Genomic DNA, 57,671 nt, shown 5'->3' on the forward strand with positions numbered 1-57,671 from the left:
TATCATAGCTGGGATAGCTGACATAGGCTTTGACATCTCCGGTATTAACATCTGTAACGATGACGGATCCGGAACAGATGTCGAGCGCAAGCATAGCGGGTGTTATACTTTGGTTTTCAATCTTTTTTCGCATGAAATCATAAGCACTATAATTTCCGGCAAGATATTCCTGATATTCTGTATCACCGTCTACATTCAAAATCCCCTGATCGTACAACAGCTGTATAACAGCATCTCCGGTTATCATTCCGGATTGTAACATATCTTTGATTACGAGTTTGTCGAATTCACTGTCCTTGCTTAAATATTCAATAATAAAATCGCATAATGCGTTATAAATCTCGTCATTATCATAATAATCGCTTTCTACCTTCAGGGCAGAAAGATCAATTGCTTCCTGACTGATTGCGTATTTTAAATAATGTTCCAATGAAGTCGCATTGTTTGTGTAATCAATAAACTCCTGATCCTCTTTGTCAATCATGGATGTATGGAAGATATTGTTGTCGCTTAAAAATTCACAAATATATTCCATGTAATGTTGATAATTCTCATCCAGTTCCGAAAGCGGTGTAAATGAGGATGTCAGAATCGTATCAATCGTATCAATGGTTGACTGTGTCTGTGCATCAATTGTCTGAATCGTTGCTTTTTCAGTATCGGTTGCATCCTCTGCACGCATATCGTCCTGGGATAGGACGTTATTATTGAACAATCCAAAATATACATCGGTAATTGCAATGCTTGCGTTCTCTTCTGCAACAACATTGTAGGCAGGTGTCAGATAGGTTAATATAATGGAAGTAATCTCATCCTCCAGTGTATCGTAGCAGTATTTCTGTAAATTCAGATCCAGTGTCAGATAGACATCATTTCCCGCGGTTGCAGGTTTTGATTCTACGGTATCAATTACTTTACCAAGATTATCCACATACATTGTTTCGGAGCCATTTGTTCCGCGTAAATAGGATTCGCAATATTGCTCAATACCGGTCTTACCGATCATTTCTTCGTTTGTATACTGATCTTCCGCAGGAAGGTCTGCATTTTTTTCTTTCATTTCCTCGTCAGAGATTGCCCCAATATAACCGATTACATGCGCAAAATATTTGGCATCGTTATAGCGGCGAAGTGATTTGACAGAGACAGACATGCCCGGGAGCTCATCTGCATGCTCGGTGATAGCGGCATTGCTTGTCTCGCTGATGTCATAGGCAATAGTAACCGGAACATACTGCTGGTAACGATTCATCCACAGCTTGTAACGTACACCAACGATCTTTAAATCTGCTTCTTTGCTATAAGAATCTGCGACGTCAAAGACTTTGGTGTTCAGATATTCCATGATATCATCCGCAGTTGCATTTTTCTGTTCGTCGGACATAGAATCATAATCCGTTTTTGCATAGACATCTTTCAGAAATTTTTTTAGCTGCTGATCCTTGACCGTAAACTGAAAATTGCCATTTGCATCAAGCTTGATCGGAAAATCCAATGTCAGAGAGTCGCCGTTTTTCTCCAATATGGAAATTGTCTCATCGACAATCTGATTTTTCAGCTCGTTTTCACTGATATTCAGATTTTTTGCCATCGTCGTCTGAGCATTATCATTACTGAAAACAACGGAGTATGAAAGCTCATTGTATGCGAGCAGGTTTCCGTTGCAGTCGTTGATATTTCCACGCACCGAATCAATCGTCAAAGTCTTTTTTGATTTATAGACGAAATTCTCCATATGCTCCTCTCCTTCTTTGATCTGAAGCACGAAAAGCTGGTGAACCAGAATTGAGAAAAGCACAAGCACAACGACTGTAACCGGGAACAGACGGCTTTTAACATAATCGACAATAATTTCTTTAATTGATTGTAATATTTCTCGTAACATAGATTACTCATCTTCTTTCAGGCGTTTGTTAATCACAACATAAAGTTTGTAAATAATAACCGTCAACAATGCGGTACATAACATCTCCGGCAGAATCACATGCAGAAGATATATGCCATAATTAGTCTTGTTTCTTAATAAAAAACGAATAATATAAATAATTGTATTAAACAGAAAATCATCCACAATAATTACGATCAAAGGAAGTAATACATCTTCAATCATGTAGTTTTTGTGGAAGAATCCGTTGATATAACCGATAAACATATACAGGAGCATGTAAGGACCTAATACACTGGAAAAAAATATATCAACCAGCAGACCACTGCATGCACCGACAAATAAACCTTCTTTTCTGCCCCGCATGAGTCCAAAGGACATCGTGAGAATCAGAAGAAGGTTGGGTGTGATTACACTTAAACTATGAAATCCAAATACAGTTGATTGTAAAACAAAATTGATGATGATCAAAATTGCCAATGTAATAATACGTTTCATTTTATGTTTCATAACACGACACTTTCCTTACGATTTGTTTATTCGTGTGAGACGGTCTTTTTTTCGGCTGTAATGACAAGTACATCTGTGATATTGGAGAAATCAACCGCGGGTGTAATATAGGCGGTCATTGTCAGGTTGTTTGTATCATAGGAAGTTTTTGCAACATATCCTATAATCAGACCGGAATGGTACAGGTCTGAAATCGGGGAAGTAACAACCTTGTCTCCGATTGAGACGTTTGCATCTTTGTCAATGTTTTCAACAAGCAGATAACCCTTATCATAGAGATTTAAGTCTCCTTCTACGGTACATAGAGCATTGGCTGGCATAACTTTGGCACTGATGTTGGAATTATCATCGATGACGGCACGTACCTTGGCATAGTCATCGAAGCATTCAGTTATAATTCCTGCAACACCATCCCCACACAGTACATTGGCTCCTTTAAATAGTCCCTGTTTGCTCCCTTTGTCAATATAAAAGGTAGAAAACCAAGAAGTAGAATCTTTTGCAAATACATGTGCTGCTGTCATTTCATAATCAGGATACGATTCATCCAGAGCATACAGCTCTCGTAATTCCTGTAACTCTAGCATTTTATTCTGATAGTTTGTGATCTCCTGTTTACATGATGCGAGTTCCGCCTGTAATGCAGCATTCTCGTCGGTCAGTGTTTTGATTTCATTTAGATTTTTCATCTTGGAATCGGTCCACAGACCAATTTCGTTGATTCCTTTCTGAATTGGCGTGATCAGCTTGCTTGTAAACTGTTTGATGCCTGCAATTTTCGGCGCGGCAGCATAAGATACAAGAATCAGAACAATACCAATGATTGTAAAAGTCAGCAACAGATATTTTGGATGGATATCTTTTCTTCGATCAAATCTCATAAAATGCCTCTTTCCAGCATACTCAAATAGCTATCTCCTGCAACAATGATGTGGTCGGATACCTGAATGCCAAGCAGTTTGCCGGCTTCGCGAATCCGTAAAGTGGATTGAATGTCAGCCTCACTTGGTGTAACACGACCGGATGGGTGGTTATGTACAAGCACAAGATGCACTGCTTCATAACGCAGCGCGTGAATAAATATCTCACGCGGTGACAGGTAAGTCTGATTGACTGTACCAGAGGATAACTCCACTTCCTTGATTAAAGTATGCGCATTTGTAAGTAACAATAAAAAAGTTTTTTCAACGGATAAAAATCTGCACTTCTCCCTATAATACGCTCCAATTGTGTCAGGAGTATGAAATTCCAGCTTTTTTTGCAATTGTTCGAGATTCATCCGCTTGGATATCTCAGCCAGTGCAAGAAGCTGAATGGCTTTGATCTTCCCAACACCGGGGATTTTCATAAGTTCCTGTGGCAGTAAAAATTGCAACCCCAGTAACCCTTTTTGCGTATCGTGTGCATTTAATACCTGATTTGCCAGATCCAGCACGCTGGCCTGTTTTGTGCCGGTCCGCATGATCAGGGATAAAAGCTCCGCATCTGAAAGTGCGGAAACACCGTACCGTTCAGCCTTTTCATAAGGTCGTTCACAGACGGCTAAATCTTTGACTAATATATGCATAAGTGCTCCTTCCACCTCTCCGGGTGCAAGGCTTATCACCGCCTAGTCTAACATACTACAAGTCCTTTTTCTACCATTTTTTCAAGCGACATCATAATACCAAACTTTGCATGTGGATAAGTAAGTCCGCCCTGAAAATATACCGCATATGGTTCTTTCATCGGTGCATCGGCAGAAAGCTCAATGGATGCGCCGGATACAAATGCACCGGCAGCCATGATAACCTGACTGTCGTACCCCGGCATATCCCAAGGAATGGGAGTTACAAAGCTGTCAACAGGGGCAGCAGCCTGGATTCCCTCGCAGAATGCCTGGATAAATTCCGGTTTCCCAAATTCCACTGCCTGTATAATATCATAACGTGGCTCCGTGGCATTTGGAATCGATTTGAAATGCAGGCGTTCATAGACATTGGCTGCAAAGATTGCGCCTTTTAATGCGGCTGCGGTTACGGTTGGTGCCAGAAACAGTCCCTGTGCGATCGGGCGGGTTGCATTCAAAGATGCACCAACTTCCTTTCCAAGTCCCGGTGTTGTAAGACGGTAAGCACAGTTTTCGATATATTCTTTCTTGCCACAGATATAACCACCGATTGGTGCAAGTCCACCACCTGGATTTTTGATCAGGGAACCAACCACCATGTCGGCACCGACATCGGATGGCTCAATTGTTTCTACGAATTCACCGTAACAGTTATCGACCATGCAGATAACATCCGGTTTGACAGATTTTACAAATGCGATTAACTCACCAATCTGTTCTACTGAAAGGGTTGGACGTACATCATACCCCTTAGAACGCTGAATCTCAATCAGTTTTGTCTTTTCGTTGAGATTCTTCCGGATGTTGTCATAATCAAAGCTGCCATCGGGTAATAAGTCAACTTTGCGGAACGTAATGCCGAATTCTGCCAGTGAGCCCTTGGATTCGCGGATACCGATAACTCCTTCTAAAGTATCATACACTTTTCCTACCGGTGATAAGATCTCATCGCCCGGACGTAAATTTGCGGACAGGGCGATGGAAAGCGCGTGGGTACCGCAGGTAATCTGCTGGCGTACCAATGCATCCTCCGTGTGAAATACATGGGCGTAGATTTCTTCGACGGCTTCTCTTCCACGGTCGTTGTAGCCATAGCCGGTTGTGCCGTTCAAATGGGATTCGGAAAATCCGGCTTTCTGCATAGCAGAGATTACCTTGATCTGGTTTTGCTCCGCGATACGGTCAATCTCCTGAAAACGTGAAAGTAATGTCTGTTCGGTTGCCTCACAGAAATCATAGACAGATTCTTTGATTCCAAGACTTAAATAATAGTTTTTAATTTCATTGGTTGCACTCATAATATTCTCCTGTAATTGAGCATTGCAATTGATAACTATCTATCTGTATTTTGTTATGGTAGTTATCCTTACAAAATTATCGTATGTTTTTTTTGGCAAGGTGCGTCATGATTGCATCTTCCAGTTTTTGTTCTGTGTTTAAGATATCTTTGTCGAGCCAAATCACGTCACGTTCCCGTCGGAACCAGGTAAGCTGGCGTTTCGCAAAGTGCCGGGTGTCACGTTTTAGAATCCGGATAGCTTCCGGAAGATCGTATTCTCCGTTCAGGTATCCAAGAATTTCTTTGTATCCAATCCCCTGCATGCTTGTATCCCCGGTAGTCAGATGGTAGGTGTCGACTAAGGAACGTACTTCTTCTACAAGCCCTGAGGCAAGCATCTCGTCAATGCGTTGTTCGATTGTCTCATACAAGGATGCACGATTTCTTGTCAGTACAAAATATGCAAAGTTATACGGAGATGTCTTCTCACGCTCTGTCTCGTTATGTGTCGAGAATTTCTTACCAGTCTGATGAAAATATTCCAATGCACGGATCACACGCTGGCGGTTATTTGCGTGGATTGTTTCGGCAGATTCCGGATCGCAAGCTGCTAGCATCGCGTGCAGATAGTCGTTTCCTTTTTCATCACCGAGGGATTCCAGTTTTTTCCGGTAGCCATCTTCGGTTTCCTCGTCGAAAGAAATATCATACAGAAGCGCCTGGATATAAAATCCGGTTCCGCCTGTGATGATTGGAATATGCCCGCGTTCGTAGATACCAGCCATGGCTTCTTCTGCATATTTCTTGAATTCCATAACATTAAAGTTATCCTTTGGCTCTAAGATATCAATCAGATGATGCGGAATCCCCTGCATTTCTCCCGGCAGGATCTTCGCTGAGCCGATATCGAAATGTCGGTACACCTGAATGGAATCGGCAGATACAATCTCTCCGTTTAAATCTTTTGCAAGCTTTAAGGAAAGCGCTGTCTTTCCGACTGCGGTTGGTCCGGTCAGTATGATTAAATTGTTCTTTTTTTCTGTATTTGTCATGTTTGTTATAGGTAGTGCTACAGTTTCTGCATCTGTTCGTAGAACTTATGAAACGATACGGTGGAATTTCTTTTCCAGTTCGGTTTTGCTCATGGAAATGATAGTTGGTCTGCCATGCGGACATGTATATGGGTTTTCCAGACTGAGCAGCTTATCAACCAGAGCATCAATTTCCTGAAAGGATAATTTCATGTTTCCCTTTACTGCTGCTTTACATGCCATAGTAGATAGTTTCTTCACAAAAATATCATTTGACATGTAACCGGAATTCTGAATCAGGGAACCAACAAACTCCAAGAACATATCCCGTCCATGCAAACCGAAAAGGTTGGAAGGAATCGCATTGATCTTGAATTCATTACCGCCAAATTCCTCAATGTCATAGCCAATTTTCATAAAAAGATCAAAGTTATCTAAGATCGCCTGACGTTCTGCATAGGTAACAGTAATGACCATAGGTGGTAAGAGCTGTTGGGAAAATACCTGTTTATTTTTGAGGTTTTCCATCAGTTCTTCGTATTTTACCTTCTCATGCGCGGCATGCTGATCCATGATGTAGAGATTGTCATTGTATTCAATCAGCCAGTATGTCTCAAACACCTGACCGATCACACGATGTGAAAGCCGTGCCTTTTCTGTAAGAAAATCATCGTCAAAGAGCGTTTCCTGCTTGCCAACTGTGTATTTGTAGGCGGCTGAATTTTTGTCCATCTTCAGATCTGGCTTGGCAGATGTCTCGGATGGTTGTGCCTGTGTTGCTTGTACTGTTCCTGAAGAACTGTTCTGCTGGACAGACTGCGATATCACGGTTGAATTGTTCTGGTAAGCAGTCTGTACTGTGGTTGTTGAATGGTTCTGCTGCACGTCTTGTGATGGTGGCATTGAATTACTCTGCTGCATCACATGAGATGTTGTGGATGAATTGCCTGCCTGTGCAGATTCAACTGGCGTAGATGGCGAATACACAACACCTGCATCTGCAACCATGTCTGCAATATTTGGAAGGGGTGTTCCGTTCTTTGCTGCCTGTTCCTCTTCTGCTTTCCGCAGGGATTCCAAGATCTTATAAGTCGGACTGTAGTTTCCTGCACGGACATTTTTCTGTGGAATTGCCTGTGACTGAGCCCGTTTCACCTCAAAAGGCTCTGCCGGTTTTTGTTCTGGGTGGGAAATCACAGGGGAAGCAATTGGTTTTTCTCCCTCTTTTGGTATGATTTCCTTATGTGTCAGAGCCAGTTTTACGGCTGTACAGCAAGCTTCAAACAGGTTCTTCTCATTATCATATTTGAATTCCATTTTGGTTGGATGGACGTTGACGTCACATTTTTCCTGTGGCAGATCCAGATACAGTACCGTAAATGGAAACTTGTGCTGCATCACAAAAGTACGGTATCCCTCTTCGATTGCACGGTTTACCACGTTGCTTTTAATGTATCGGTGATTGATAAAATAATTTTCGAGACCCCGGTTTCCTCTTGCTATAAATGGTTTGCCGATAAATCCGGACAGATGAATATCTCCATCCGTGTAATCAATCGGAATCAGATTGGCTGTGATATCTCTGCCATATAACTGATAGATTGTGTCTTTCAGCTTCCCATTTCCGGAAGTATCAATACGTGTCTGTCCGTTTGCAATCAGTTTAAAGGATATCTCCGGATGTGACAGTGCAATACGCGTCAACAGGTCAAAGATATAGGAACCTTCTGTCATGGCAGACTTCAAAAACTTCTTACGTGCCGGCGTATTGAAAAACAAATTTCGTACAACGATTGTAGTGCCGTTTGGCACGCCGACGTCTTTGTATTCGATTTCTTTTCCGCCGTGGATGACATACTTGATTCCGGTCAGGTCGGTCGCAGTTTTTGTAATCATCTCCGTCTGTGAGACGGCTGCAATCGTAGAAAGTGCCTCACCACGGAAACCGAGAGATAGAATGGAATTCAAGTCTTCTACATGCTCAATCTTACTTGTCGCATGCCGCATATATGCCATGCGCACTTCCTCTTTTGGAATACCGCAGCCGTTATCAGTTACACGGATAAAGGAAGTTCCGCCGTCCTTAATCTCTACTGTCACTGCAGTGGAACCGGCATCAATTGCATTTTCCAAAAGTTCCTTTACGACAGAGGATGGACGTTCAATGACTTCGCCTGCTGCTATTTTATCGATGGTCGCTTTATCTAATACTCTAATCATGTGTTATGTACCCTCATAGTTGTTCATAAACAATGGCATCGGTTACTACTGTTTCAGACGATCCTGTAATTCCTGCAGGTATAACATTGCCTTGATCGGTGTCATATTATTCAGATCCATCGTTTTTAACTCGTTGGCAATTGTCATCTCCACAGGGGAAGAAAACAGAGAAAGCTGTTCATAGTCCGAAGACTTTGTCTCTTTCTTCTTTGGCTGCTCAGAAAGCACCGGCTTGATGTCAATATCCTTTACCTTTGTTGTGATATCCGAATCAATCAGCTCATTGCAGATCTCGCGTGCCCGCTGTAAAACCGGTTCCGGCACGCCTGCAAGTCTGGCTACCTGTATACCGTAGCTTCGGTCTGCACCACCCTTGATGATTTTACGGAGAAAGACGATGTTGTCACCCTCTTCTTGTACGGCGATACAGAAGTTATTGACAGACGAAAGTTTTCCTTCTAATTCGGTCAGCTCGTGATAATGTGTTGCAAATAATGTCTTTGCGCCTAATATGTTCGGGTCAGCAATATATTCAACGACAGCCCATGCAATCGAAAGTCCGTCAAAAGTGGATGTACCACGCCCAATCTCATCTAAGATAAGAAGGCTGTCTTTCGTTGCGTTGCGCAGGATATTTGCGACTTCGTTCATCTCAATCATGAAGGTCGATTGTCCGCTTGCGAGGTCATCCGATGCGCCGACACGGGTGAAGATCCGGTCACAGAGTCCGATATTTGCCGACTGCGCCGGTACAAAGGAACCAATCTGTGCCATCAGCGTAATCAACGCTGTCTGACGCATGTAGGTAGATTTTCCTGCCATATTTGGACCGGTGATAATCGAGATACGGCTTTCTGCATTATTCAGATAAGTATCATTTTCCACAAAGCTGTCATTTGAAAGCATTTTTTCGACAACCGGGTGCCTGCCTCCCTTGATATCAATTACGCCGTCCGTATTTAATGCCGGGCGGACATAATTGTTCTTGTCAGCCACATAGGCAAGGGAACAAAGGGCGTCTAATTCTGCAATATAGCCAGCCATCTTCTGTACCCGGACAAGTGCTGCAGCAAGCGTTTCTCTTAATTCGACATAGCAGTCATATTCGAGCGCATATAGCTTATCTTCTGCGCCCAGAATCTTGCCGGATAGTGTATTTAATTCATCCGTCGTAAAACGCTCGGCATTGACTAGTGTCTGTTTGCGGATGAAATAATCCGGAACTAAGGATTTGAATGAATTTGTTACCTCAAAATAATAATCAAACACTTTGTTGTATTTGATTTTCAACCCTTTGATGCCAGTTTTTTCACGCTCTTTTGCTTCCAGATCCGCCAGCCATGTCTTACATTCGGTTTTTGCCAGACGCAGTTCGTCGATCTCATCCCGGTATCCTTGCTTGAAGATACCACCCTCCTTGATAGAAACCGGAGGGTCTTCCACGATTGCCTGTTCCAGCAGATCGTACAGATCTTCCAGACTATCGTAATCCTCATAGATTTCATTGATGCGCTCACAGGGAAGCTCCCGGAGCAGATTATAAATATCTGGCAGATATTGAATCGATGTCTTAAAGGCAAGCAAATCTCTTGGATTGGCGGTCTTCAGTGCAATACGTGTCAGCAGACGCTCCAGATCGTAAATCGTATTTAAATATTCGCGCAGTTCTTCCCGTACGATTAGTTCTTTGTTGATCGCTTCAATCGCATCCAGACGTTTTTCAATCGCATCCTTATATAAGAGTGGCTGTTCCACAAACTCACGCAGTTTTCTGGCGCCCATTGCGGTTTTTGTCTTATCGAGTACCCAGAGCAGGGAGCCGCGCTTCTGCTTATCCCGCAATGTCTCGGTAAGCTCCAGATTGCGTCTGGTTGCGGAATCCAAAATCATAAAGGAGTCTACAGAATACGTCTCAATATGGTTGATATGTGACAGGGAACTCATTTGTGTTTCAAGCAGATACTGCATCAATGCCCCACAGGAAGCCACACAAGCCGGGCTGTCCTTTAACCCGAGTCCCTCGATACTGTTGATGTGGAACTGTCGCTTTAATGTTTCTTCGTCTGTTTCTAAGTTAAAATAATAGTCCGGTGCTTCAGTATGGGATACCTGCAACCGCTCACATACGGCATGAATCTCTTCTACCTGTTCTACGCCAGCCTGATATAATACCTCGGATGGCTGGAATTTATTGATCTCATCAACGACCTTCTCAGCTTGTTGTATCTGGCAGGTCTTAAATACACCAGTTGACAGATCCGTAACGGAGATACCATAGTTCTTCCCAACATAGGAAATACACATCAGGTAATTGTTCTTGGACTCTTCCAGACTTTCGGAAGACAGATTGGTACCCGGTGTTACAATCCGTATGACCTCACGCTTTACAAGTCCTTTGGCAAGCTTGGGATCTTCGACCTGCTCGCCGATTGCTACTTTGTAGCCTTTTTTTACAAGCTGATTGATATAAGTATCTGCTGCATGAAATGGAATCCCACACATCGGTGCCCGTTCTTCCATGCCACAGTCTTTTCCGGTCAGTGTAATTTCCAGTTCTTTGGATGCCAGGATTGCATCATCAAAGAACATCTCGTAGAAATCACCGAGACGGTAAAATAAAATACAGTCTTTATATTTTTCTTTTGTTGCAACATATTGCTCCATCATAGGAGATAGCTTTGCCACGCCAATCACCCAATCCTTTCACCCATGAAGTAAAATCCCTTACAATCTGTCAGTTTTACATCGACAGTTGTTCCGATCATATCGGCAGTTCCCGGAAAATGTACCGTTACATTCTCTTCGGTTCGTCCGGTCACAAGTGATGCATCGTGGGTATTCAGTTCTTCCACAAGCACCGGTTTTACCTGCCCGTCAAATCGACGGATCTGACCGTTTGATACTTGATTTACCAATGTCAGAAGACGGTTAAACCGATCTTTGATGACGTCTTCCGGCACCTGATTATCCATTGTCGCAGCCGGTGTTCCGGTACGCTTGGAGTAGATAAATGTAAACGCCTGATCATATTTTACTTTACGGATAATATCCAGTGTATCCTCGAAATCTTCTTCTGTCTCGCCGGGGAAACCGACGATGATATCGGTTGTCAGGGAGATGTTCGGCATCTTGGCACGAATCCGGTCAACTAACGAGAGGTACTGTTCTTTCGTATAGCGGCGGTTCATGCGCGTTAATATGTTGGTGGAACCTGATTGTACAGGCAGATGCAGATGCTTGCAGATCTTTGGCTCTTTCGCCATTACCTCGATCAGCTCATCTGACAGATCCTTCGGATGACTGGTCATGAAGCGCACACGCTCGATGCCGTCAATCTTACACACGTCCGTAAGTAACTGTGGGAATGTCACGCGATCTTTTTCATCCACTTCGACAATCTTTCCGTCCTTGTATTCATAGATATTGCCATAGGAATTTACGTTTTGACCGAGCAACATAACTTCGGAAATTCCCTGCTTGGCAAGTGCTTCTACTTCTGCCAGAATCTCTTCCTTCTTGCGGCTCTGTTCACGTCCGCGTACATATGGCACGATACAGTACGTACAGAAATTGTTGCATCCGTACATGATATTGACGCCGGACTTAAATGTATATTTCCGCTTTCTAGGAAGCTGTTCGACGGTCTGTTTTGTCTCATCTAAGACTTCGATTGTCTGCTTGCCTGTCTCTAAATAGCTGTAAATAAGCTCTGCTAATTTGTAGATATTATGTGTTCCGAAGATAATATTTACGAATTTATACTTCTGTTTCAATGTCTCAATGACATGTGGCTCCTGCATCATGCAGCCACACAGACACACGATCATGTCTTTGTTTTTGTTCTTTAATGTCTTGACGTGGCCGAGATGTCCGTATAATTTCTGATTCGCATTTTCGCGAATCGTACATGTATTAAAGATTACAAAGTCAGCTGCCTCGTCATCCACCTCTTCATATCCGATCTCGTCCATGATGCCCTTTAATTTCTCTGAGTCGTGGGAATTCATCTGGCATCCAAAGGTCTGGATGTTGTAGGTAAGTGGTCGATTCAATGCTGCCTTTTTCTCAAGTACAAGTGTTTTGCACTGGTTCATGAAATAGTATTGTCTATCCGGCTCCATAGTTGGAATTGACACGCTGTTCATTTGTATTTCCTCTTTCTTATATAATTTGTGGGTGTATGTATTCCAATCCCACAATTAAATTATTATATAAGAAATCGGTTTAACTTTCAACCGATATGGCAGGAAATTTCATGAAAAAAGCCGGAAGGTTTTACGTTCCGGCTTCAAATAAGGTATGGTATGGAATTTATTTATAATGGGGCTGCGTAGTAAGGAATTACCAGCTTGGCTCCACGATAAATCGTATCATCGGTCAGGTTGTTAATAAACTTGACTTCATCGATGTATTCCTGATAACTGTTATATTCTTCGGAATAATGCTCTTCTGCAATTGTCCAGAGTGTTTCGTCTTCATCAATCGTGATGCAGGCATAATATTTCTGATTGGATGTTGCTGCTTCCGGGTTCTGCTTTTTATTGTTGACACCAAATATTATACAAATGATAAGTACAAGACTAAGTCCAAAAATTAATTTACGTTTCATAGCTGTTTCCTCCCTGTTGCTGTTTTATCTGATGAACATCTGTTCGATGATTGAATTATACAGAACATCTGTTCTTTTGTCAATACTTTTTTCGAATAAATGTTCGATTTTTCTAGGTAGGGGGGTTGAACAGGTTTATTATAAAAAAAGCGCAGTATAAACTGCGCTTTTCAGAGATTCATTATTTGAATTCAGATAAAGTTGGAATATCGGAAAGAACACCGGTGTATTCTTTTCCTTCGGTATCCGGTTCCGCATCCATATTGTTTTCCGGTGGTTGATAACGTAATGTATATCTAATAAATAGATCATCAAACCCTTTTTCTTCATAGAATGTATATACATCCTGCAAAGCGCAAAGGCATGCGTTAAGTTCTGCCTCGTTTGTATAATCAGCAATGATTTCTGCATTCGTCAGATGTGTCTGATTGTTTTCTGTGATTTCATAGGATAATATATCAGTCGGAAGCTTATCTGCATAAGCAGCAAATACACAGTCGTCATAATCATCCAACAGCATATTGGCTACGCTTTCCACGCCATAGAAGGTGTTATCCAATACATGGAATGTAATGTTGTTTTTCTTATCTTTCACAGTCCATAAAATATCCGTGTATCCATCCTCATCTTTATATTCATGGGGGATTATATCCACAGTAACTCTTCTTATGGATAACGTTTCTTTGGCATATGATTTGATATCGTCCGCGGTATACTCTTTTGTGCAGCCGGTTATGCCCACAACTATAAAAAGCAGGAAACACAAAGTCAGAATATATTGTACAAATTTTAAATGCCGGACATTTTTATTTTCGATTATTTGCTTTGTTCTTAAGCTCTTCATATTGCTGCTCCTTCATCTGCTGCACTTCACGTTCCCGCTGTTTCTTCCCGATCTGTAATGGGATTTGTGCAAGAATCAGGATAATTGTGCAGCCAATGACCATACGCAAAAAGCCTTTTCCGAGTTCTTTTATTGTACTATCCTGTCCCTCATATTGCAGTTCCTGAATATCAAGTACCTTGCCGTAGGTCTTCTTATCACAGCATGGACAATGGAATTTCTTTGCATAATGGCTGTACTTTTGCGTATTTACAAAAGCACCGTTTGATATATGGGTACGACTGCTCTTCTTATATTTTACCATAGCCGGGCGTGTAGCCTCTTTTCCGGTTACTTCATATATCGTTCCGCATTTTTCACATTGTACCTGTACGGTAAGCCCCGCAGCTTTTGCTTTGCGGACATTATGAAGTGTGATGATGAAATTCACAACAAGCCAGAGAAATAAGCATCCTCCCATGGCAATAAGTGCAATTGTCTCCAAATCCATATTACAATTTCTCCCAATCCTTTACTACCTTTACTATATATAACACTTCACAACCCGGCAAAAGGTTGCATGTAGTACGAAAATAAATTCTTAATCTGCGAGTTTCTCTAACTGCCGCATCCAGATCTGCACGGATGCGTCGCTTGGCATACGCCAGTCGCCACGTGGAGATAAGCATACACTACCAACCTTCACGCCATCCGGCATACAGCTCCGCTTGAACTGCTGGGCGAAGAAACGGCGATAGAACATTTTCATCCATTTTAAGATGGTTGCAGCATCATAGGTTCCTGCAAATGCACGTTTTGCCAGATAGAAGATCTTCTCCGGGCTGTATCCAAAACGCATGACATAGTACAGGAAGAAATCATGCAGCTCGTAAGGACCGACCGAATCTTCGGTCTTTTGCACGATGTTGCCGTGTTCATCCGGAGGAAGAAGCTCCGGACTGATCGGGGTATCGATGATATCTTTCAGGACTTCGGTACTCTCTGGAAAGATATTACATTCGATCACGCTGGCAATCATCCATTTGACAAGTGTCTTCGGGATGCTGGCATTGACGCCGTACATGCTCATCTGATCGGCGTTATAGGTACACCAGCCAAGGGCAAGCTCGGACAGATCTCCGGTTCCGACGACGATGGCACCGATTTTATTCGCATAGTCCATCAGCACCTGTGTCCGCTCGCGTGCCTGCACATTCTCATAAGTAATGTCTTTGATCTCCATATCATGTCCGATGTCCGCATAATGTGTAATACATGCATCCTTGATTGGAATTTCCTTGACTGTAATGCCAAGAGTCCGCATCAGGGTTAGGGAATTTTGATATGTGCGGTTCGTCGTGCCGAAAGCTGGCATCGTGATTCCGGTCAGATTCGTAGCAGGCAGCCCCATCTTCTTTAAGGTCTGTGCAGCCACAAGCAGTGACAAGGTGGAATCCATACCACCGGACACACCGATCACCATCTTTCCGCCACAGATGGAAAGCCGCTTTGCAAGTCCGCCGATCTGCATATGGAAGATATCCATACAACGCTTCTGACGTCTCTTTGTATCGCCCGGTGTAAATGGGTGCGGATTGACGCTTCGAAGACTTCCGTCGCTTTCAAAAGCTTCGGATACCGGAATCAGAATCTGACGCATCGAAACCGCGCTGCCGTAGGTGCCGGCACAGTCCTGATAGGTCTTTCCTTTCAGGCGGTCTGCCTGAATCCGTTCGATGTCAATATCTGCGACTAGCAGATAGTTATTTTCAGCAATCCCGCTGTTTTCGGCAAGCATCTTTCCGCCCTCGCAAATCATGCAGTGACCGGAGAAAATCAGGTCGGTTGTACTCTCGTTTGCTCCGGCGCTCGCATAGAGATAGGTGCACATCAGAGAGGTTGATTTCTCTTTTACAAGCTTCTCGCGGTATTCACGCTTTCCAATCGTATCGTTGCTTGCGGAAAGGTTTAATATCAGCTCTGCCCCGCTCATCGCCATAAATGCAGATGGTGGGATTGGCGCCCATAAATCCTCACAGATTTCTGCACCAAAGCAGAACGCATCCGGCAGATGATAGATCAGGTTATTGCCGAGCGGAATAGCATAATCACACTCCACAGAGCCAAGTAATTCAGAGGCATAGATATGATCTGTTGATAATTCCCGTGCAGAAGAAAACCAGCGTTTCTCATAGAATTCGTTGTAATTCGGGAGAAACGTCTTGACGGTGATGCCGTAGATATGTCCGCGGTATGCGGTCACAGCGACATTGTAGAGCGCATTTGCAATCGAAAGCGGCATACCGAATACAACAACCATATCACAATCTGCGGTTGTCTGTACAAAACGGGCAGCTTCTTTTCTGCTTTCTGTAAGCAGCGTCTGCTGCAGGAATAAATCCCCACAGGTATATCCGGTGACAGACAGCTCCGGGAATGTAATCAGATTGACGCCTTTTTGTTTTGCTTCTTCCACTTTTTGAAGCATCTGGTCGACATTATAAGCAGTATCCGCAACACGCATGTCCGGAACTGCGGCTGCTACACGGTAATATTGATACATCGTTTAATCCTCTCTTTCCTGCAAATCCAGCTGCAGCCCCTTCAGATAATGAATCGGTGCCCCGGATTGTGACTTTATAAAATAGGCGGGATTTAATTCCTCGTACTTAAAATTCCTTGCATGTCCCTGCTCGGCGCGGGCAAGATAGGTTTCTAACTCACACAGCCGCAGATAATAAAACTCATTGCGTGCGGTAAACATTACAAGCAAGAAGCTTATGCCCCGCTGCTTCTCAAATTGCCGCATGAAATGAATCTGGTGTTCATGGATATTCCGGAGTGGAAATGTATCTGTCGCGCACTCCTTTGCATCGAAGCAGACCGGAACGCCCTGTACCACCCCGATATAGTCGACGGTGGAATCCTTCTCGAAATAAGCAAGCTTGATCTGCCCGCTTTCCGAATCAATCTTAACAGGCGTGATCGGTGTCGGAATCTTCTGCATGAGCGCTAAGTTTTTCTCTGTATATAATTCATTGGTCAGATTGACGAGTTCCTCTAAGGTGGAACCGCGTAATCCTCTGGAATTCCATGTTGGCATGTTGCTGTGCTTTCTATTTGTTGTGCTATATTATGAAATGCAAATATTTATGGATTTTATCTTCATTGATCCATGGCATTTAGTGATTTGCCGGTAGTTTCAAACCCAGCCCATCCGCAACTTTCTGAAATTCTGCCGGCAACGGATCTGTGATTTCCGGGATATCCGGAAATACAAGTCTGCCCGCGTGGAGTAACTGATGGTTCAGATGGTATCGCTCACGAAGCTTCCGGTTTACCGCCGGATTGCCGTATTTCGTATCGCCTGCCATCGGATAGCCGAGTGATTGCAGATGCGCACGGATCTGATGCGATTTTCCGGTGAAAAGCTGTACCTGCAATAAGGTGAAACCATTTTTCGTGCAAAGCGGTGTAAATGCAGTCTCAATCATCGATGCACCGGGACTTTCATGTTTCTGTATCTTAGACTGATTCTTCTTTGTATCCTTTACGATGTAGGCTTTCTCATGGATGCGCTGTTTCATCTCTCCGGCTACGATCGTGTAGTAATATTTTTCACAGGTATGTCCCTTTAATATGCGGGCTAACGTCTGACTGCCCTTCAACGAGATTCCGGCGAGGATAATGCCGGAGGTGTTCCGGTCTAAGCGGTTGCTGATCGACGGGTGAAATGTCTCTAGCTGTTTCTCGCTTAGAATCCGCATGGAAAGGCAGTAATCAACGATTGCTTCGTTGATGGAGTAATCATTTTTTTGTGCTTTCTGTGATAAGACACCGACAGGCTTATGCACTGCTAAGATATCCGGATCCTGGTAGAGAATCTGCAGCGTGATATCCGGCTTCTGTTTGGATGCCTGTGCGGAACCATCGGATGTTGCCGAGTCAGCGGATTTGACAACGCGGAACTTTTCAATCGTCTCATCTGCCAGAAATACTTTAATAACATCGCCGCATTCTAAGATTTCGTCACCGGATGCTTTCTTGTCGTTTCTGGTGATGTTTTTCTTGCGGAGCATCTTGTAGATAAAGGAAGAAGGTGCCTGATTCAGGTATTTCATCATATATTTATTTAAACGCTGTCCGGCTTCCAAATCTGTGATGGTTAGTTCCTGCATACCGAAAGCTCCTCCTTACTTATAAACTACAGCATAAATGTATATTTTTAGCTGTTCTTTCGAATCTTACATATAGATTTTATATATGAATCTACACGCAGAACGTCAGTATCTGTTCCCGCATATGCTGATCAATTAATTTTGTCTTGTCATTCGGTTCGCCAATGCTATGAATCTTCTTCGCAAAGGTGTCCACATCTGTGTACAGGTGAACAATGTATTTGTACTTGCTGTTTGCAAGTGCCTGCTGCATGAATGACTCGTATTCCTTCTTCTCTTCCTTGAAATGTTTATCTAACGCAAGCGCGTACACACTTCCGTTTCTGACACAGACCGCATCGTAGTAATGCATCCCCTCTGTCTGTGTGATTACGAGATCGTAGATCATGTTCGTCTCGTCGGTCTGACCGTTTATCGTATCATAAACATCCTGTGGCATCGTCTGGAACTTCGCACACATAATATAAGCAATCAGAAATTTTGCAAACGGCAGGACAAGGAGTATTGCGAATACAATACCGATACGTCCGGTGTCACCAAATGCAAGCAGCATGGAAAGAATAATCGATGCAATCATAATTGCAAGGATCAATGTCACAAGCAGCTTTCCTTTTTTGTAATAATTAATATAGCCATACTGGCCTTTTTCTTTCTTTTTCATTGCAATAAGTCTGTCCTTTATTTTAGATATATCAAGCTGTTTAGTGTATGAATGGAACAATCAAGCCATGCGGAATAATCTTTGTCACAACTCGGAATGCCTTCATGACAACCCCATATGTTGATACGGTTTTTCCTTTCATTGCATCCTTTATTGCAAGTGTAACGACTTTGCCTGCATTTGCACGCAGGATAACTTTATATCCCTTGGTCTTGGTATAGCTTTCTGCGATATCAAAAAACTCGGTGTTTACCGGTCCCGGACAGACAGCGGTTACAACAATCCCATGCTTCTTCAATTCCTGATGCAGAGCTCTTGAAAACGAGAGTACATAGGACTTACTTGCAGCATAGACTGCGAAGTTTGGCTGTGGCATAAAAGCAGCGGAACTTGCGATATTAATAATATTTGATCGCTTCGCCATGTATGGAAGGGATATCTTTGTCATGCGGGTCAGAGCCTCGCAATTTAACCGGATTTCCCCAGCCAGATCTTCCTCAGAGATCTGCTCGACATAGCCCATCTTTCCGTATCCGGCAGCATTTATAAGTACACGAATCTGAGGATGGAATTTCTTCAACATTTCCTCATAAGTACCAACGGCATCTCTGTCACACAGATCAACCGGAATTGTCCGTACATGGACTCCATGCAGGGATTCCTTTAATTCATTCAACCGTTCTTCTCTTCGTGCAATCAGCCAGATCTCGTCGAGTGTGACAAAATGCTGATTGATCTGTCTGGCAAACTCTCTTCCCAAACCGGAAGATGCACCTGTGATCACTGCTATCTTCATGACATCAACCTCCATCCAGGTAAATACTTATTCTTCAAAACACCTTGGTTTGCTTTACCGAAGCCAAGTGGATATCCATCCACACACACTAATACGTAACCGTTTTTGACCGATGCATCATCGAAATCAATTGTCTCACCCTTTAAGTATTTGATGACCTTTGCATCATCCGCAGGAAGATCCAGGCAGTTATCAAATTCTTCCTTCGTAAGCGCCATTGCAAGTGACTGGCTTGGTTCGAAGCGGTTTTTCTTGATCTCGCCGACATATAAGCCGCACCGTAAGATACGGAGTCCTCGGACTGTCGGGAAGCTTTCCGGTATGTAATAGAGTTTATCGCCCGATATCTCAAACCGTTCTAGGTGAAATTCGTGCGTTGTATGCGATAAAAATTCGGTAACAGAATCCGGTAGCTTTGCACGCTTGACCGGGTAATCACCATAATTGGCACGGTTATCCCGCTCGCCCTGCTTCTTGACAAGACATACAAAATGTCCCTCGCCTTCGATCCTATGTGGCCAGAGTCTGGCACAGCGCGTCAGCGTCTCATTTCCGGTATTGCCCCATTCCGGATGTCCGTGGTCAAAGCCCTCATACGGATGGAAATCCACCAGTTCCAGACGATCATCCAACGAAAGCAGATATTCGATGGACTGCTCATTTTCAAGGGGCGCAAAAGTACAGGTCGAATAAAGCAGCATGCCGCCGGGTTTAAGCATTGTGACAACCTGATCTAAGATGCTTCGCTGCAGGTCGGCAAACAACTGATTGCCGTTATTCTCCCATGCGGTGATCATGGATGCAGATTTGCGGAACATGCCTTCTCCGGAGCATGGCGCATCGATTAAGATCTTATCGAAATATTCGTGGAACCGTTCGGCTAATTTGTAAGGTGCTTCGCTGATAATCAGCGCATTTTCTACGCCAAAAACCTCTAAGTTCTTCAGCAATGCCTTCGCGCGTGAAGCGCTGATATCGTTCGATACAAGCAAACCGGTTCCTTGTAATTTCGCCGCAAGCTCGGTGGATTTTCCACCTGGTGCGGCGCAGATATCAAGTATGCGGTCTCCTGCTTCCACAGGCAGTACATGTGCCGGTGTCATGGCAGAAGGCTCCTGAATATAGTAAAGCCCTGCAAAATAATATGGATGTTTGGATGGTTTATCTAATGTTTCATCGTAGTAAAATCCATTTTCGCACCATGGAACCGGGCGCAGATGAAATGGATTGATCTTCAGGAAATCTTCCACAGATATCTTCATCGTATTGATGCGGATGCCGTGATGCATCGGCTGTTCGAGACATGCCACATACGCATCATAATCGTCCTTAAGAAGCGTTCGCATATTCTGTTCAAAAGTAATCGGTAATTCCATGTTATAGTAGCCCTTTCGTGCCTGCATCAACATACGCGCGGACGAAGATGCCGTCCTCTCTGTATTCCTCTTCTAACAGATTTCCTGATTTGCGAATCTGCTGGATCACGCCTGCTTTGGCGTACGGAATCGTCTGTTCGATGTAAATGCGGCTCTGGTTGATGATTTCTGCAAGAATATCTGTGATTTTCTCAAATCCTTCTTCCTGCTTGGCAGAAATATATAAGGTATGATCTGCCTGAAAATCTTTGACAGCCGGAAGCTCGTCCACTTTGTCAATCTTGTTAAATAAAGTGACAACCGGTTTATCCTTCACGCCTAACTCACGTAACGTATCATAGACTGTCAGGATATGCAGGTCTGCCTGTGGATTCGAGATATCGACCACATGTAGGATAATATCAGCAAACTTTGCTTCTTCTAATGTCGAACGGAATGCATCAATCAGATGATGTGGCAGCTTGCGGATAAATCCAACCGTATCCGTCAGGATGATCTCCTGTCCGTTCGGAAGTTTATAGTTCCGGGAGGTCGGATCAAGTGTTGCAAACAGCTTATCCTCCTCTAAGACGCCTGCCTGCGTCATATGATTGAGCAGTGTTGATTTGCCGGCATTTGTATAACCGACGATTGAAACAATCGGAATATGGCTGTTCAGACGTTGCTTACGCATAACCTCGCGGTGTGCAATATCGTTCTTTAAGTCACTGGAAAGCTTCGCGATACGTTCCCGGATGATACGCCGGTCGACCTCGAGTTTCTTCTCACCGGGACCTCGTGTACCGATACCACCGCCGAGACGGGACATCACCTGTCCCATACCGATCAGACGATTGCTGCGGTATTTGAGCTGTGCGAGTTCTACCTGAAGCTTACCCTCCCGTGTTGTTGCGTGTTTCGCGAAGATATCTAAGATCACCATCGTCCGGTCCATGACCTTTGTGTCTAATTCCTGCTCCAGATTCTTCATCTGGATCGGAGATAATTCATCATCGCACACAACACCGGTTGCACCGAGACGCTCCACCATATCTCGAAGCTCCTCGACTTTACCACTTCCAAGGTAGGTTGCTTTCTCGACGGAATCCTTGTTCTGGATCATACGTCCAAGTGTTTCGGCACCGGCAGTTGCAACCAGCTCCTCCAATTCATCCAGATTGGCCTCCACATTTTCCCCGTTGTCCAGATCGACAGCGAACAATATAACCTTTTCGAGTTCTTCTTTGTTTTCGTACATACTATATCCTTTTTAGTTTACATAAATATATTATTGTTACTCGGTTGCACTTGCATTCTCCGGTTCGGAATACAGATGGTAACGATCGTTGACCGGAACCTCGTTCAAGTTAACACGGGTATCCAGGTAGGCATATAAATCCTGCCCATTTTGATCTTCCGGGTACCTGGCAATATAGGAAGTGGCACGTGAAAAAGCTTCCGTATAGTTTTGCAGCTCTTTATAGCACATAATCTGTGCATACAGAATCTCCTGCAGGTAGTCACTTTCTCCGGCGGATTCACCCTGTGTCAGATAGGTCAACGCCTGGTTATAGTCTTTGGTATCGTAGTAATAGGATGCATATTTATAATTCACATAGGCATCGATTCCTTGATAGTTTGCGTAGATATCCAGGTATTCTTTCATCTTATTGTAGTTTTTTTGATTTTCATAACAGATGGCTGCGTAGATGCTGATATCTTTATGTCCGTTTTCTACAGCTTTTGTAAAAGTTGCAACTGTGGAAACATAGTCTCCTTGTTGATAATTGCCAAGTGCATGGGACAGATCCGTCAGATATGAAAGCTGTTCCTTATCATATCTGGAAACCGGATATTTTTTCTGTATGTTCAGATAGGTAAGCTCTGCATCGGAAAATTGCTGAAGCCGCATCATGCAATCTGCTTCATACATCAGAATATCTACATCTATGGAATCCGAAAACCATTGTTTTTCGGCATAGGCTTCCTTGAATCTGTCCAAAGCCTCCTGATAGTTTCCAGCTTCATAGAGGGAAACGGCTTCCTTGCGGATGCTTTTTTTGTGTGAAAAAATATTCACACAGAAAATTACAAATGCAAGGAGCATGACGCCGAGACAGATCAGATGGAAACGGCGGATGCGCAACTTTCTCTCGCGTCTGCGACGCGCCATCTCCCGTTCGTATGGTCCTTTTTTCATATGTTTATCTGGTTTACTCATATGTTTCTATCTTTCTACTTCTAATTTAAAATATCCAATGGATTTTCGGTTGTTGTTTCACTTGTTGCACCGGTATCTTCCGTTGTCAGACTTCCGTCTTCGGAAGTTGTGACAGCTGTTGGATCAACTGCCGGTGTGGCAGAGGTCGTAGTTGCTGTGGATACGGTACCTCCGTTTACAAGAGTGTAGAACTCTTCCAATGTCAGATTGTTTGTTGTCATAAAGACAGCAGCGTCTCTTCCAACATAACGGAAATGCCAAGGTTCATAGTTATGTCCTGTAATACTTTCCTTGCCTTCCGGATACCGGACAATGAAGCCGAACGAAGAACAATTCTGCATCAGCCACTGGTTCGTCGGAAGCTGGGAAACAACAGCAGCATCTAACTCCGCAACATCATGAGCCGTTACATCGAACGCAAGACCGGTTGCATACTCTCCACTGCCCTCTGTATCTGCACTGATATAACCAGCCTTGATCGTATATTCACTTCCGGCAGCATTACATGCTTCCAGCATTGCAAGCAGGTCATTGTAGATACGTTCATCTACGATATACCCACTGTTCAGGGTATGCTGTTCAAATGTATATCCGGCCGGAATCGGATTCGTATCATTGACAAGCATCAGATAATCCTGGTTATTCTGATAGATATAAGTTGCCTGTTCCCGGAGAACTGCCTGTGGATCCACCTGTTCAGTTGTGGAAGCTTCCGTTGTAGACTCTGTTGTTGTCGTTGTGGCCTCCTTTTTTTTCCCAGATACACCATGGATGAGTAAAATCAACAAAATAATAAAGATTACGACACCGAGTACAGTATAAAAAAGTAAGCTGTAATCTCCGGCTTTCATATGTTTTTTCACTCGTCTGATATGTTTGCGGATAATCCGGTAAAGCTTTTTGAACAGTTTTTTCAGATGCTTATAAACAAACTTCAAAAACATCCCAATGTAGTGAAAGACATATGCAAAAAACAGACCTATGCCCTGAAAAAATACTTTTGCATATTTTTTAATATTTTCCCAAACTTCATTTTTTCCCATAAGTACCCTCCCGTTTTTTATAAGATATCAATGTATTCTCCTGCTAACGCTTTATTCATGCTTCGCACAGCACAGAATTTTCCACACATGGAACATGTATCTTCATGCTCCGGACTTCTGTCTGCACGGATGGCTTTGGCTGTTTCGGGATCCAATGCACACTCCCATTGTTTATCCCAGTCTAATACCCGGCGGGCATCCGCCATTTTATCATCGATATCACGTGCACCACGTACACCTTTAGCGATATCAGCTGCATGGGCGGCAATCTTTGATGCAATGATTCCCTGCTTGACATCATCGACATTTGGCAATGCCAGATGTTCTGCAGGTGTTACATAGCATAAGAAAGCGGCACCGGCCTGTGCGGCGATCGCACCACCGATAGCTGCGGTAATATGATCATATCCCGGTGCAATATCGGTTACCAGAGGACCAAGTACATAAAATGGAGCTCCCATACAGATCGTCTGCTGAACCTTCATATTGGCCGCAATCTGATCCATCGGTACATGCCCCGGTCCCTCCACCATGACCTGTACATTTTTCTCCCAGGCACGCTTGGTAAGTTCTCCGAGCCGGACTAATTCTTCAATCTGGCAGACATCCGTTGCATCCGCCAGACAGCCCGGACGACAGGCATCTCCAAGGGAGACAGTTACATCGTATTCGGCACAGATATCTAAAATCTCGTCATAATATTCGTAAAAAGGATTTTCCTCTCCGGTCATCGTCATCCATGCAAAGACAAGGGAGCCGCCACGGGAAACAATGTTCATCTTCCGTTTGTGTTTTTTGATCTGGTCGATCGTCTTTCTTGTGATACCACAGTGCAGTGTTACGAAATCCACTCCATTTTCTGCGTGCAGGCGCACCACATCGATAAAATCCTTTGCGGTAAGTGTTGCAAGATCACGTTGATAATGAATGACCGAATCATAGATTGGAACCGTACCAACCATAACCGGGCATTCTGCGATCAGCTTTTTACGGAACGGCTCTGTATTTCCGTGGGAGGACAGATCCATGATGGCATGTGCGCCAAGATTGACTGCTTCCATTACTTTTTTCATCTCAATATCGTAATCCTTGCAATCTCTGGAGATGCCGAGATTGACATTGATCTTCGTCTGAAGCATGGAACCGATACCTTCCGGATCCAGACAGGTATGTAATTTGTTCGCCGGAATGACAACCTTTCCTTCTGCCACGAGTGGGAGTAATTCATCCTCACGCATATGCTCCTTTGCTGCAACCCTGGTTAGCTCCGGTGTGATAATGCCCTTTCTGGCAGCATCCATCTGTGTTGTATATTCTCTCATTGAAACCTCCTGTTATGTCAAGCTATAGCTATTCTGGTCATAATTAATCAAAGTATAACATAGATTTTCGATAAATACAAACAACTGCACCCATAAATTCATCATTTACAGGTACAGTTATGCCCTATTTGATATCATATAGTTCACGCAGCTCGTTTGCGGCAGCTTTCATTGCAGAAGAAAGCTCTCTGGAGGAAATGATCTGACAGCCGGCACCACGTGTGATTGTCTGGATCAGTCCGTCCGAAGTGGCAACGATCATCTGATATTTTTCTTCATTTTCGTGCGTATATGCTTCGATAAACTGATCAGCAGTCTGGTTTTCCTTTGTATGTACGATCTCAATATCTTCCTGCACAGCCGTACTGCCGTGGTTCCCCTTTACTTTATAACCGTCAAAGACAATCAGTGTTTTTATACCGGTAATGCCTTGATAGTTTGATAACAGAGAAATAAGCTTATCTTTTGCGGCATCCAGATTTGTTTTTGAAAGTGCTGTCAGTTCTTCCCAAGCAAAGATCACATTGTAGCCATCTACGATCAGACGTTTCTCTTTTGGTGTGACGATTGCCTTCGATGTTTTTGCAGTGTAAGTCTCCGTGTGCCGGACAATTTTCTTTTTATAGACCTGCTTTTTGGCATTCTGGTTTGCCGTCTGACCGGACAAAATTGCATCAATCTCATCTAATCCAATCGAATAATCAAAGCTTTCCCGGCTGTGGACGGTATATTCTGCCTGCGTCTGTTCAGAGTCCGAAGCATCATTGACATGCATATAGGCCTTTACCTGATCCCAAGGGACGAGAAAGCCGGAACCATGTGCACAGAACACAGACGAGGTTGGGTTATGCAGATCTGCTTCCGGATCATATGGATGGGACTGTATGACTTCTTCTTCATTGTGGCATGGCATGTAGCCACGGAAGCTCACATGGAATTCCCCCTGTCCTTTCGTAAATGCACGTACATGAAGCTGATAATCACGCAGAGTAGCGACCGGGCCATGTCCCCGGATGACCGTGTGATTTCCCATCTGTTCCGGTGCATCCATAACTGCATATAACGTCTGTAAATCAGTCATGGCACGTCCGATCATATCACTGGGAATCTCAAGTACAAAATCATATTCCGGTTCAAGGATGATGGTACCGGATTCCATTAATCCCTGTCGGACAGCGCGATAGGTTGCCTGACGAAAATCTCCACCCTCGGTGTGTTTTGTATGTGCCCGTCCGTTTATCACGGTAAAATGTACATCGGTTAATGGTGCACCAATCTTTGTTCCGCGGTGCGTTCGTTCCAGTAAATGAGTATAGATCAGGCGCTGCCAGTTTTTTGCGAGGACATCTTCGCTGCAGTCAAGAGATGCATCGACACCACTTCCCTGTTCCGCAGGTTCGATACGGACATGTACCTCGGCGTAGTGACGCAATGGTTCAAAATGACCGACACCGATGACAGGCTGTGCAATGGTTTCTTTGTATAAAATTTCACCGCTGTCAAAGGTTGGTACAACGCCACAGCGTTTTTTGATCAACTGTGTCAGAATCTCAATCTGAACCGGTCCCATCAGCATGATCTGAATTGTTTCCGTCTGTTCATCCCAGGAAAGATGCAGTTCCGGCAGTTCCTCGTCCAGATCTTTTATTTTAGTGTACATCAGACGTGTGTTGACAGCTTCATCAAAGGTGATTGTATAGGAAATCACCGGTTCGATGCATTGCATCGGATTATCTGTATAATCTCCGATGCCATCTCCTGCCTGTACGGATTCCAATCCGGTAACACTGCATATCATACCTGCGGAGACAGTTGGGACAGTCTGATAGGCTTCCCCACTGTAAATCCGGATCTGTGTAACTTTTTCGTCTCCAATCGCATCCCGGACAGATAAGGTTCCCTGCATCACCTTGATATGGGCAAGCCGGTTTCCTTTTTCGTCGCGTGTAATCTTATAGACGCGGGCTCCAAACGGCTTAGCTGCTTTTGCCTGATACGCATCGAGCGTATAAGAATCGAATCCCTGCAGCAATGCGTCTACACCGATTCCTTTTAATGCACTTCCAAAGAAACACGGGAATACCTGACGTGAATGGATCATCGACTGCACGATGGAATCCGGTAAATTTTCCTGTTCCATATATTGATTTAGGATTGCTTCTTCTCCGGAGGCAATCGCAAGATTTTCGTACATATCTTCCGCGCGGGATACTTTTTCATTGTGGTAATCAGAGAATGCGACAATGCGGTCGGATAATGTCTGCAGCTTAGACAAAAGCTTTGACTGCACAGTATCCGGCTGGTCCATTTTATTTACAAAGAGAAATACCGGAATCTGATATTCCTTCAACAGCCGCCAGACTGTTTTGGTATGTGCCTGTATTCCATCCGAGGCGCTGATTACAAGGATGGCATAGTCGAGTACCTGTAATGTCCGTTCCATTTCAGCTGTAAAATCAACGTGTCCCGGTGTGTCTAATAAGGTGATACGTGTATCAGAAGTTAAAAGCTCTGCCTGCTTGGAAAAAATCGTAATTCCACGCTGCCGTTCCATTTCATCATGATCGAGCAATGTGTCGCCGTTATCGACACGCCCTGCGTGTTTTCGGGCTCCTGTTTCATAGAGAAGCTCCTCGGAAAGCGTTGTCTTTCCAGCATCCACGTGAGCCAAAATACCAATGGTAATATGTTTCTTTTCTGCGGTTGTTTCCGTCATCGAAACGCCCTCTCTTTTCTTTTGATATCATGAAATTTATCATAGCACAGATTTTTATAAACGTCGATATCTGAATCAGGAAGAAACGATACCAAACATAAGCCCTAGATTGTGCTTTCCGGAACACTCGCATTGGCGCAGAGTCTGCCCCACCCTTCCGAAAAGTTCGGAACCTGATTTCTGCCGGGTAAAGGATTTGCGGCGGCAGTCAGATATGCTTTGAGCCGTTCCCCGTATAGAAAAGGATCGTTCCCATCTGTGATCCCCCATTGCATCAGATTGGCTGCTGCTGCAGAGACAAATGGTGTTGCAAAGGAAGTACCGCTTCGCAAGGTGTAGCCACCACCTGCATTTGCAACAAGGATATCGACACCGGGGGCAATGACATCCGGTTTTTGCACATTGCCACCACCTTTTCCGGAAAATGGCGCAAGACTCAGTTGCATCTGGTTATAGGCACCGACACTGATCACGCTTGACAGGGAAGAAGGAACTGTTAAAGAAAGTTCAGAAGTCGGAATTTCAAATTCTACAACTGCCGGTGTGGAGGCGGCAACCGGAAGCCAGGCATGAATCTGATAGGACTGATTCTGATAGGGAATGATTGTAAGATCCCAATATCCGTAAGGGATTGGATTCCCCTGAAATTGAATAAATATTTCACGATTCACATTGTATGGTGAAGGAAGTCCGATCTGTACCGATATTTTTGATGTGTTGGATAATTCCTGATAAAAATACCCCTGTCTGTCAGAATCATAATATGCGGAGGTGTTTCCGGAAGGGGAATTAAATCGAAACAGAAACCGGAAGCCCCATGCAAACCAGAGCTGTAAATTAAAGATCTGCAAGCTCTCTCCGACTAAAAAGCCGATATGCTGCAGCATATTTCCTTCTATGTAGCGGTGGCGCCCGGTATTCCCCTCATTTCCTGTTCCGGTTACGATTGTGATTTTACCGTTGGCACGTAATGTTTCCAGATAAAGTTCCACGATTGCATTTCCCTGATGATCGCCATAATTATTGCCGTAACTTAAATTTAATACCAGAGGCAATGTCTGCTGCATGGCGTAACGCACAACATAATCCACCGCACATAAAAATGCAGCTGTATTCGGAAGGGTTGCAACACCAATTATATCTGCATCCGGACTGAGTGCGGCAACAATGCTTGCAACTGCGGTGCCATGTCCGCTTGTATCCAGGGGGAAGGAAGAAATATTGCGCTGCATGACTGTACCAAGCTGTGCCTCGGAGTATTGGGTGCCAAAACCATATGGCTCCGGGGAATTGCCGGATTGTGCCTGATTCCAGTATGAACGAATCCGATATGTTCCATCTTCGCGAAGAAATGCCGGATGGGAAAGGTCAATACCGGAATCGATAATACCGACAAGCACGCCGTTTCCACGCAGAAGTTGTTCTGTTTTATCATACATTGGAAAACATGCAGAGATCCGGCTATTTACAGAGACCGCCTGTTCGTATTCCATCTGGTGTGTGATATCAATATAAAGAATCTGCGGCTGTGCGGCCATCTGCAGGATGGCTTCCTTTGCTGCGGTTCCAACTGCAAACCCATTTAAAAGTGGAATCATCGAAATGGCAGTTTGACTCTGAATGTCAGGGAAACTGCCGAGATACCGGAGAATAATTGTATATTGTCTGTCGGATATTGCGGTTTGTGATCCATCGTTTTCCTGACTCAGAACGAGTGAAAGGCCGGTACTGATCTTATCCTTTGAACTGACAACACTATCCATAATTCTCTCCTATTCTCTATTTTATTTATAATTATGTGAAATACAGTCGAACGGGAATGTCGAATATACTTGGAATTTTACGAAATCAAAATACGAAATGCGACATAGTTTTCAGAAGTAATTCTATATAATACACACGAACAAGTAAAGGAGGTGAATATGACATACATTGTTTATGCCGATGTATTGTTCGTGTATCATGTGCTGATCCAGTTAGCACTCCTTTTTATGATACAGACAATTCTTGGGCATACCATAAGAATCTTTCGCACGCTGAGCTGGTCGATTCTTATGGCAGCTTTATCAACAGGTATTTTTTTGATAACGATATCAAGATGTACTCTCTATTACATAATATATGCCACAAGCTACTTTTTTATGACATATTTTTTTACAAAATCCTGCAGACTTCATACATCCATGTTAGTAACAGGAGTGGTTGTGCTTGCCTGCTGTATCTGGTTTGCCGGGATGATGCAGATTTTTTATATACGGAATGAGTATGCCCTGCACAATCCATGGTTTTATATGTGCTGTACCTTTTCTGTTCTGACCTGTCGTATCGGGCGGATGATTTATGACCGGAAACAGCAAAGAAAACATACATATCAGGTAGCACTGATCCTTCCTGGTGCTAAAATATGTGCGCACGCATTTGTGGATACCGGAAACCGGTTACAAAATCCATATACCGGAAAACCTGCAATTATTATAAATTATCGTTTGTTGAAAAATTATCTGCCAGAACAAAGCTATGAAAACCTGGAACAGTATCATAGAACCGGAAAATTTCCGTATTTGCAGATAAACGGAACCGGAAATCTTCATTTTTTCCCGATTCCTTATCACACAATTGGAAGCCGGTTTTCCATGATGCCGGCAATCATGGTTCCTGAACTTTTGTATGAAAAGGAACAGACACGTTTTTTTTCTGTGACAGCAGGAATCAGCCGGGACGTGTTTTTGGGAAATCAGTATGAAGTATTACTACATGAAAAATTACAACCTATGAAGGAGGAACCAGCATGATTAGCATCGTCAGCAACAATATGATTCGCTTTAATATCAAAAGTATTGCGAATTATCTTTTATTTCCAAAAAATGAAGTTCATTATATCGGAGGCGCAGAGATCCTTCCGGCACCACTCTCGACAGAGGAGGAAACCTTGCTTTTAACACATCTGGATGATGATGTTCTGGAGGCGAGGCAGACGTTGATTGAGCACAACCTGCGCCTGGTTGTTTATATTGCCAAGAAATTTGACAATACCGGTGTTGGCGTGGAGGATTTGATTTCGATTGGCACGATTGGACTGATCAAAGCCATCAATACCTTCAAATCCGACAAAAATATTAAATTAGCCACCTATGCCAGCCGATGCATTGAAAATGAAATTTTGATGCACCTGCGACGGAATTCACGTATCAAAACAGAGGTATCCATTGATGAACCGTTGAATGTCGACTGGGATGGAAATGAACTGCTGCTATCGGATATTCTTGGAACGGAGGAAGATCTGGTCTATAAGGATATTGAAGATGAGGTGGATCTGAATCTACTGGAGCAGGCAATGGATATCCTGAGTGATCGGGAGCGCACGATTATTGAGCTTCGTTATGGAATCGGTCATGATGATGAGGAAATGACACAAAAGGAAGTTGCGGATTTACTTGGAATCTCGCAGTCTTACATTTCAAGATTGGAGAAAAAAATCATCCGGCGGTTACGAAAAGAAATGATCCGGCTTGGATGAGATTTAGAACTTTGCACATTTTGTGCACACCAATAATGATTCTAATTACAAAAAATGCGGGAATCCTTAAGTTATAAGGACTCTCGCATTTTCATTCAATGCCGGTGGCGGGACTTGAACCCGCACGATGTTGTCATCAACAGATTTTGAGTCTGCCTCGTCTGCCAATTCCGACACACCGGCGGAACAGTTGATAATATATCACATTATACGTCTAATGTCAATTGATTTTTTTCGCAACCACAACAAATCTTCCGTTGTCTGTATGATAGGCGCAGGTTGATAATGTAAGCAGCGAATCTCCGTAAGACGCCCTAGTTTCAACCGAATATCCGGTTAATGCTTTGCATCCGGAAACATACTGGTTAAACGCGGTTTTATCTTCCGCATTGAAAAACTGGTAATAACGGAAGCCCTCTTCCCCTTCTGCTAATATGTGGGTGCGGAAAGCTGCAATTACCTCATACGTTCCATTCCCATATATGGTATCGAACTGAATATATTTGTGATTTTTATAAAATGCTTCATCCTCATATTTCAGCAGGTCGTGAAACATTTTCCCGGTTTTCATATTGTGTCCGTATATTATTATATTGTCCGAAGGTTTTTGTACATTACTGTCCAGATCGACAAACAGCGTGCCGGCATTGCTGTACGCTCCATAGAAATCCCGATGGATATAATATTCTTCATCCTCCGGAGTCTGCATAACCGGATAATCAATGTTCGTATCCTCTATGGATAACCAGCCGATAAAATCCTGATTTTTACGATACAGGGAAGCAAAGGATTTCTGGACATGGGTTCCGTTGATATCTACGAATTCCAATCCGGGTTCTGCATCACCGGCGGTTGCCACGTAGACAACCTCCTCTTCTCCGACCGGAGTATCAATCATTGCTTCCAGCTCCTGAAACTGATCTTCGCTTTTCTTGCTCTGTAGAAAATAATACGCAAGATACCCTGCAGAACCAAGAAAAATACAGATCAATACGGCCAGACATAAATTATATAAGATACGTTTTCTCTTCTTCATAATTCATTAAAAATATTTTTTGCTTCCCCACAGATTATTCTGCTTCAAAGCGGTATATTCCTCATAAGCCTGATCTAATATCTGTTTTTCGTTTGGAAATTTTAATAAGTGATAGGCTTCGTGATACTTATAGTACCCGGAATCCATAAAATATTCTTCCCTCTGTGGCTTGCTGTAATAGCTGTCCGCCATCATCAGATACCAGTGTACATCCTTGTTTACGACATCATAAGAGGTGTTAAACGTATAGTTGCTTTTTCCAACGTATTTGATAATCTGTGCGCTCACGCCGGTTTCTTCTTTGACTTCCCGAAGTGCAGTTTCGTTGTGCTGCTCGCCCTCTTCAACGGTTCCTTTCGGAAGAACCCAGCCTTCGTATTTATTCCTGTAATTCTTATATAACAACAGGATTTTTCCTCGAAAGATTACCACACCACCACAGCTTGTTGCTTCTATCATTGCAATTCCTCCTGCTTATTCCATTGGTGTGTCCCAAAATTGAATTTATTATAGCAGATTCTATAGGATGCCGCAAGGCAAACTATTTGCTGTAGTATGCATCAAACACCTGTCTGGCAACCCAGGCACCTGTAACCCCGGTCACATTAGACTGTTCTGTGATTGCACAGACGACAATATCCGGATCATCCGGGTTGGAGAATCCGACAAACCAGGAGTTGCAGTTTCCTTCGTTATCAAATTCTGCTGTACCTGTCTTACCGGTTACCTGATAAGAAAGTCCGGAAAAATAACCGGATCCGGTTCCATATTCGCAGACACCTTTCATGTAATCGGTCAGAACATTGGCTTCGTCTGCTGTCATCAGAGTACCGGCTTCCTTTGGGTGAAAGGTTTTGATTTTTGCACCGTCATCATTTTCAATCGAATCAATTGTATATGGCTTCATCAACACACCGTCATTTGCAATTGCAGACATGATCATGGCGTTATGCAACGGTGTAATCTTTGTGTCTCCCTGTCCGATTACAGTCTGCGGGATTGCGTCATCCGGCGAATCTGCGGAAATCTTAAACTGGGAAGAATTATATACACCATCATATGGCAGATTCTTGTTAAACAACAGTTCCTCAGCGGTGGAACGGTAAGATCCTTTGTCCAAAGTTTCACCAATTGTTGCAAAGCTGACATTGCAGGAATATGCAAGGGCATCGGCTAAAGACAAATCTCCGTGGGCTTTATTGTTGCTGCACCGGATTCCAACTCCGGAGAAGATGGAATCTCCGTCGCAATGAAACTGATAGCTTCCATAGGTAGACGGATTTTCACGAATAAATTCCAGTAAGGATACAACCTTAAAGGTAGAACCGGGAGCATAGAGTCCCTGTGTGGCACGATTCAAAAGAATCGTACTTTCAGATCCTTCCTCTGTCTGCAGATAACTCCAGACATTTTCGATATCGTTTGGATCATAATCCGGCTTTGAAACCATACAGAGGATTTTACCGGTGGATGGTTCAATCGCTACAACTGCTCCCTTACAGCTGCCAAGCGCATTGTAGGCAGCCGCCTGCAAATCATAGTCGACAGTTGTAATGACATTATCCCCGCGGTTTTTTACTTCTTTGAGTTCCCGGTAAACCCGTTCAAATATATTGATATGGGAACGAAGCATATAAAAATTACCTGCAAGCTCCAATCCGGCTTTGCCGTACTCATCGTATCCGACCAGATGTGAAAACATGTTGCTGTATGGGTACGAACGGTTGGTATTCCCGGCTTCGTCCGTCTCACTTGTTGCAATCACAACTCCATCGCTTGTAATGATGTCGCCTCGTTCGACAGTACGTGCAAAAGAATCCTGTCGTACATTTCTGGAGTTTGCAATTACGGTTTCCGCCTTAAACTGCATGAAATAAATGACATAGGCAATCATGCCGACAAACAATGTTACCATCATATAGGTGATAACAATGATTGGCCGGTTCTTGATCTTGTTCTTTTTAATTCGCTGTTTTTCCTTCGCGATCAACTCTTCTTCCGGTGTTAACGGCTGATTCCTGTTCGCGGAGTTTCTGTCTTGCTTTTTCTTTTTCTCGCTCATATTTCACTGCCTCACTACTACTTATTACATATACCCCCTGTGCAACTGCAAATATGATCAGGGTACTTAATACAGAACTGACACCATAGCTTACAAGTGGAAGTGTCACACCAGTAGATGGTATGAACTTCGTTACTCCTCCAAGGTTTAAGAAGCACTGAACAATATAGATGCTTGAAAAACCAAGTGCCACATATTTGTAAAACGGCTCTTTGCATTTCATTGCCACATTGGCAAAAGATATAAAAATACTTACAATAACTAAAATCATAGCCAGTCCGAATATAACGCCTAACTCCTCGCAGATTGCGGAAAAGATGAAATCGCTTTCACTGACCGGGATACTTCCTGCCGCACCCTGTGTCAAGCCGGAGCCTGCATAGCCACCGGTTCCGATTGCAAAAAGTGACTGGGCAAGCTGATATCCGCCACCGTCAATATCGGCAAATGGATTCTGCCATGCATGAACACGGACCATGACATGCTGGAACAGAGAGTTTTTAAACAGCGCGTATCCAAGCATGACGGCACCCGCGCCAAGTGAGATTCCTCCGACTAAAAATACCGGTCGTGAGGTTGCCACATATACCATCAATACATAGGTTATGTAGAAAATCACAGCTGCTCCCAGATCCTTTTCCAAAACCAGAACGCCCATGAATGCAGCTGAAATAATTGCATTTACAAAAAGCTCCTTAAATGTGCTTGCCTTGACCAGCATAGATGCAACAAAGAATACAAATAAAATCTTAACAAACTCCATAGGCTGTATGGAAAGACTACCAATCTGAATCCAGTTTCTCGAACCGTACTTCTCACTTCCGAGTCCTGGAATGAATACGGTAAGCAGGAAAATCAGGCCAATGACTCCGTATAAAACACCGCAGTCTTTCATTTTTTTCCATTTGAGCATGATATACGGTATAAATGCGGTAATAACAAGTCCGACGGTTGCAAAGATAAACTGCTTCACAGCCAGATTGAAATTCAGACGTGTCAGCATTGTGTAACCAATCAATAGCAGAAATGCCGCGTTGTTTGTCAAAAGACGGGAAGAATCCTTATATATGCTGTGATACAAAACCATATACAGGATAGCAACAAAAATCTGTGCAGCATAAAAAATCAGAATCTTTAACTGCCCCAGCCGCAAATACAGGATCAGATAACATAGAAAATGGATGACAAACACATATCCGATCTGTTTATTCAATTTCTTCCGCTTTTGCTCTTCGTTTTTTGACGAGAGCACAGAAAAGCATTTCACCGTATAAAGTACCATAAAAAGCAGTACAAGGTACTTGGATACTTCACAAATAATATTGATCATTACAATACACCTCGGTATAAATGTCCGCTTGTCTTCTCTCCGATATCCGCAGTGTCTCCGGCAAATGTACGAAGAATCTGTCGTACACGTGTTTCTGGCTCGATTGTAAAATGAACCATATAGCCTTTGGAATGCAGCCTTGAGAATGCAGGCGTTTTATATTTATCTAATATAGAGTATGGCACTTTGTTGTAAATAACATTGTAGCACATCTGACAGTTCGTGCCGGCATAAAACCGGTTTCCCATTTCGTCCGTTACAGCTAATACCGTATCTTCTTTTTTACAGCCATATTGCGTCTTTTGCAGACAGTTTGCCGTAAGCATCACCGGCTGGTATTCATAAAGCGTCAGACATAAAGCTTCATTGGAGATATCGTCAAGTTCTTCAAGCTTTAATTCGCGTGGTGTCAGAAATGTAACCATGCGGTCACCGAAAAACTGTCTGATAAATCCATGTGCCAGACGGTTATAGCAATACAAGCTCGCATCACATAAAATATGGCAATCCTCCGGAAGTGTCTGACTGGTAACGATTGCCAGTGCATCTATATTTCTAATATATATACCACGGATTCCGGATTCTTGCAAATCCAGAGAACTGTTATCGTGGATGATATGTGGTAATTCTACATAAATCCGGATAGAATCCGGAACCATATCCCTGCATTGATCATACATGGAAACCGGTATTGTTATGCCAGTTACGTTGGATGCCATGTGTGGGAGTTCTTCTAATGTAACATATAGTTGTTCCATTGTGGATATGCCCAAGATCAGCGTATCGCCGGCAGCCTCTGATATATCTGTATCCTTCACGGATGTGTACATTTCGTATACAGAATCCCATGGAAGCTCAACCGGTGCAACACGTGCATGCGTTTTTTCGATAATTGTCTCCATCGCAGTAAGCAGGGAACGTCTCAGTTTTTTCAATACGCCGTTTGGTAAAAAGGCATTGGAATCAAAGGTGCATTGAAAGGTCTCTAATGCATATTCTGTATTTCCAAGCTGTGCAAACGGTTTTTTTATTGCGTCTTCGGATGTTTCACCCTGCCGGCTTGGCTCCACCTGCATATCTGTCAAAGTTGCTGTATAAGTTTTGGAGTTTAGCTTTAAGCTTATGGATGCAGAAAGTGGTTCTCCGATTCTTGCAGAGACAGCAATCGTGATTGGAAGCTTTTTATATTGATCGATATAGTCCTCCTGCACATGCTGCAGGATCTTTGGACATTTAGTGCGATATACAAGCTGCTCTTTTTGTAATTGCTTTGTCTTTGGACAATTTAATGTCAGATACTGCCCTGCATTTCCTTCTTTCGAGGAAGTGATTTCTACAATTTCACCGGATTTTGTCGATAATTCCAGCACATCCTGCCGGAAGACAGCTTCTGTAAGCTTAAGGGTGATGGTTCCATTTTCAATGCGTTCCAGTCTGCCAACCGCAACGCCCTGGTTGTTTGGACGCGTTTTCGATATCATATCGGCTCCGTTATGCCGGAAGAAATATCCATCAGAGAATCCGCCACGATTATAAATGTTTGCCAGTTCGAATGTCAAATCCTCCGCCTTTTTCTTATCGAATTTTCCTTGCAGATAATCGTCGGCTATCGTACGGTACGCATGCACAGTGGAAGCAACATAATATGCATTTTTCATACGGCCTTCAATCTTTAATGAATCAATGCCGGCCTCAATCAGCTCCGGAATCAATGATAACGCACACATATCTTTCATGGACAATAAATAGCTGTTATTATAACACTTGCGGCAAGGCTGGGCACAGCGTCCGCGATTTCCGCTTCTGCCACCTGCAAGAGAACTCATCAGGCATTGCCCACTGTAAGAGTAACACATTGCACCATGTACAAATGTCTCAACCTCAATATCCACCTGTTCCTTTATCGTGCGGATTTCTGCCAAAGACATCTCCCGTGCAGTTACCACGCGGGAAGCTCCCTGTGCTTTCATTAAGGCTGCACCGTAAGCAGATGTAATATTCATTTGTGTGCTGCAATGGATTGCAATGTCCGGAAACTGTTTTTTGACATAAGAAAAAACACCGAGATCCTGAATGATCAGGGCGTCTCCGCCAATCTCATAAAATGGTTTGATATAATCGTATAATGCAGGTAATTCCGCCTGCTTTAACAGTGTATTGACAGTTAAATATACTTTCACACCATGTAAGTGTGCATAGGTCACTGCTTTTTGAATCGTATCCTGATCAAAATTTGTCGCATATGCCCTTGCACCAAAAGAATTGCCGCCAATATAGCAGGCATCTGCGCCTGCGTGTACAGCGGCAACTAAAATTTCATACGAACCACAAGGTGCAAGTACTTCAATTTTGGAGGTTTTGTTATTCATTTCGGTTTTTCTCTGCCTCTAACTGAATAATCTTTCTTTGTAATGCATTGATCTGCTCTTTGTATTCTTCAATCATACGAGCAGAGCTTTCGAGTTTGATCTGTGATTCAATCACCTCGTGACGAAGATCATATAACTGCTGTTCCTTGTTGCTGTCTTCGGTCACCATCGAATCTGCCTGATTTTTCGCCTTGAAATAGTCATCGGCAATATTTAAAGCAAGCAAAATTCCCTGATACTCGGTATTCATACGGCGATACTGATCAGATGTTTTGCATTCTGCAATCTTGCCGTTGATATAAGTTGCAACATTCTGAAGATAATCTTCCCCTTCATATCCGCTTAATGTATATACCTTCCCGTTGATGACAACCGGGATATCTACTTTATTTGCCATATTCCTATATCTCCTTTGTTATTCTATCAGATTTTCCAATCCAAAATGCCGGTAACAATGTTCCGTTACAATTCTACCACGCGGCGTGCGATTTATAAAGCCATTTTTTATCAAATATGGTTCATACACCTCTTCTAAGGTTCCGGAATCCTCACCAATCGCTGCAGCCAGCGTATCTAAGCCAACCGGTCCACCGCCGAATTTATGGATCATTGTCTCTAAAATATTCCGGTCTGTGTTATCGAGTCCCATAGAATCGACTTCCAGTCTGTCCAGTGCGGTTTTTGCAACTTCGTAATCAATGGAACCGTCCCCCTCTACCTGTGCAAAATCGCGGACACGTTTTAATAAACGGTTCGCAAGTCGCGGTGTACCTCTTGAGCGTTTGGCGATTTCCAGGGCACCTTCGTCGTCGATATGGACGCCGAATACGGAGGCAGACCGAAGAATAATCTGCATCAGCTCCGTTACGTTGTAGAATTCCAGACGGTTTACGACACCAAAGCGGTCTCGAAGAGGTGCAGTCAGCATCCCCGCCCGTGTAGTGGCTCCAACCAATGTGAATTTGGGAAGATCTAACCGGATCGAACGGGCTCCGGCGCCCTTGCCTATCACGATATCAATCGCAAAATCCTCCATGGCCGGGTACAGAACTTCTTCTACCTGTTTATTCAGACGGTGGATTTCATCGATGAATAAAACGTCATTTTCGGATAAATTATTTAAGATTGCAGCAAGATCTCCCGGTTTATCGATAGCCGGTCCGGATGTAATCTTGAGATTTACCCCCATCTCCGATGCAACAATGGATGCCAGCGTTGTCTTACCGAGTCCCGGAGGACCATAGAGCAAAACATGATCCAGAGGCTCGCCTCTTTTTTTTGCTGCTTCGATAAATACACGCAGGTTCTTTTTGGCTTTTTCCTGTCCGATGTATTCGGACAGATGATTTGGACGTAATCCCTGTTCAATTTTATCATCCTCAGGAATGATATCTGCCTGAATGATTCGTTCCATTTTTTTCTCCATAGTCTATATAATGTGTTTTAATGCTGCTTTTAATAATTGTTCGACGGTCATCGTTTCACTGTCCGGCACTTTCTTGATAGCACGTAAAGCCTCAACATTGGAATAACCGAGACTGCTCAATGCCATTGCCGTTTCTGAAACAACATCCTCTGGAGCGGATGCTGCCGGAGAAACTTCCTCATACTCTCCAAGTACATCTTCCAGATGAAACTTGTCACGCAGTTCAATCACGAGCCGCTGCGCTGTCTTTGGACCGATTCCGTTTGCCTTTGCAATTGCTTTGTGATCGTCTGATAAAACAGCCATCCGGAGCTCATCCACAGACAGACAGGATAAGATGGACAGGGCACTCTTCGGCCCCACACCACTGACATTGATCAGCATACGGAAAACAGATCGTTCCTCTTTCGATAAAAATCCAAACAGGCTCATGTCATCTTCCCGCACATTTAAATGGGTGTAAATAGTTGCCTGTTGGTTTTTCGTAAGTTTTGCGGAAGTCTGAGACGAGGTAAATACGGAAAAACCGATGCCTCCTGTCTCAACGATAATTTCATCGGTTCCGATTTCTGTAACGGTTCCTTTAATATATGCAAGCATGTTCTTCTCCTAACAATGAAAGGAGCTGTCGCAACAATACGACAACTCCCTGTCTTTTCTCTACGCCGATTGTCTGTAAGCTTATAAGAATTCGAAGCCCTCGTCCTCTTCTTCGCCATCTCCGATCATCATGCGATCTGGTTTTCTTGCATCTTCAATTTCACCAACAAAAATCTCGTCATCATCTTCGTTGCTTGTTGCAGCAGTATGTACATCCTCATCTGCTTTCTTAAAGAATTTAGAAGAAGCAGATTCCTTTGCTTTTTCTGGCTCTGCCTTTGGAGCTTCTGCCTTTGGTTTTGCTGTGTTTTCCAGTTTCTCGCTCTGTGCCTTCGCCTTTGCAATAATATCAGCAGCAGTTGCCTCTGCGTTCTTGATAATCTGATCTGCACGCTTCTTTGCCTCTACGCTTTCACCGGCATCGGATGATACATTTTCAGCCTGCTGAAGCTTGTTCTCCAGTTCAAACAACTTCAGTCTTGTATCTTCCATTGCCTTTGTGAGTTTATCAAATTTGTCCTTTGTTTCCTCATAGTCTTTGGAAAGGTCGCTGTACGCTCTGAATACAGTGTCTTTAAAGCTGTCAACTTCTGCGGCTTTGTAACCAAATAAGCCTTTCTTAAAAGATGTTGATCTAATATCGTCTGGTCGTAACATTCTATCTCCTCCGTACATCATACTTTAGCTAAAATTATATCATAATGCCCAAAAAATACAAGCATTTTCTTTACTTCTATGGTATTTATGCTATAATTTAAACCAATTTAGAAAAAGTTGTCGGGAATTATCGGAAAGGAGGTACCTATGGAGAAAATTATAAACGAAGCACACCAGAGTAAATTTCAGACCATAGAACATTTCTATCCTTCGGAAGATTTACTGATTTTTGATATTGAAACGACCGGTTTCACAGCAGAATACACCGTGCTGTATCTGATTGGATGCGCCTATTATGAGCATTCGAAATGGAAAATCTGTCAGTGGTTCAATCAGGACGGCAGATCCGAATCAGACATACTGGAACAATTTCTTTCGTTCGCAAAGAAATATAAATATATCGTTACTTACAATGGGGATGGATTTGATATTCCATATATCACAAAAAAGGCAGCCGCTTACCAGATGGAAAATACGCTTGCAGATAAGGAAAGTATTGACCTTTACAAGCAGATCCGATTTCTGAAGGAATCTCTGCATATGGAAAATATGAAACAGAAAAGCGTGGAACGTTTTTTAGGTATCCATCGACTGGATAAATATTCCGGTGGAGATCTGATCAAAGTATATCAGGATTATATAAAGCTTCCGGTGAAAACAAATAAACAGTTGTTGTTACAGCATAATTACGAAGATCTCGAAGGTCTTCTGGATTGTACAGGTATGCTTGCTTATTGCAGATTAAAAGCCGGATGTCTGCTTGTCCGCAAGATGTCTGTGCGTCAGAACCGTCTGCTTTTTTCTCTGGAGCTTGAATATCCGCTTCCGAAGCGGTTGACAATCGGGATACAGGACATCATTATCACCGGATTCCAGAAAGAAGCAACGATCAATGCTCCGATCTATACAGAGGAATTGAAGTTTTTCTTTGATAATTACAGGGATTACTACTATCTTCCCGCAGAGGATATGGCAGTTCACAAAAGTGTGGCAAACTATGTGGATAAAAACTACCGGGAGCCGGCAAAGAAGGAAACTTGTTATCTGCGCAAAAACGGTTATTTTATTTCGCAATTAGATGATGGTATTCTATCCGGATACAAACGGAACTATAACGACAAAGAATCTTTTATTGAGCTCACAGATTCTTTTTTGCAGGATTTGGATTTGTTGCATGCATATGCACGGCATATAATAAGGCTGGCGCTATCTTAAAGCGTCAGCCCTTTTCTTTTGTATTTTAGAATAAATCATCTTCCATGTTGTCGAGGAATTCCTTGAAGGCTTCTCTCGCACTGCTGATTTCTGAAGGATTCTGCTTATTCAATACATCTTCAAACTGATTGATCTCATGTTCAAGAAGCTTGCGGGTATCTCCGATGGATTCCTCATACATACGATCGGCACGTAGCAGCAATAATTTATTTGCCTCCTGTTCCCGTGGATGAATCTTCAGGGAAGAAAGTTCTTCGAATCTTGCATCAATCTCCTCGTTGGTCAGGTCTGTTTCCTCGTTTTTTATTACAAGACGTTTTTCTGTATTCGTTGAGATTACTTTCACAATTACTTCTAAGATAGAGTTGACATCGTAGGTGTATGTGACATCGACACATTCTTCGCCTGCCGGTGCCGGAGGAACCATTACCTCAATGCTGCCAAGGTAGACGTTATTTGCTGCCAGACGGCTCTCACCCTGCAGGATATCAACCTTGATCCGTGTCTGCCTGTCACTGACTGTATAGAGACGCTCGGTATGGCTGACCGGAATCACAGAATTTCGCTCGATCAAAGGCAGATAATGACCGGCTTCAAATACGCCGCCGGTTCTGCGAGATACAACCTCCGTACCAAGTGTAAATGGACAGACATCCGTTAAAATAATCTCCTTGACTGCCTCGTTCCGCTCTTTCATTGCTGCCTGTGTTGCGGCACCGACAGCAACCACCTCGTCCGGATTGATGCTTGTATTCGGCAGACGTCCGAACAGACGGCTCACGAACCGGCGCACGATGGAGAGCTTTGTCGACCCGCCAACCAGAATCACTTCCTCGATATCCTTAAGCTTGATATTTGCATCCTTCAGGCTTCGCTCGATCGGTTTACGGATACGTCCTAGCAGTACCTGACAGGATTTTTCATAATCATCGATATCAATCTCACTCTCCACGATGTCTCCGTTGATATTACATTTCATAACGGATGTCTTTGCATCTGCAAAGCCAAGCTTGCAAAGCTCCGCCTGCTTGTGGATATGAGCTCGGGTTTTCTGATCGAGGGTATCCTCGTTGATTTCATGTTCCCGGAGAAACATCTGTTCCAGTACAGTCGTAAAATCTTCTCCACCAAGGAAGTTATCTCCGGCTACTGCACGCACTTCCATGATATTTTGATAAAGCTCTAGGATGGACACATCAAAGGTACCACCACCCAGGTCAAACACAAGAAACTTCGTATCCGCGTTTTTCTTATCCAAGCCATAGGCAATCGCTGCAGCAGTCGGCTCACTGACAATACGTTCCACTACAAATCCGGCAAGCTCTCCTGCTTTTTTTGTCGCCTTTCTCTGGGCATCGTTGAAATACGCAGGTACACTGATGACAGCCTCCTCAACCGTGCAGCCAAGATAATGCTCTGCATCTTCCTTCAGTGATTTTAATACAAGGCTGGAAAGCTCTTCCGCAGAGAATTTGCGGGTTCCAAGCATAAATACCTTGGAGCTTCCTATGTTACGCTTAAACACATCCGCCGTCTGATCAGGGTACAGCATCTTACGTTCTTTTGCTGTCTTGCCGACATAGACAATCCCATCCGCATCTACGCTAACAACCGAAGGTGTCAGATTCTCACCCAGGCGGTTGGGGATGACCTTAGCATGGTCGCCATCAAAATATGCAATTAAACTGTTTGTCGTTCCTAAATCAATTCCTACTATCATCTTTAAACCTAATTTCTTATTTTTTATCTTTGATCCGTTTCAGACATGCCTCATAGAAAGGATTCTGTCCACATACCCGGATTGCTTCCTCATACATGCTGCGCACCATCGCATAGTTGCGCTGTTGCTCGTATAGCAGTGCTTTTTCATATAAAATCCGGTGACACACACCATAGAAGCAGCCGTGACAACGGCGGGCATGCAGCCCCTGCTCTAACCAGTCCTTACATTCTTTGTAGTTTTTGGAAAGACGTGCAAATCGAGCCATCTTGATATACTGCGGTGGTGTCTGAAGCTGTTGCTTTGAATAGTCAGCAGCTGCATTCGATATCGCATTGTTTTTCTTAAAACTGCGTAATTCCTTTAACTGGATCATACATTCCAACCATTCACTATAATAATTGGCTTCTTTGTCTGTGTCAAGCGCAATCGCCCGCTCATATAATGGCTTTGCGTCCGCATACATGCCATGTTCACGGAAGATATCCCCCATTGCACCATACACCCGGTAATCCTCCGGATCTCTGCTTATGATATATTCAAAGGTTTCATGTGCCAGATCAATAAAACCGGCATCCCCATAGATATCAAGTAATTTTCTTGCACAGGCTGAATCATCCACGAAAGGAAGCAGCTCGGCAATCGCATCCTTCGACGCATCCATCCGTACAAGCAGTACGGCATAATCGTAGGCAATATCTGCATTCCATTCATATTGCTTCTTATAATCGGTATAGAGCTTTTTGCTTTCGGAAAACCAGTTCATGCACTGATAGACACGTGCTAAGCTCTGCATGCTCTCACTGTGTTGCTCGGTATCGGTCTCTGAAACCTCATATGCTTTCCGGTATGCATCAGCTGCGGCTTTGTAGCTTTTGTGAAGCTCCTGTATCATGCCAATACGAAGATATGCAAAATAATTGTCCGGTTCTAACTGTAGTGCTGCCTGATAATCCCGAACCGCTTTTTTGTATTCGCCCATCAGGCTGTATACGATTGCACGCTCGTTGTAAACCTGCGCGGTTGCCTGTGTTGCAAGCTGTGTATCAAGCGCCGCCAATGCCTGTTTGATTTTTCCGAGTTTTGTATAGGAAGAACCTATATACATATCAATCAAGGGATACTTCGCATTTTGTTTTTTTACCAGCTCAAACTGCTCGAGCGCCTGATCGTACATGCCTTTATAGCGGTAACAAAGTGCTAAAAGCATATTGACATCTTCAAAATGCTCCATATCGGATGTTTTTTCATCCGAACGACTGACAATAGCTTTAAGCTGCCGGATGGCCGGGTCAATCTTGTTATCCAGCATGGATAACCTTGCCCGGTAATAATCAATGCTGTCGCTCTCATTTCCAAATGCATCAAATCGTTTGATCGTATCCTGTGCCTGCTCATATTGCTGCGAACGGATAAAAAGACTTGCTTCTAACGCATATGGCTGTGCCAGATACGGATACAGATTAATTGCCTGTTCACAGGCATTATAGGCTTCCTGAAAATAATTCAGTGCTTTGCAGGCTTTCGCCTTGAACAGATACGCCACATAATCGTGTGAATCCCGTTCTAACAAGCGCTCACAGGCACGCAGACAATCGGTATATTGTCCGGTCAGAAATTTTAATTCACAATCCGCCTCATAAGAAAGAATAATCTCCTCATGTTCTCTGGATAATGCAATTTCCAGATGACGTCTGGCATTCTCATAATCCTCTGTCTTCATATAACAATCCGCAATCAGGAAGTTCACATACGGATAGCGGACACGCTTTTTTTCGGTCTCTGCACTTGTATCTTCCTCCGGGAGCTGTTCAATCAGGTCCTTCCACACAAGAAAGCATTGCTTGGCGTGTTCATAATCACGGATGCCAAGATAACAGCGTCCAAGAACATTATAGTATTCAAATTTACGATCAGCTTCCGGCTGGAATCCGGTCAGAAATAGGATGGCGTCCTGAAACTGGTAGCTTTGGTAATAGCTCCAGCCAATATCCATCTTTGCCTGTATATCGTCCGGATCTTTCTTTAGCTTCTCCAGATTTTCCTGAATCATCATCTGATTGGCACGCACCATACCGATGCGGACAGAATCATCATAATGATTTTCCTTGAGCAGATTCATATAGCCATCTCTGGCTTCTTTGTAATTACCTTTGCGAAATGCGAGTTCTGCCTGTTTGGCGCGCATAAGATAATTCTGTGGTTCCAATGCTTTGGAACGATTAAAATACTGTTCTGCCTGTTCTAGATCATTGCTTAAAATACAGACATCCCCACAAAAATGAAGCAATGTAATATCTTCCGGATATCTTGCAGAAATATCTTCCGCTTCCACACGGATCGCTGCAAATACGGAAGCATACCTTTTGGCATATAATGCATCCAGATCCTGTTTTTTTTGTTCTTCTTCCGTCATGGATGTCTGAATATATTCAGAAAATTCCAGTCGGCAGGTCTGCAGACGGATACGCAGCTCTTCGAGCTTGATATATACATTGGAAATATAATATTTTTCCTTTATCTGCCGGATTTTCTCTTCGGCTTCTTTCAGAGCCTGGCTGCGCACCATATGATCTAATTCAATATAATCACGGATATAGGCATCGATCGTTGCGGAGGTTGTGATCTCTGCATGCTCAAACGCCTCATAATTGATGATATCCTCATAGGTCGCATTGTTCGTGATATAGTCCAGGTAATTTGCCGGGAACTGTTCTGCAAGCTCGCTTCTGCGCCCTTCAAGATCAAAATATCCGACGATGCATTTCCATACCTTTTTCGGAACCAGCACATGATTCATCAGGAACCGCAACAGTACATACAATGCATCCTCACTTGTGTCGAGCGATACAAAATAATCGGAATTAAAGAGTGCAAGCCATTCATCTGGATTGATACGACGGGCATAATCATCATATAGAGCCTCTAATGAAGCAAGCATTTGCTGCTCCGGTGTGTCTGGAACGGCAACGTCGAATTCCTCCTCCGTCTGATCGGCAAGGTGCACTGCCTCCTCATAGGCTTTCCGAAGCTCCATAAACCCTTCCGGATCATCTTCCGGATTGACAGAAGAAAGACGCATTCGATAGGCTTTCTTCAATGCGTCTTTATCCTTCGTCTGTTCAATTTTCAGAACATCCCATATATTCATTCAGCTAACATTCCCTCAAGTGTTTCACGGATTGCTTTGATGAAGTTCTCGCTGTTTAATACAGTGACATCCTTCATTGTTGTGATAAGAGCAAGATCCTTTGTCATCTTGCCGTCTTCAATCGTCTTGATTGTCGCCTGCTCAAGCTTATCGGCAAATTCCATCAGCTCCGGAATATTGTCAAGCTCGCCACGCTTTCTCAAAGCACCGGTCCATGCGAAGATCGTTGCAACAGAGTTCGTCGATGTCTCCTCGCCCTTTAAGTGCTTGTAATAATGTCTCTGGACAGTTCCGTGTGCTGCCTCGTACTCGTATTTTCCATCTGGAGATACAAGTACGGATGTCATCATGGCAAGAGAACCGAATGCAGACGAGATCATATCACTCATAACATCACCATCATAGTTCTTGCAAGCCCAGATAAATCCACCCTCAGACTTCATAACACGGGCAACTGCATCATCAATCAGAGTATAGAAATACTCGATGCCGGCAGCGTCAAATTTCTCTTTGTATTCTTTGTCGAAGATCTCCTGGAAGATATCCTTGAATGTATGGTCGTATTTCTTGGAGATCGTATCTTTTGTTGCAAACCACAGTGTCTGCTTTGTATCAAGCGCATAGTTGAAACAGCTTCTTGCAAAGCTTTCAATAGACTTGTCGATGTTATGCTGTCCCTGAATCACACCCGGGCCGTCAAACTTGTGGATTGTCTCCTTGATTACCTGTCCGTCCTCGCCTGTAAATACAAGCTCTGCTGTACCGGCTCCCGGCACATCAATCTCTACGCTCTTATAGACATCGCCATAAGCATGTCTTGCGATTGTGATTGGCTTCTTCCAGTTCTTTACGCATGGCTCAATTCCCTTGACAACGATTGGTGCACGGAATACGGTTCCGTCTAAGATTGCACGGATCGTTCCGTTTGGACTCTTCCACATTTCCTTCAGGTTATACTCTGTCATACGTGCAGCATTTGGTGTGATCGTTGCACACTTGACTGCGACACCATACTTCTGTGTTGCGTATGCAGAATCAAAAGTAACCTTATCGTTTGTCTCATTTCTGTACTCCAGACCAAGGTCGTAATACTCGGACTTTAAGTCGATAAATGGGTAGATCAATTCATCCTTGATAATCTTCCAAAGGATTCGTGTCATCTCATCTCCGTCCATCTCTACCAGTGGAGTCTTCATCTGAATTTTTGCCATTGTAATTATCCTCCTGATTTTAATTGCGTGGATTGCGAATTGTATCCTGCACGTTATCTAAGTGTTGTCTGTAATTATATAATTGCTTGCAGACGCGCACGGGTAACATCACATCGCTGCGCTCTGTGATAAGTCGTCGCCATCCATCCTAAATGGAACTTCGTTCCATGGATGGCTCCTCGCTCACTTCCACACGCAATGGTACTAAATTCGCAAGATGAAATTATCTTATAAATATAAATAATAGCTTGCTCATTAAGTACCAGCGTGTTCCAATGGTCTGCAAACAAATTAATAATTACAGACAATACAATATACAATTGAATGGATACAATTCGCTATTTACGTTATCTTATAAGTTATACACGATTGTTATTGTAACATATTGGCAGTTATTTGAAAACAGCACATTTTATAATAATTGCTAGATTGATTTATTTTATTGTGTATTTATAAAAAAACATAAATATCTGTGTAAATTACCTCAAAAATTTCACCTTACAAGTGGTTCATTTATTGCTGGAAATTGGTTTCGTAGTCGAGGAAGTCGACGAGGAAGTGTTTTTCCTTGAGGGCTTCTTCAATTTCGTTCAATATATCTTCGCTTTCGGCTTCGATTGTGTGAAAATGATAGCCGGAGGTTGTGTTGGATAAAAGCGAGGATTTGCTTTCATTCAAGTCCTCTACAAAACGGCGGACGTCACGGCGGCTTTTGATATTTAAAGGTGCCGTCACCTTTCCGTATGTTCGGTGGTTTACCATCACATCCAATACAACACCGCCGAGATCGACGATGGTACTTAATTCTTCCTCCGCCTGCTCGTCTGAATGGCACACTTTCACGATGCGCCGTTTGTTCTGATTGGTTGTTTCTTTTTCATATACATAGCCACGCGGTGTCGACAGGATGGAATGTCCCTTAGATCGAAGCAGGGCGATATCCTGCACAACTACCTGACGGCTGACGTGGTAGATCTCTCCGATTTTAGCTCCGGATATAGGTTCATCGGAGCGAAGCAAAAGTGCAAGCAGCTTCTCTCTACGCTCATCTCCGGATAAAATTATCTGCTCCATCTGTGTTTCCTCCTTGATTGAAATAAATTAGTCAACCGGATGCAGATGCTTCAAGCTGATATCTAAGATTGGAGCGGAATGTGTCAGCGCCCCACTCGATACATAATCGACACCAAGCTTTGTGATCGTCTCAATATTTTCTTTCGTGATATTTCCGGAACATTCCGTCTTGGCACGTCCATCGATAATTTTGATTGCTTCCGCCATCAGCTCCGGAGACATATTATCTAACATAATGATATCGGCTCCTGCCTCCACTGCTTCTCTGACCATATCCAGATTCTCAGTTTCAACCTCAATTTTACAGACAAATGATGCATAATCTCTTGCCATCTGAATTGCCTTTGCCACACCACCTGCGGCGTCGATATGATTATCCTTCAGCATGACGGCGTCAGACAGATTGTATCTGTGATTATTTCCGCCGCCGGCACGAACCGCATACTTCTCGAAGATACGCATGCAAGGTGTTGTTTTTCTTGTGTCAAGAAGTTTGGTATTTGTTCCCTTTAAAAGTGCAGCAACATTATTCGTATAGGTTGCAATACCACTCATGCGCTGCAGGTAATTCAGTGCCGTACGCTCACCGGATAGCAGCACGCGGATATCTCCGACAACCGTTGCCAGCACCTGCCCGTTTGTCACGGCATCGCCATCCTTGATCTGCTTTCCATCCTGCTCCGCGAAGATCACTTCGGTATTCGGATCTAACATCGTAAATACACGCTTAAATACCTGCAATCCGGCAATGATTCCGTCCTGCTTCGCAAGCAATGTAACCTCGCCCTTCTTATACTCCGGCATCACGGCGTTCGTGCTGATATCTTCACTGTTGATGTCCTCCTCCAAAGCCATCTTAATATACTTATCTGCAACTAACTGCATTGTAATCTCATTCATGTGTCTAATCTCCTTTTTTATTAAATGTACACGATCATTGTACATGATTATTCCATTTCGTAAATACATATATTTTATTTTTGAATATGTTCCCATATACAATATGTTTGGAACTTAGAAATTCTTGATGTTCTGTACCATATCAGCAATGATTGAACACGATGTTCAATCAAGCCGCCACTGAGCCACGGATGGCGAATTGGCGGCGGTTGCGTCCAAATTCATAATCTATATCAGAACATCTTAGAATTTCTTAGTTTCAATACATCGTATATGGAACAATTCAAAATAAAATATATGTACTATCAATACTTAAATCATGTACAGTGATCTATAAACTTTACACAAGCTCGCCAGTGATGTGCTTTGCTGCACGCTTCGCGAACACTAAACTTTCAAGCAAACTGTTGCTGGCTAAGCGGTTCTTCCCGTGTACCCCGTTGCAGCTTGTCTCGCCGACAGCATACAAATGCGGCATCGTTGTGTGCGAAAACTTATCTACATGAATACCTCCCATGAAATAATGCTGTGCCGGAACGATCGGAATCGGCATCATCAGAATGTCAAAGCCATACTTCATGCAATGCTCGTAGATATGCGGGAAATGGTTCAGGATTGTCTCGCGTGGAACATTCTCAAAGGATAAGAACTCGTACTTCACACCCTCCTTTTCCATCTCTGCCTGAATCGCTTTCGTCACAACATCTCGCGGCTGCAATTCGTCGACGAAACGCTCTTTCTTGTGATTCAAGATAATTGCACCCTCACCTCTTGCCGACTCTGAAATCAGGAAACTTCTGCCCGGATTCTCCGTGTAAAAGCAGGTTGGATGAATCTGTACATAGTCCATATGCTCTAATTCTACGCCGTGTTTTCGCGCAATCTCACAGCCATCGCCGGTCAGGATCGGGTAGTTCGTGGAGTGCTTGTACTGCCCACCGATTCCACCTGTTGCAAATACTGTGTTTTCCGCATAGATCTCTAATTCTTCGCCGTCCGCACATTTTGCAATTATACCCACACAGGCATGATTGATATCTTCTATAATATCGGTCATGGTTGTATGTTCAAAAATGGTAACATTGTTCAACTGCTTCACAGCAGATAATAGACGGGTCGTAATCTCTTCCCCGGTTATATCCTCATGGAAGCAGATGCGCGGCTTAGAATGCGCTCCTTCCTTTGTATAAGCAAGACTTCCGTCTGCGTTTCTCTCAAATTCCACACCATATCCGATCAGATCATTGATGACATCCCGGCTGCCACGGATCATGATGTCGACACTTTCCTTGCGGTTTTCATAATGACCGGCACGCATCGTATCCTCAAAATACAAATCATAGTCATCCTCGTCCCGCAGCACACAGATACCGCCCTGTGCCAGCATCGAATCACAGGTTTCAAGCTCTGCTTTTGAGAGCATTAAAATCTGTTTATCTTCCGGTAAATTCAATGCTGTATATAATCCACCGACACCGCAGCCGACGATCACAACATCGTAATGTAATTCTCGCATCTTCCTGTCTCCTTTGAATTTATACCTGTACATAATACAGAGACACGATGTGCTCTGCGCATCGTGCTCTGATTAGCGGTCGTCAAATGCACCACATAAATGCGTGCATTTTCCTCGTCGCCATAACAAAAAGCGCAGACATTCCGCCTGCGTTTTTGCTCCGAATGTACATGCAGTATAGCACATGTTTTGACAGGTGACAAGACACCTATATCGGAAAGATTAATTTTATTTCCGTACCGACATTTAATGCACTTTCAATCTTTATCTCCGCATTGTGCAGCTTTGCGCCATGCTTTACAATAGAAAGTCCAAGTCCCGTGCCGCCTATTTCCTTGGAATGGCTCTTATCAACCCGGTAAAAGCGTTCGAATATCCGGTCAAGCTGGTCTGCCGGAATTCCGATGCCGGAATCTTTGACACAAAACTCACAACGATGTTTTTTCTTTTTGATCACGACATCTATGGTTCCATCCTCTTTGTTATATTTAATGGCATTTTCAATCAGATTGTATACCATTTCTTCTAACACAGAGTGTATGCCGGATATCATCATATGTTCACCCTGCAGATTGATTTTGATATGCCGTTCCTCTGTTACCGGCTCCAAATGATGGATTTCGATTCTTGCTAGGTCATATATATCAATCGGAGTCTTTTCTACTGCCTGCTCTCTCTCATCAAGCTGAGACAGCTTAATGATATCTTCTACCAGATGGATCAGCCGACGTGCTTCGTCATAGATCTTACCTGCAAATGTTTTGACATCCTTCTCGTCAACAATCCCATTTTTAATAATTTCTGCAATACCGGATATGGAAGTTAGCGGTGTCTTTAATTCGTGCGATACGTTCGCCGAGAATTCCCGTCTCAAATTCTCGCGTTCTTCCTTCTCTGTGACATCCGTGATGATAACTACCGCGCCGGCAACCTCGTTATTCCGGAATACCGGATTCGCATAGATATTATAAAAACGTCCCTTAACCGGGCAGATATACTCGCTGTGGATTCCCTGGATCGCCTTCTTGATACAGTCGATAAACTCTTCCGATCGGTTAATCTCCAACACATGTTTTCCATCTACCGATTCATCCACATCAAACAAAGTTGAGATACTCCGGTTGTGTGAGAGAACAATTTCCTTTTTGTCCACAACAAGAAAACCTTCCTGCATGTTTTCCGTAATCAGTGCAAACTCATTTTTCTGTGTCTGCAGTTGCGTCATCGCCTTCTGAATCTGCTCGTTCTGGATGCGGATTTTACGGATAAACGGTGACAGCTCGTCATAAACCGTTGATTCGTCCGGATGGTCCAGATCGATCGCTTCTAACGGCGTTGTAATCTGTCTCGATAAGCGGTAGGCAAGAATCGCGGAGAATTCAACACCGAGCAGTAATACGAGAATTACCGGAAGCAGCACCTTCATCAAAAGCGCCGGAATCGATTTACGGACTACAGAGACACGGACCACACTTCCGTCCGCAATACGGATGGCGTGGTAGATTGTCTCCTCGGAAAGCGTCTTCGAATACCTTACACTTGTGCCTGCGGAAGACGTCATTGCCTGTTTGATCTCTGTACGATTTTTGTGATTTTCCATCGTATGGGGATCGGCTTTGTTGTCATAAAGGACTGTTCCGTCCGCTGCAACCCAGGTGATACGTTTTTCATTCTCATCAAGGTCAGTTAGAAAATCCAGTCCGGATAGGTTGACCCCTTCCGCAATATAGCCTGCCGCCTGATTCAGGGAGGCAACGTATTGCTTGTTGAAATAGCTGTATAAGACACCGATGATGGATATGCCACATAGAACAACCAAAAGCAGGATGATCAAAATTGTATTCTTGAATATCTTCTTTTTCATCTTAATCTCCGATCTTGTAGCCGACACCGCGGACGGTTTCAATCATATTCCCGGCTTCCTTTAATTTCATCCGGAGACTTCGTATATGGACATCAACCGTACGGCTTTCCCCGTCGAATTCATATCCCCAGATACGGTTTAGCAGCTGATCACGTGTAAACACCTGCCCCTGGTTTTCCATAAACAGATGCAGAAGTTCAAACTCCTTCAATGTAAGATTGATGCGCTCTCCATCCACTAAAACAATGTGGCGCTTTGTATCTAAGGCAATACTTCCTGCAATAAGCTTCTCACCGTCATCGGTCGTATCTGCACGGTTTTCTGTCCGGCGAAGCAGAGCCTTGATTCTGGCAACTAACTCCATAATGCCAAACGGCTTCGGCACGTAATCATCCGCGCCGCTGTCAAGCCCCAGTACTTTGTCGTATTCACTATCCTTTGCAGTTAACATAATGACCGGAACCTCTTTGGTATCAGCATGTTCCCGCAACTTTTTCAGGACCGACAATCCATCCTCCTCCGGCAGCATGATATCAAGCAGAATCAGGGACGGAAGTGTTTCTTCCATCCCTGCCCAGAATTCTGACGGACGTTCAAAGCCTTTTGCTTCCAAATCCATGTGACATAATGTGTAAACTACAAATTCACGTATGCTATTGTCATCTTCTAAAACATAAATCATTTTATATGTGTTCTCCTGTGATTGAATAATACACCCATTCCGCAACATTCGTTGCATGGTCGCCTATTCTTTCATAATACTTTGCAATCATGATAATGTCTATATAAAATTCACCATCTTCTGCTTTTTTCCCGATCTCTTTAATGAGACGTTTCTTTACCGAATCAAATAATGCATCGACTTTATTATCAGCCTGGATTACAGTGATTGCCAGATCCTTGTCTTTTTTGACATATGCCTCCACAGCATTTGACAGCATATCTTTCGCAGCACCTGACATTTCTTCAAGGTCTTTAAAATCCTTTAAGTCATAAGGAGCTGTGAAACGGATCATATCCGCAATATCGGCGCATTGGTCACCGATCCGTTCGAGATCAGATATAAGCTTTAATGCAGCCGATATAAAACGGAAATCCGATGCGACCGGCTGCTGCTTTAACAGCAGGCTCATACAGATATGCTCGATATTATGTTCGCTTTTGTCAATCTCCTCTTCCACTGCATGGGATTTCGATGTATATGTGGCATCGCCACTAAAGAGTGCCTTCGTAGTGCCCGCGATCACCTTCTCGCAAAGTGCACCCATACGGATTAGTTCGACATTCAGATTCTCTAATTGCTTCTCGTATTCATTTCTCATAATTCATCAACCAAACCTTCCTGTGATATAATCCTCTGTCCGCTTGTCACTTGGATTTGCGAACAGTTTCTCTGTATTGTCAAACTCAACAACTTCTCCGAGCAGGAAAAATGCTGTATTATCTGAGATACGTGCTGCCTGCTGCATATTATGTGTTACCATGATGATTGTATATTTATCTTTCAGATCGACTGCCAGATCTTCGATCTTCGAGGTGGAAATCGGATCGAGGGCAGATGTCGGCTCATCCATCAAAAGCACATCCGGCTCCACCGCAAGTGCACGCGCAATACACAGACGCTGCTGCTGTCCACCTGACATACCGAGCGCGCTTTTCTTCAGACGGTCTTTGACTTCATCCCAGATAGCAGCCTGCTTTAAAGAACGTTCCACAATTTCATCTAATTCCGCCTTTTTATGGATTCCGTGTGTGCGTGGTCCATATGCAATATTGTCGTAGATGCTCATTGGAAACGGATTTGGTTTCTGAAACACCATGCCGACGCGCTTGCGCAATGTATTGACATCCATTCCTTTGTATATATTTTCACCATCCAGTGTTACCTCACCCGTGATCTTACAGCCTTCGACCAGATCATTCATTCGATTCAGGCTTTTTAAGAGTGTGGATTTTCCACAGCCGGATGGACCGATGAACGCAGTGATCTTTGTTGATGGAATGTCCAAGTTGATATCTTTTAACGCATGGAAATCGCTGTAATATAAATCCATGTCTTTAATTTTGAAATTACCCATTTTTTCCTCCAAATCCCAGTACTTATTTTGCCTGCAGTTTTTTGGCAAGCTTTCCGGATGCTGCATTGATTATGACAACCATTACAAGCAACACAACGGCGGTTGCATATGCCTGTTTTGTGTAGAGTCCTTCCGAAAGCAGCTTATACATATGAACAGCCAGTGTACATCCGGAATCAAATAAGCTCTTTGGTATCTCGGCGGTTGTACCGGATGTAAAGATCAAAGCTGCCGTCTCACCAACGATACGTCCGATTGCCAGGATAACACCGGATAAAATACCGGGTACCGCAGATGGAAGTACAACCTTGAATATCGTCCGCAGTCTGCCGGCTCCAAGTCCGAAGCTTCCTTCCCGATAAGAATCCGGTACGCTTAAGAGCGCTTCTTCTGTCGTACGCATAATGGTTGGAAGAACCATAATGGAAAGCGTAAGCGCACCACCGAAGAACGAAAGCCCCCAGCCGAATGCAATAACAAACATCAGATATCCGAACAGACCATAAACAATAGAAGGGATACCGGATAATGTTTCGGTTGTGATTCTGACGACACTCACAAGTTTATTTCCGCGCTTGGCATATTCTACCAGATAAATAGCAGAACAAATACCGATTGGAACTGCGATGAGCAGGGAAAGCGCTGTCATAAGAAATGTATTGATAATGGCTGGAAGCATCGATACATTTTCGGTTGTATATTTCCAGGCAAAAAGCTCCGGAGAAAGATTCATGATACCATTTGCCAGAATATAGATGACAAGTGCGCCAAGCACGCCAACCGTAATGACTGCAGATATTGTGACTGCAATCAGTAAAAACATGGAAAACGGCCGTTTTTTGTATGCAGCAAGCTTATCCTTCCAGGTGACGACATTGATCGGCCGGATTGCTTCCGTATCTGCCTTTGCTACGACTGCTTGTTCACTCATGCCTATTTCGCCCCTTTCTTTTTCACAACTGAGAACAACAGATTAATGATCAGGATGAATACGAACAGAACCACTCCGGTTGCTATCAGTGCTTCTCTGTGCAAGTCTGTTGCATATCCAAGCTCCAGTACAATATTCGATGTAAGTGTACGCACACCGGCCAATAGACTATCTGGCATAACTGCATGGTTTCCGGCAATCATGATGACTGCCATTGTCTCACCGATCGCACGCCCGATTCCAAGAATAATGGCTGCAAGGATTCCGGATTTTGCTGCAGGGAGTACTGCCTTGAAGACACTTCTCTCATGCGTATCACCGAGTGCCAATGCTCCTTCGTAATAGCTTTCCGGAACCGCGCGGATTGCCGATTCCGATACACTGATGATGGTTGGCAGAATCATGATTCCAAGCAGGATGCAGGCGGTCAGAATATTTTTACCGCTTCCGCCGAATGTGTTCCGGATCATCGGTGTGATCACAACCAGACCGAAGAACCCATATACAATGGATGGAATACCTGCAAGCAGATCCACAGCCGGTTTCATAATCTTATGAATCTTCGGTGGACAGAACTTTGCCATGAATACGGCACATAAAAGTCCGATTGGAACACCGATAATGATTGCACCTGCTGTCACATAGATACTGCCGATGATCATAGGGAAGATACCGAATTTATTTGCACCCGGCATCCATGTTTTACCAAATATGAAATTCACAAATCCGATCTGCCGGATGGCAGGTACGCCATTG

General features: G+C 43.6%; 48 protein-coding genes and 1 tRNA gene (2 of these 49 running past the window's edge). 3 read left to right on the forward strand and 46 right to left on the reverse strand.

Features of this window, described 5'->3' with window-relative positions:
- The 24 genes from ACZQK9_RS02330 to ACZQK9_RS02445 all read right to left on the reverse strand — a co-directional run.
- A protein-coding gene (locus ACZQK9_RS02330) for a penicillin-binding transpeptidase domain-containing protein (protein ID WP_483269478.1) crosses the window boundary here: on the reverse strand, positions 1–1,885 show its 5' portion. The gene continues 956 nt to the left of window position 1, outside the view; the window shows 1,885 of its 2,841 coding nt (coding positions 1–1,885); it begins with the start codon at positions 1,883–1,885; its stop codon lies beyond the left edge, outside the window.
- Positions 1,886–1,888: 3 nt separating this feature from the next.
- On the reverse strand, positions 1,889–2,395 hold the full coding sequence (mreD, locus tag ACZQK9_RS02335; RefSeq protein WP_253292174.1) for a rod shape-determining protein MreD: 507 nt from the start codon (positions 2,393–2,395) through the stop codon (positions 1,889–1,891).
- Between the two features lie 26 nt (positions 2,396–2,421).
- Positions 2,422–3,276, reverse strand: coding sequence for a rod shape-determining protein MreC (mreC, locus tag ACZQK9_RS02340; protein ID WP_483269479.1), 855 nt, complete (start codon positions 3,274–3,276; stop codon positions 2,422–2,424).
- The gene (radC, locus tag ACZQK9_RS02345) at positions 3,273–3,962 is read right to left on the reverse strand and encodes a RadC family protein (RefSeq protein ID WP_483269480.1); all 690 of its coding nucleotides are present in this window, start codon (positions 3,960–3,962) and stop codon (positions 3,273–3,275) included. The genes mreC and radC overlap by 4 nt, the downstream gene beginning before the upstream one ends.
- 47 nt (positions 3,963–4,009) lie before the next feature.
- Positions 4,010–5,302: a methionine gamma-lyase family protein gene (locus ACZQK9_RS02350; protein ID WP_483269481.1), complete on the reverse strand. Its 1,293-nt coding sequence runs from the start codon at positions 5,300–5,302 to the stop codon at positions 4,010–4,012.
- A gap of 76 nt (positions 5,303–5,378) precedes the next feature.
- Entirely contained in the window at positions 5,379–6,335 is a 957-nt protein-coding gene (gene miaA / locus ACZQK9_RS02355) for a tRNA (adenosine(37)-N6)-dimethylallyltransferase MiaA (RefSeq protein WP_483269482.1), read from the reverse strand.
- Positions 6,336–6,380: 45 nt separating this feature from the next.
- Positions 6,381–8,534, reverse strand: a complete 2,154-nt coding sequence (gene mutL / locus ACZQK9_RS02360) for a DNA mismatch repair endonuclease MutL (protein WP_483269483.1) — start codon at positions 8,532–8,534, stop codon at positions 6,381–6,383.
- Positions 8,535–8,579: 45 nt separating this feature from the next.
- Positions 8,580–11,219 carry a DNA mismatch repair protein MutS gene (gene mutS / locus ACZQK9_RS02365; protein WP_483269484.1) on the reverse strand — a complete coding sequence of 880 codons (2,640 nt, stop codon included), beginning with the start codon at positions 11,217–11,219 and terminating at the stop codon, positions 8,580–8,582.
- A gap of 5 nt (positions 11,220–11,224) precedes the next feature.
- Positions 11,225–12,679, reverse strand: coding sequence for a tRNA (N6-isopentenyl adenosine(37)-C2)-methylthiotransferase MiaB (miaB, locus tag ACZQK9_RS02370; protein ID WP_216507116.1), 1,455 nt, complete (start codon positions 12,677–12,679; stop codon positions 11,225–11,227).
- Between the two features lie 170 nt (positions 12,680–12,849).
- Complete coding sequence (locus ACZQK9_RS02375) at positions 12,850–13,143, reverse strand: LysM peptidoglycan-binding domain-containing protein (RefSeq protein ID WP_483269485.1); 294 nt, start codon at positions 13,141–13,143, stop codon at positions 12,850–12,852.
- Between the two features lie 181 nt (positions 13,144–13,324).
- Positions 13,325–13,987 carry a hypothetical protein gene (locus ACZQK9_RS02380; protein WP_216507118.1) on the reverse strand — a complete coding sequence of 221 codons (663 nt, stop codon included), beginning with the start codon at positions 13,985–13,987 and terminating at the stop codon, positions 13,325–13,327.
- Positions 13,950–14,477 (reverse strand): hypothetical protein, encoded by a 528-nt coding sequence (locus ACZQK9_RS02385; protein ID WP_216507119.1) that lies wholly within the window; start codon positions 14,475–14,477, stop codon positions 13,950–13,952. The genes ACZQK9_RS02380 and ACZQK9_RS02385 overlap by 38 nt, the downstream gene beginning before the upstream one ends.
- 90 nt (positions 14,478–14,567) lie before the next feature.
- On the reverse strand, positions 14,568–16,529 hold the full coding sequence (locus ACZQK9_RS02390; RefSeq protein ID WP_483269486.1) for an NAD(+) synthase: 1,962 nt from the start codon (positions 16,527–16,529) through the stop codon (positions 14,568–14,570).
- A 3-nt stretch (positions 16,530–16,532) separates the two neighbouring features.
- Entirely contained in the window at positions 16,533–17,069 is a 537-nt protein-coding gene (locus ACZQK9_RS02395; RefSeq protein WP_117780915.1) for a Holliday junction resolvase RecU, read from the reverse strand.
- A 79-nt stretch (positions 17,070–17,148) separates the two neighbouring features.
- Positions 17,149–18,144 carry an RluA family pseudouridine synthase gene (locus ACZQK9_RS02400; protein WP_216507121.1) on the reverse strand — a complete coding sequence of 332 codons (996 nt, stop codon included), beginning with the start codon at positions 18,142–18,144 and terminating at the stop codon, positions 17,149–17,151.
- Between the two features lie 91 nt (positions 18,145–18,235).
- On the reverse strand, positions 18,236–18,805 hold the full coding sequence (locus ACZQK9_RS02405; protein ID WP_483269487.1) for a hypothetical protein: 570 nt from the start codon (positions 18,803–18,805) through the stop codon (positions 18,236–18,238).
- 40 nt (positions 18,806–18,845) lie between these two features.
- On the reverse strand, positions 18,846–19,601 hold the full coding sequence (locus ACZQK9_RS02410) for an SDR family NAD(P)-dependent oxidoreductase (RefSeq protein ID WP_483269488.1): 756 nt from the start codon (positions 19,599–19,601) through the stop codon (positions 18,846–18,848).
- The gene (locus ACZQK9_RS02415; protein ID WP_483269489.1) at positions 19,598–20,977 is read right to left on the reverse strand and encodes an RsmF rRNA methyltransferase first C-terminal domain-containing protein; all 1,380 of its coding nucleotides are present in this window, start codon (positions 20,975–20,977) and stop codon (positions 19,598–19,600) included. The genes ACZQK9_RS02410 and ACZQK9_RS02415 overlap by 4 nt, the downstream gene beginning before the upstream one ends.
- 1 nt (position 20,978) lies before the next feature.
- Positions 20,979–22,214: a GTPase HflX gene (gene hflX, locus ACZQK9_RS02420; RefSeq protein ID WP_483269490.1), complete on the reverse strand. Its 1,236-nt coding sequence runs from the start codon at positions 22,212–22,214 to the stop codon at positions 20,979–20,981.
- 36 nt (positions 22,215–22,250) lie between these two features.
- Positions 22,251–23,177 carry a tetratricopeptide repeat protein gene (locus ACZQK9_RS02425; protein ID WP_216507126.1) on the reverse strand — a complete coding sequence of 309 codons (927 nt, stop codon included), beginning with the start codon at positions 23,175–23,177 and terminating at the stop codon, positions 22,251–22,253.
- Between the two features lie 20 nt (positions 23,178–23,197).
- A complete protein-coding gene (locus tag ACZQK9_RS02430; protein WP_483269491.1) occupies positions 23,198–24,220 on the reverse strand; it encodes a M15 family metallopeptidase in 1,023 nt (340 codons plus the stop codon).
- Between the two features lie 17 nt (positions 24,221–24,237).
- The gene (thiC, locus tag ACZQK9_RS02435; RefSeq protein WP_178017291.1) at positions 24,238–25,542 is read right to left on the reverse strand and encodes a phosphomethylpyrimidine synthase ThiC; all 1,305 of its coding nucleotides are present in this window, start codon (positions 25,540–25,542) and stop codon (positions 24,238–24,240) included.
- A 124-nt stretch (positions 25,543–25,666) separates the two neighbouring features.
- Positions 25,667–28,258, reverse strand: a complete 2,592-nt coding sequence (locus ACZQK9_RS02440; RefSeq protein WP_483269492.1) for an NYN domain-containing protein — start codon at positions 28,256–28,258, stop codon at positions 25,667–25,669.
- 104 nt (positions 28,259–28,362) lie between these two features.
- Positions 28,363–30,021 carry a S8 family serine peptidase gene (locus ACZQK9_RS02445; RefSeq protein ID WP_483269493.1) on the reverse strand — a complete coding sequence of 553 codons (1,659 nt, stop codon included), beginning with the start codon at positions 30,019–30,021 and terminating at the stop codon, positions 28,363–28,365.
- Positions 30,022–30,180: 159 nt separating this feature from the next.
- On the opposite strand from ACZQK9_RS02445, the gene ACZQK9_RS02450 reads away from it, so the two are divergent.
- Both ACZQK9_RS02450 and sigE read left to right on the forward strand, forming a co-directional pair.
- Positions 30,181–31,050 (forward strand): sigma-E processing peptidase SpoIIGA, encoded by an 870-nt coding sequence (locus tag ACZQK9_RS02450; RefSeq protein WP_483269494.1) that lies wholly within the window; start codon positions 30,181–30,183, stop codon positions 31,048–31,050.
- Positions 31,051–31,070: 20 nt separating this feature from the next.
- A complete protein-coding gene (sigE, locus tag ACZQK9_RS02455; RefSeq protein WP_483269522.1) occupies positions 31,071–31,775 on the forward strand; it encodes an RNA polymerase sporulation sigma factor SigE in 705 nt (234 codons plus the stop codon).
- Between the two features lie 99 nt (positions 31,776–31,874).
- Here sigE and ACZQK9_RS02460 read toward each other — a convergent pair.
- The 10 genes from ACZQK9_RS02460 to ACZQK9_RS02505 all read right to left on the reverse strand — a co-directional run bounded on the left by ACZQK9_RS02460 (position 31,875) and on the right by ACZQK9_RS02505 (position 41,255).
- A tRNA-Leu gene (locus ACZQK9_RS02460) sits at positions 31,875–31,958 on the reverse strand.
- Positions 31,959–31,995: 37 nt separating this feature from the next.
- On the reverse strand, positions 31,996–32,811 hold the full coding sequence (locus ACZQK9_RS02465) for a class B sortase (protein ID WP_216507132.1): 816 nt from the start codon (positions 32,809–32,811) through the stop codon (positions 31,996–31,998).
- 6 nt (positions 32,812–32,817) lie between these two features.
- Entirely contained in the window at positions 32,818–33,270 is a 453-nt protein-coding gene (locus tag ACZQK9_RS02470; RefSeq protein WP_021985476.1) for an NUDIX hydrolase, read from the reverse strand.
- An 82-nt stretch (positions 33,271–33,352) separates the two neighbouring features.
- Complete coding sequence (locus ACZQK9_RS02475; RefSeq protein WP_483269495.1) at positions 33,353–34,873, reverse strand: penicillin-binding transpeptidase domain-containing protein; 1,521 nt, start codon at positions 34,871–34,873, stop codon at positions 33,353–33,355.
- Complete coding sequence (locus tag ACZQK9_RS02480) at positions 34,773–36,203, reverse strand: FtsW/RodA/SpoVE family cell cycle protein (RefSeq protein ID WP_178017299.1); 1,431 nt, start codon at positions 36,201–36,203, stop codon at positions 34,773–34,775. The genes ACZQK9_RS02475 and ACZQK9_RS02480 overlap by 101 nt, the downstream gene beginning before the upstream one ends.
- On the reverse strand, positions 36,203–38,572 hold the full coding sequence (locus tag ACZQK9_RS02485) for a peptidase U32 family protein (protein WP_483269496.1): 2,370 nt from the start codon (positions 38,570–38,572) through the stop codon (positions 36,203–36,205). Before ACZQK9_RS02485 ends, ACZQK9_RS02480 begins: the two co-directional genes overlap by 1 nt.
- Positions 38,565–38,969, reverse strand: a complete 405-nt coding sequence (locus tag ACZQK9_RS02490; protein ID WP_021985472.1) for a cell division protein ZapA — start codon at positions 38,967–38,969, stop codon at positions 38,565–38,567. Before ACZQK9_RS02490 ends, ACZQK9_RS02485 begins: the two co-directional genes overlap by 8 nt.
- Before the next feature lie 18 nt (positions 38,970–38,987).
- A complete protein-coding gene (gene ruvB / locus ACZQK9_RS02495) occupies positions 38,988–39,998 on the reverse strand; it encodes a Holliday junction branch migration DNA helicase RuvB (protein ID WP_178017301.1) in 1,011 nt (336 codons plus the stop codon).
- Between the two features lie 3 nt (positions 39,999–40,001).
- Positions 40,002–40,598, reverse strand: a complete 597-nt coding sequence (gene ruvA / locus ACZQK9_RS02500) for a Holliday junction branch migration protein RuvA (protein ID WP_483269497.1) — start codon at positions 40,596–40,598, stop codon at positions 40,002–40,004.
- A gap of 81 nt (positions 40,599–40,679) precedes the next feature.
- Positions 40,680–41,255 carry a DivIVA domain-containing protein gene (locus tag ACZQK9_RS02505; RefSeq protein WP_483269498.1) on the reverse strand — a complete coding sequence of 192 codons (576 nt, stop codon included), beginning with the start codon at positions 41,253–41,255 and terminating at the stop codon, positions 40,680–40,682.
- A gap of 147 nt (positions 41,256–41,402) precedes the next feature.
- On the opposite strand from ACZQK9_RS02505, the gene ACZQK9_RS02510 reads away from it, so the two are divergent.
- Positions 41,403–42,470: a ribonuclease H-like domain-containing protein gene (locus ACZQK9_RS02510; RefSeq protein ID WP_483269499.1), complete on the forward strand. Its 1,068-nt coding sequence runs from the start codon at positions 41,403–41,405 to the stop codon at positions 42,468–42,470.
- 25 nt (positions 42,471–42,495) lie between these two features.
- Here the strand turns inward: ACZQK9_RS02510 and ACZQK9_RS02515 are convergent, their stop codons facing one another.
- From ACZQK9_RS02515 to pstC, 12 genes are all read right to left on the reverse strand, one after another.
- On the reverse strand, positions 42,496–44,190 hold the full coding sequence (locus tag ACZQK9_RS02515; protein WP_483269500.1) for an Hsp70 family protein: 1,695 nt from the start codon (positions 44,188–44,190) through the stop codon (positions 42,496–42,498).
- A gap of 16 nt (positions 44,191–44,206) precedes the next feature.
- Positions 44,207–47,341, reverse strand: coding sequence for a tetratricopeptide repeat protein (locus tag ACZQK9_RS02520; protein ID WP_483269501.1), 3,135 nt, complete (start codon positions 47,339–47,341; stop codon positions 44,207–44,209).
- On the reverse strand, positions 47,338–48,552 hold the full coding sequence (locus tag ACZQK9_RS02525; protein WP_483269502.1) for an NADP-dependent isocitrate dehydrogenase: 1,215 nt from the start codon (positions 48,550–48,552) through the stop codon (positions 47,338–47,340). Before ACZQK9_RS02525 ends, ACZQK9_RS02520 begins: the two co-directional genes overlap by 4 nt.
- Before the next feature lie 513 nt (positions 48,553–49,065).
- Complete coding sequence (locus tag ACZQK9_RS02530; protein ID WP_483269503.1) at positions 49,066–49,626, reverse strand: transcription repressor NadR; 561 nt, start codon at positions 49,624–49,626, stop codon at positions 49,066–49,068.
- A gap of 27 nt (positions 49,627–49,653) precedes the next feature.
- On the reverse strand, positions 49,654–50,526 hold the full coding sequence (gene nadC / locus ACZQK9_RS02535) for a carboxylating nicotinate-nucleotide diphosphorylase (protein ID WP_483269504.1): 873 nt from the start codon (positions 50,524–50,526) through the stop codon (positions 49,654–49,656).
- Between the two features lie 340 nt (positions 50,527–50,866).
- On the reverse strand, positions 50,867–52,042 hold the full coding sequence (locus ACZQK9_RS02540) for an L-aspartate oxidase (RefSeq protein ID WP_483269505.1): 1,176 nt from the start codon (positions 52,040–52,042) through the stop codon (positions 50,867–50,869).
- Positions 52,043–52,250: 208 nt separating this feature from the next.
- The gene (locus tag ACZQK9_RS02545) at positions 52,251–53,906 is read right to left on the reverse strand and encodes a sensor histidine kinase (RefSeq protein ID WP_483269506.1); all 1,656 of its coding nucleotides are present in this window, start codon (positions 53,904–53,906) and stop codon (positions 52,251–52,253) included.
- 1 nt (position 53,907) lies between these two features.
- Positions 53,908–54,588, reverse strand: a complete 681-nt coding sequence (locus ACZQK9_RS02550; protein ID WP_117780931.1) for a response regulator transcription factor — start codon at positions 54,586–54,588, stop codon at positions 53,908–53,910.
- Position 54,589: 1 nt separating this feature from the next.
- The gene (gene phoU, locus ACZQK9_RS02555; protein WP_483269507.1) at positions 54,590–55,228 is read right to left on the reverse strand and encodes a phosphate signaling complex protein PhoU; all 639 of its coding nucleotides are present in this window, start codon (positions 55,226–55,228) and stop codon (positions 54,590–54,592) included.
- Between the two features lie 6 nt (positions 55,229–55,234).
- Positions 55,235–55,984, reverse strand: a complete 750-nt coding sequence (gene pstB / locus ACZQK9_RS02560) for a phosphate ABC transporter ATP-binding protein PstB (protein WP_021985452.1) — start codon at positions 55,982–55,984, stop codon at positions 55,235–55,237.
- 22 nt (positions 55,985–56,006) lie between these two features.
- Complete coding sequence (pstA, locus tag ACZQK9_RS02565; RefSeq protein WP_483269508.1) at positions 56,007–56,915, reverse strand: phosphate ABC transporter permease PstA; 909 nt, start codon at positions 56,913–56,915, stop codon at positions 56,007–56,009.
- Between the two features lie 2 nt (positions 56,916–56,917).
- Positions 56,918–57,671, reverse strand: the 3' portion of a protein-coding gene (pstC, locus tag ACZQK9_RS02570; protein ID WP_177969927.1) for a phosphate ABC transporter permease subunit PstC. 98 nt of this gene lie beyond the right edge of the window; 754 of the gene's 852 nt are visible here — the last part of the coding sequence; its start codon lies off the right edge, out of view — the gene reads right to left on this strand; the stop codon is at positions 56,918–56,920.

This window comes from Wujia sp., assembly GCF_056872695.1.

Coding starts and splice junctions, on each gene's coding strand:
- mreD (WP_253292174.1), bottom strand. CDS start 2,395: ATGAAACATAAAATGAAACGTATTATTACATTGGCAATTTTGATCATC.
- mreC (WP_483269479.1), bottom strand. CDS start 3,276: ATGAGATTTGATCGAAGAAAAGATATCCATCCAAAATATCTGTTGCTG.
- radC (WP_483269480.1), bottom strand. CDS start 3,962: ATGCATATATTAGTCAAAGATTTAGCCGTCTGTGAACGACCTTATGAA.
- ACZQK9_RS02350 (WP_483269481.1), bottom strand. CDS start 5,302: ATGAGTGCAACCAATGAAATTAAAAACTATTATTTAAGTCTTGGAATC.
- miaA (WP_483269482.1), bottom strand. CDS start 6,335: ATGACAAATACAGAAAAAAAGAACAATTTAATCATACTGACCGGACCA.
- mutL (WP_483269483.1), bottom strand. CDS start 8,534: ATGATTAGAGTATTAGATAAAGCGACCATCGATAAAATAGCAGCAGGC.
- miaB (WP_216507116.1), bottom strand. CDS start 12,679: ATGAACAGCGTGTCAATTCCAACTATGGAGCCGGATAGACAATACTAT.
- ACZQK9_RS02375 (WP_483269485.1), bottom strand. CDS start 13,143: ATGAAACGTAAATTAATTTTTGGACTTAGTCTTGTACTTATCATTTGT.
- ACZQK9_RS02380 (WP_216507118.1), bottom strand. CDS start 13,987: ATGAAGAGCTTAAGAACAAAGCAAATAATCGAAAATAAAAATGTCCGG.
- ACZQK9_RS02385 (WP_216507119.1), bottom strand. CDS start 14,477: ATGGATTTGGAGACAATTGCACTTATTGCCATGGGAGGATGCTTATTT.
- ACZQK9_RS02390 (WP_483269486.1), bottom strand. CDS start 16,529: ATGTATCAATATTACCGTGTAGCAGCCGCAGTTCCGGACATGCGTGTT.
- ACZQK9_RS02395 (WP_117780915.1), bottom strand. CDS start 17,069: ATGCCAACATGGAATTCCAGAGGATTACGCGGTTCCACCTTAGAGGAA.
- ACZQK9_RS02400 (WP_216507121.1), bottom strand. CDS start 18,144: ATGCAGGAACTAACCATCACAGATTTGGAAGCCGGACAGCGTTTAAAT.
- ACZQK9_RS02405 (WP_483269487.1), bottom strand. CDS start 18,805: ATGAAAAAGAAAGAAAAAGGCCAGTATGGCTATATTAATTATTACAAA.
- ACZQK9_RS02410 (WP_483269488.1), bottom strand. CDS start 19,601: ATGAAGATAGCAGTGATCACAGGTGCATCTTCCGGTTTGGGAAGAGAG.
- ACZQK9_RS02415 (WP_483269489.1), bottom strand. CDS start 20,977: ATGGAATTACCGATTACTTTTGAACAGAATATGCGAACGCTTCTTAAG.
- hflX (WP_483269490.1), bottom strand. CDS start 22,214: ATGTACGAAAACAAAGAAGAACTCGAAAAGGTTATATTGTTCGCTGTC.
- ACZQK9_RS02425 (WP_216507126.1), bottom strand. CDS start 23,177: ATGAGTAAACCAGATAAACATATGAAAAAAGGACCATACGAACGGGAG.
- ACZQK9_RS02430 (WP_483269491.1), bottom strand. CDS start 24,220: ATGGGAAAAAATGAAGTTTGGGAAAATATTAAAAAATATGCAAAAGTA.
- thiC (WP_178017291.1), bottom strand. CDS start 25,542: ATGAGAGAATATACAACACAGATGGATGCTGCCAGAAAGGGCATTATC.
- ACZQK9_RS02440 (WP_483269492.1), bottom strand. CDS start 28,258: ATGACGGAAACAACCGCAGAAAAGAAACATATTACCATTGGTATTTTG.
- ACZQK9_RS02445 (WP_483269493.1), bottom strand. CDS start 30,021: ATGGATAGTGTTGTCAGTTCAAAGGATAAGATCAGTACCGGCCTTTCA.
- ACZQK9_RS02450 (WP_483269494.1), top strand. CDS start 30,181: ATGACATACATTGTTTATGCCGATGTATTGTTCGTGTATCATGTGCTG.
- sigE (WP_483269522.1), top strand. CDS start 31,071: ATGATTCGCTTTAATATCAAAAGTATTGCGAATTATCTTTTATTTCCA.
- ACZQK9_RS02465 (WP_216507132.1), bottom strand. CDS start 32,811: ATGAAGAAGAGAAAACGTATCTTATATAATTTATGTCTGGCCGTATTG.
- ACZQK9_RS02470 (WP_021985476.1), bottom strand. CDS start 33,270: ATGATAGAAGCAACAAGCTGTGGTGGTGTGGTAATCTTTCGAGGAAAA.
- ACZQK9_RS02475 (WP_483269495.1), bottom strand. CDS start 34,873: ATGAGCGAGAAAAAGAAAAAGCAAGACAGAAACTCCGCGAACAGGAAT.
- ACZQK9_RS02480 (WP_178017299.1), bottom strand. CDS start 36,203: ATGATCAATATTATTTGTGAAGTATCCAAGTACCTTGTACTGCTTTTT.
- ACZQK9_RS02485 (WP_483269496.1), bottom strand. CDS start 38,572: ATGAATAACAAAACCTCCAAAATTGAAGTACTTGCACCTTGTGGTTCG.
- ACZQK9_RS02490 (WP_021985472.1), bottom strand. CDS start 38,969: ATGGCAAATAAAGTAGATATCCCGGTTGTCATCAACGGGAAGGTATAT.
- ruvB (WP_178017301.1), bottom strand. CDS start 39,998: ATGGAGAAAAAAATGGAACGAATCATTCAGGCAGATATCATTCCTGAG.
- ruvA (WP_483269497.1), bottom strand. CDS start 40,598: ATGCTTGCATATATTAAAGGAACCGTTACAGAAATCGGAACCGATGAA.
- ACZQK9_RS02505 (WP_483269498.1), bottom strand. CDS start 41,255: ATGTTACGACCAGACGATATTAGATCAACATCTTTTAAGAAAGGCTTA.
- ACZQK9_RS02510 (WP_483269499.1), top strand. CDS start 41,403: ATGGAGAAAATTATAAACGAAGCACACCAGAGTAAATTTCAGACCATA.
- ACZQK9_RS02515 (WP_483269500.1), bottom strand. CDS start 44,190: ATGATAGTAGGAATTGATTTAGGAACGACAAACAGTTTAATTGCATAT.
- ACZQK9_RS02520 (WP_483269501.1), bottom strand. CDS start 47,341: ATGAATATATGGGATGTTCTGAAAATTGAACAGACGAAGGATAAAGAC.
- ACZQK9_RS02525 (WP_483269502.1), bottom strand. CDS start 48,552: ATGGCAAAAATTCAGATGAAGACTCCACTGGTAGAGATGGACGGAGAT.
- ACZQK9_RS02530 (WP_483269503.1), bottom strand. CDS start 49,626: ATGGAGCAGATAATTTTATCCGGAGATGAGCGTAGAGAGAAGCTGCTT.
- nadC (WP_483269504.1), bottom strand. CDS start 50,526: ATGAATGAGATTACAATGCAGTTAGTTGCAGATAAGTATATTAAGATG.
- ACZQK9_RS02540 (WP_483269505.1), bottom strand. CDS start 52,042: ATGCGAGAATTACATTACGATGTTGTGATCGTCGGCTGCGGTGTCGGT.
- ACZQK9_RS02545 (WP_483269506.1), bottom strand. CDS start 53,906: ATGAAAAAGAAGATATTCAAGAATACAATTTTGATCATCCTGCTTTTG.
- ACZQK9_RS02550 (WP_117780931.1), bottom strand. CDS start 54,588: ATGATTTATGTTTTAGAAGATGACAATAGCATACGTGAATTTGTAGTT.
- phoU (WP_483269507.1), bottom strand. CDS start 55,228: ATGAGAAATGAATACGAGAAGCAATTAGAGAATCTGAATGTCGAACTA.
- pstB (WP_021985452.1), bottom strand. CDS start 55,984: ATGGGTAATTTCAAAATTAAAGACATGGATTTATATTACAGCGATTTC.
- pstA (WP_483269508.1), bottom strand. CDS start 56,915: ATGAGTGAACAAGCAGTCGTAGCAAAGGCAGATACGGAAGCAATCCGG.